At 66.1% G+C, this 57,671-nt stretch carries 44 protein-coding genes (1 of these 44 running past the window's edge); 32 read left to right on the top strand and 12 right to left on the bottom strand.

Features of this window, described 5'->3' with window-relative positions:
- Nucleotides 1–2,402, bottom strand: partial view of a multidrug efflux RND transporter permease subunit gene (locus U4Y88_RS16205; protein WP_321785013.1) — the 5' portion only. It extends 715 nt beyond the left edge of the window; 2,402 of the gene's 3,117 nt are visible here — the first part of the coding sequence; it begins with the start codon at nucleotides 2,400–2,402; its stop codon lies beyond the left edge, outside the window.
- Nucleotides 2,399–3,724, bottom strand: coding sequence for an MdtA/MuxA family multidrug efflux RND transporter periplasmic adaptor subunit (locus U4Y88_RS16200; protein ID WP_224009016.1), 1,326 nt, complete (start codon nucleotides 3,722–3,724; stop codon nucleotides 2,399–2,401). Before U4Y88_RS16200 ends, U4Y88_RS16205 begins: the two co-directional genes overlap by 4 nt.
- Nucleotides 3,725–3,901: 177 nt before the next feature.
- Here U4Y88_RS16200 and U4Y88_RS16195 point away from each other — a divergent pair, with 177 nt between their 5' ends.
- Nucleotides 3,902–4,648, top strand: a complete 747-nt coding sequence (locus tag U4Y88_RS16195; RefSeq protein WP_224009018.1) for a response regulator transcription factor — start codon at nucleotides 3,902–3,904, stop codon at nucleotides 4,646–4,648.
- Between the two features lie 10 nt (nucleotides 4,649–4,658).
- Nucleotides 4,659–5,978, top strand: coding sequence for an ATP-binding protein (locus tag U4Y88_RS16190; RefSeq protein WP_321785011.1), 1,320 nt, complete (start codon nucleotides 4,659–4,661; stop codon nucleotides 5,976–5,978).
- A 99-nt stretch (nucleotides 5,979–6,077) separates the two neighbouring features.
- On the opposite strand, the gene U4Y88_RS16185 is transcribed toward U4Y88_RS16190, so the two are convergent.
- A complete protein-coding gene (locus U4Y88_RS16185; RefSeq protein ID WP_224009022.1) occupies nucleotides 6,078–6,857 on the bottom strand; it encodes a DeoR/GlpR family DNA-binding transcription regulator in 780 nt (259 codons plus the stop codon).
- A gap of 168 nt (nucleotides 6,858–7,025) precedes the next feature.
- Between U4Y88_RS16185 and U4Y88_RS16180 the strand changes: the two genes are divergently transcribed.
- The 12 genes from U4Y88_RS16180 to U4Y88_RS16125 all read left to right on the top strand — a co-directional run bounded on the left by U4Y88_RS16180 (nucleotide 7,026) and on the right by U4Y88_RS16125 (nucleotide 22,747).
- Nucleotides 7,026–9,089 (top strand): arylsulfatase, encoded by a 2,064-nt coding sequence (locus U4Y88_RS16180; RefSeq protein ID WP_321785009.1) that lies wholly within the window; start codon nucleotides 7,026–7,028, stop codon nucleotides 9,087–9,089.
- A 10-nt stretch (nucleotides 9,090–9,099) separates the two neighbouring features.
- Nucleotides 9,100–10,143 carry a formylglycine-generating enzyme family protein gene (locus tag U4Y88_RS16175; RefSeq protein WP_321785006.1) on the top strand — a complete coding sequence of 348 codons (1,044 nt, stop codon included), beginning with the start codon at nucleotides 9,100–9,102 and terminating at the stop codon, nucleotides 10,141–10,143.
- Nucleotides 10,144–10,190: 47 nt separating this feature from the next.
- Nucleotides 10,191–10,958: a MetQ/NlpA family lipoprotein gene (locus U4Y88_RS16170; RefSeq protein ID WP_321785471.1), complete on the top strand. Its 768-nt coding sequence runs from the start codon at nucleotides 10,191–10,193 to the stop codon at nucleotides 10,956–10,958.
- Nucleotides 10,955–11,956, top strand: coding sequence for a flagellin N-methylase (locus U4Y88_RS16165; protein ID WP_415774454.1), 1,002 nt, complete (start codon nucleotides 10,955–10,957; stop codon nucleotides 11,954–11,956). Before U4Y88_RS16170 ends, U4Y88_RS16165 begins: the two co-directional genes overlap by 4 nt.
- 222 nt (nucleotides 11,957–12,178) lie before the next feature.
- On the top strand, nucleotides 12,179–13,225 hold the full coding sequence (locus tag U4Y88_RS16160) for an ABC transporter substrate-binding protein (RefSeq protein WP_224009030.1): 1,047 nt from the start codon (nucleotides 12,179–12,181) through the stop codon (nucleotides 13,223–13,225).
- A gap of 172 nt (nucleotides 13,226–13,397) precedes the next feature.
- Nucleotides 13,398–14,729, top strand: coding sequence for an MFS transporter (locus U4Y88_RS16155; RefSeq protein WP_224009032.1), 1,332 nt, complete (start codon nucleotides 13,398–13,400; stop codon nucleotides 14,727–14,729).
- A 33-nt stretch (nucleotides 14,730–14,762) separates the two neighbouring features.
- On the top strand, nucleotides 14,763–15,440 hold the full coding sequence (locus U4Y88_RS16150; RefSeq protein ID WP_224009034.1) for a response regulator transcription factor: 678 nt from the start codon (nucleotides 14,763–14,765) through the stop codon (nucleotides 15,438–15,440).
- Between the two features lie 34 nt (nucleotides 15,441–15,474).
- A complete protein-coding gene (locus U4Y88_RS16145) occupies nucleotides 15,475–16,839 on the top strand; it encodes a sensor histidine kinase (protein WP_321785002.1) in 1,365 nt (454 codons plus the stop codon).
- A 222-nt stretch (nucleotides 16,840–17,061) separates the two neighbouring features.
- The gene (locus tag U4Y88_RS16140; RefSeq protein ID WP_321785000.1) at nucleotides 17,062–18,057 is read left to right on the top strand and encodes an alpha/beta hydrolase; all 996 of its coding nucleotides are present in this window, start codon (nucleotides 17,062–17,064) and stop codon (nucleotides 18,055–18,057) included.
- A 244-nt stretch (nucleotides 18,058–18,301) separates the two neighbouring features.
- On the top strand, nucleotides 18,302–18,817 hold the full coding sequence (locus U4Y88_RS16135) for a sigma-70 family RNA polymerase sigma factor (RefSeq protein ID WP_224009040.1): 516 nt from the start codon (nucleotides 18,302–18,304) through the stop codon (nucleotides 18,815–18,817).
- Nucleotides 18,818–18,828: 11 nt separating this feature from the next.
- The gene (locus U4Y88_RS16130; RefSeq protein ID WP_321784998.1) at nucleotides 18,829–20,004 is read left to right on the top strand and encodes a FecR domain-containing protein; all 1,176 of its coding nucleotides are present in this window, start codon (nucleotides 18,829–18,831) and stop codon (nucleotides 20,002–20,004) included.
- Between the two features lie 223 nt (nucleotides 20,005–20,227).
- Entirely contained in the window at nucleotides 20,228–22,747 is a 2,520-nt protein-coding gene (locus tag U4Y88_RS16125) for a TonB-dependent siderophore receptor (RefSeq protein WP_321784997.1), read from the top strand.
- Between the two features lie 27 nt (nucleotides 22,748–22,774).
- Here U4Y88_RS16125 and U4Y88_RS16120 read toward each other — a convergent pair whose 3' ends face one another.
- Nucleotides 22,775–23,863, bottom strand: coding sequence for an HPP family protein (locus tag U4Y88_RS16120; protein ID WP_224009045.1), 1,089 nt, complete (start codon nucleotides 23,861–23,863; stop codon nucleotides 22,775–22,777).
- A 560-nt stretch (nucleotides 23,864–24,423) separates the two neighbouring features.
- On the opposite strand from U4Y88_RS16120, the gene U4Y88_RS16115 reads away from it, so the two are divergent.
- The 8 genes from U4Y88_RS16115 (at nucleotide 24,424) to U4Y88_RS16080 (ending at nucleotide 36,368) form a co-directional block, all read left to right on the top strand.
- Nucleotides 24,424–25,383 carry a transporter gene (locus tag U4Y88_RS16115; protein WP_224013153.1) on the top strand — a complete coding sequence of 320 codons (960 nt, stop codon included), beginning with the start codon at nucleotides 24,424–24,426 and terminating at the stop codon, nucleotides 25,381–25,383.
- Nucleotides 25,384–25,661: 278 nt separating this feature from the next.
- Nucleotides 25,662–26,051 carry a hypothetical protein gene (locus U4Y88_RS16110; RefSeq protein WP_224013152.1) on the top strand — a complete coding sequence of 130 codons (390 nt, stop codon included), beginning with the start codon at nucleotides 25,662–25,664 and terminating at the stop codon, nucleotides 26,049–26,051.
- Between the two features lie 188 nt (nucleotides 26,052–26,239).
- On the top strand, nucleotides 26,240–27,202 hold the full coding sequence (locus U4Y88_RS16105; protein WP_321784995.1) for a LysR family transcriptional regulator: 963 nt from the start codon (nucleotides 26,240–26,242) through the stop codon (nucleotides 27,200–27,202).
- A 219-nt stretch (nucleotides 27,203–27,421) separates the two neighbouring features.
- A complete protein-coding gene (locus U4Y88_RS16100; protein ID WP_224013150.1) occupies nucleotides 27,422–28,096 on the top strand; it encodes a response regulator transcription factor in 675 nt (224 codons plus the stop codon).
- A 223-nt stretch (nucleotides 28,097–28,319) separates the two neighbouring features.
- Nucleotides 28,320–31,589 carry an efflux RND transporter permease subunit gene (locus U4Y88_RS16095; protein ID WP_321784993.1) on the top strand — a complete coding sequence of 1,090 codons (3,270 nt, stop codon included), beginning with the start codon at nucleotides 28,320–28,322 and terminating at the stop codon, nucleotides 31,587–31,589.
- Nucleotides 31,579–32,829 (top strand): efflux RND transporter periplasmic adaptor subunit, encoded by a 1,251-nt coding sequence (locus tag U4Y88_RS16090; protein ID WP_310630458.1) that lies wholly within the window; start codon nucleotides 31,579–31,581, stop codon nucleotides 32,827–32,829. Before U4Y88_RS16095 ends, U4Y88_RS16090 begins: the two co-directional genes overlap by 11 nt.
- On the top strand, nucleotides 32,822–34,387 hold the full coding sequence (locus U4Y88_RS16085) for an efflux transporter outer membrane subunit (RefSeq protein ID WP_321784991.1): 1,566 nt from the start codon (nucleotides 32,822–32,824) through the stop codon (nucleotides 34,385–34,387). The genes U4Y88_RS16090 and U4Y88_RS16085 overlap by 8 nt, the downstream gene beginning before the upstream one ends.
- 247 nt (nucleotides 34,388–34,634) lie before the next feature.
- Nucleotides 34,635–36,368: a metallophosphoesterase family protein gene (locus U4Y88_RS16080; RefSeq protein WP_321784989.1), complete on the top strand. Its 1,734-nt coding sequence runs from the start codon at nucleotides 34,635–34,637 to the stop codon at nucleotides 36,366–36,368.
- A 114-nt stretch (nucleotides 36,369–36,482) separates the two neighbouring features.
- Here the strand turns inward: U4Y88_RS16080 and U4Y88_RS16075 are convergent, their stop codons facing one another.
- Complete coding sequence (locus U4Y88_RS16075; protein WP_321784987.1) at nucleotides 36,483–37,463, bottom strand: sulfonate ABC transporter substrate-binding protein; 981 nt, start codon at nucleotides 37,461–37,463, stop codon at nucleotides 36,483–36,485.
- Nucleotides 37,464–37,744: 281 nt separating this feature from the next.
- Here U4Y88_RS16075 and U4Y88_RS16070 point away from each other — a divergent pair, with 281 nt between their 5' ends.
- Complete coding sequence (locus tag U4Y88_RS16070) at nucleotides 37,745–38,026, top strand: DUF4148 domain-containing protein (protein WP_224013144.1); 282 nt, start codon at nucleotides 37,745–37,747, stop codon at nucleotides 38,024–38,026.
- A gap of 171 nt (nucleotides 38,027–38,197) precedes the next feature.
- Here U4Y88_RS16070 and U4Y88_RS16065 read toward each other — a convergent pair whose 3' ends face one another.
- From U4Y88_RS16065 to U4Y88_RS16045, 5 genes are all read right to left on the bottom strand, one after another.
- The gene (locus U4Y88_RS16065) at nucleotides 38,198–38,908 is read right to left on the bottom strand and encodes a response regulator transcription factor (protein ID WP_224013143.1); all 711 of its coding nucleotides are present in this window, start codon (nucleotides 38,906–38,908) and stop codon (nucleotides 38,198–38,200) included.
- A gap of 25 nt (nucleotides 38,909–38,933) precedes the next feature.
- Nucleotides 38,934–40,460 carry a HAMP domain-containing sensor histidine kinase gene (locus U4Y88_RS16060; RefSeq protein ID WP_321784985.1) on the bottom strand — a complete coding sequence of 509 codons (1,527 nt, stop codon included), beginning with the start codon at nucleotides 40,458–40,460 and terminating at the stop codon, nucleotides 38,934–38,936.
- Between the two features lie 6 nt (nucleotides 40,461–40,466).
- Complete coding sequence (locus U4Y88_RS16055; RefSeq protein WP_224013155.1) at nucleotides 40,467–41,141, bottom strand: response regulator transcription factor; 675 nt, start codon at nucleotides 41,139–41,141, stop codon at nucleotides 40,467–40,469.
- A 182-nt stretch (nucleotides 41,142–41,323) separates the two neighbouring features.
- Complete coding sequence (locus U4Y88_RS16050; RefSeq protein ID WP_224013141.1) at nucleotides 41,324–42,013, bottom strand: response regulator transcription factor; 690 nt, start codon at nucleotides 42,011–42,013, stop codon at nucleotides 41,324–41,326.
- The gene (locus U4Y88_RS16045) at nucleotides 42,010–43,647 is read right to left on the bottom strand and encodes a HAMP domain-containing sensor histidine kinase (protein WP_321784983.1); all 1,638 of its coding nucleotides are present in this window, start codon (nucleotides 43,645–43,647) and stop codon (nucleotides 42,010–42,012) included. Before U4Y88_RS16045 ends, U4Y88_RS16050 begins: the two co-directional genes overlap by 4 nt.
- A 558-nt stretch (nucleotides 43,648–44,205) precedes the next feature.
- Between U4Y88_RS16045 and U4Y88_RS16040 the strand changes: the two genes are divergently transcribed.
- The 7 genes from U4Y88_RS16040 to U4Y88_RS16010 all read left to right on the top strand — a co-directional run bounded on the left by U4Y88_RS16040 (nucleotide 44,206) and on the right by U4Y88_RS16010 (nucleotide 54,433).
- On the top strand, nucleotides 44,206–44,538 hold the full coding sequence (locus U4Y88_RS16040) for a DUF4148 domain-containing protein (protein WP_321784981.1): 333 nt from the start codon (nucleotides 44,206–44,208) through the stop codon (nucleotides 44,536–44,538).
- 1,443 nt (nucleotides 44,539–45,981) lie between these two features.
- Complete coding sequence (locus U4Y88_RS16035) at nucleotides 45,982–47,358, top strand: replication initiation protein (RefSeq protein ID WP_321784979.1); 1,377 nt, start codon at nucleotides 45,982–45,984, stop codon at nucleotides 47,356–47,358.
- A gap of 1,134 nt (nucleotides 47,359–48,492) precedes the next feature.
- The gene (parA, locus tag U4Y88_RS16030; protein ID WP_224013137.1) at nucleotides 48,493–49,176 is read left to right on the top strand and encodes a ParA family partition ATPase; all 684 of its coding nucleotides are present in this window, start codon (nucleotides 48,493–48,495) and stop codon (nucleotides 49,174–49,176) included.
- Nucleotides 49,166–50,191, top strand: coding sequence for a ParB/RepB/Spo0J family partition protein (locus U4Y88_RS16025; protein WP_321784977.1), 1,026 nt, complete (start codon nucleotides 49,166–49,168; stop codon nucleotides 50,189–50,191). The genes parA and U4Y88_RS16025 overlap by 11 nt, the downstream gene beginning before the upstream one ends.
- Nucleotides 50,192–50,741: 550 nt before the next feature.
- Nucleotides 50,742–52,325: a threonine ammonia-lyase, biosynthetic gene (gene ilvA / locus U4Y88_RS16020; protein ID WP_321784975.1), complete on the top strand. Its 1,584-nt coding sequence runs from the start codon at nucleotides 50,742–50,744 to the stop codon at nucleotides 52,323–52,325.
- Nucleotides 52,326–52,471: 146 nt separating this feature from the next.
- Nucleotides 52,472–52,825: a DOPA 4,5-dioxygenase family protein gene (locus U4Y88_RS16015; RefSeq protein WP_224016837.1), complete on the top strand. Its 354-nt coding sequence runs from the start codon at nucleotides 52,472–52,474 to the stop codon at nucleotides 52,823–52,825.
- Between the two features lie 498 nt (nucleotides 52,826–53,323).
- Nucleotides 53,324–54,433 carry a CAP domain-containing protein gene (locus tag U4Y88_RS16010; protein ID WP_321784973.1) on the top strand — a complete coding sequence of 370 codons (1,110 nt, stop codon included), beginning with the start codon at nucleotides 53,324–53,326 and terminating at the stop codon, nucleotides 54,431–54,433.
- A gap of 147 nt (nucleotides 54,434–54,580) precedes the next feature.
- Here the strand turns inward: U4Y88_RS16010 and U4Y88_RS16005 are convergent, their stop codons facing one another.
- Nucleotides 54,581–55,942: an MFS transporter gene (locus U4Y88_RS16005; protein WP_321784971.1), complete on the bottom strand. Its 1,362-nt coding sequence runs from the start codon at nucleotides 55,940–55,942 to the stop codon at nucleotides 54,581–54,583.
- A gap of 428 nt (nucleotides 55,943–56,370) precedes the next feature.
- Between U4Y88_RS16005 and U4Y88_RS16000 the strand changes: the two genes are divergently transcribed.
- On the top strand, nucleotides 56,371–56,622 hold the full coding sequence (locus tag U4Y88_RS16000) for a hypothetical protein (RefSeq protein WP_321785469.1): 252 nt from the start codon (nucleotides 56,371–56,373) through the stop codon (nucleotides 56,620–56,622).
- A gap of 78 nt (nucleotides 56,623–56,700) precedes the next feature.
- Here U4Y88_RS16000 and U4Y88_RS15995 read toward each other — a convergent pair whose 3' ends face one another.
- Nucleotides 56,701–57,138: a hypothetical protein gene (locus U4Y88_RS15995; RefSeq protein WP_321784969.1), complete on the bottom strand. Its 438-nt coding sequence runs from the start codon at nucleotides 57,136–57,138 to the stop codon at nucleotides 56,701–56,703.
- A 168-nt stretch (nucleotides 57,139–57,306) separates the two neighbouring features.
- Between U4Y88_RS15995 and U4Y88_RS15990 the strand changes: the two genes are divergently transcribed.
- A complete protein-coding gene (locus U4Y88_RS15990) occupies nucleotides 57,307–57,522 on the top strand; it encodes a hypothetical protein (RefSeq protein WP_310633376.1) in 216 nt (71 codons plus the stop codon).
- Nucleotides 57,523–57,671: the final 149 nt, after the last annotated feature.

Here is a 57,671-nt window from a genome sequence, read left to right as displayed (position 1 = left end):
ATCTGGATCGGCTTCTTGCTCGTGACGATGCGCGCAACCGCGGACAACGGCACCTGGCCGTCGGTCGCCGTGGACGACGGCAGATAGACCGAGTCGAACGCATCGAGCCCGCGCGCGAGCTTCGGATCGATCTCCATGATCACGCGCTTCTGGTCCGACTGCGTGAAGATCGTGCTGACGATCCGTTGTCCGAAGTTATCGTAGAGCGCATTGTCGATGGTCGCGAGCGTGATGCCGAAGCGCGCGGCCGTCGCGCGGTCGACCTGCACCGTGGCGGCGAGACCGGCGTCCTGCAAATCGCTGGTGACATCGGCGAGTTCGGGCTGTTTGCGCAGTTCCGCAACGAGTTTGGGCGTCCAGACGCTCAGCTCATCCATCGACGGGTTGTCGAGCATGAACTGATACTGCGTCGCGCTCACCTGCGTATCCACGCTCAGATCCTGCACGGGCTGCATATGCAGCGCGATGCCCGTCACGTCGGCGGTTTCGTCTTGCAGACGGCGAATGATCTCGCTCGCCGAGGCGCTGCGTTCGTCCTTCGGCTTCAGGTTGATCTGCATGCGGCCCATGTTGAGCGTCATGTTGCTGCCGTCCACGCCGACCGACGACGAGAGGCTCACCACGTCCGGGTCCTTGAGCACCGCATCCGCAAGCTGCGTTTGCAGCGTGCTCATGCGCTCGAACGAGATCGATTGCGACGCTTCGGTGATGCCCTGGATCACGCCCGTGTCCTGGGTCGGGAAGAAGCCCTTCGGGATGAACACGTACAGCGCCGCCGTGAGCGCGAACGTGCCCACGGCCACCGCGAGCGTGGCTTTTTCGTGGTCGAGCGCGAAGGTCAGCGCGCGGTCGTAGCGCGCCATGATCGGGCCGAACCAGTCGCGGCCCTTGGGCTTTTTCGTCGCGACGTGCTCGACATGAGGCTCCGCGCGCAACAGACGCGCGCACAGCATCGGCACCAGCGTGAGCGAGACGAGCGCCGAGATCACGATCGCCACCGCGAGCGTCACCGCGAACTCGTAGAACAGCCGCCCGATCACATCGCCCATGAACAGCAGCGGAATCAGCACCGCGAGCAGCGAGACCGTGAGCGAGATGATCGTGAAGCCGATTTCGCGCGAGCCCTTCAGCGCGGCTTCGAGCGGCTCCATGCCCGCTTCCACGTGGCGGCTGATGTTCTCGATCACGACGATCGCGTCGTCGACGACGAAGCCGGTCGCGATCGTCAGCGCCATCAGCGAAAGATTGTCGAGGCTGAAGCCCCAGAGGTACATCGCGGCGAACGTGCCGACCAGCGAGAGTGGCACCGAAAGGCTCGGGATCAGCGTCGCGGGCACGTTGCGCAGGAACACGAAGATCACCATCACGACCAGCGCGACCGCGAGCGCGAGTTCGAACTGCACGTCCTTCACCGAAGCGCGGATCGTGGTCGTGCGGTCCGTGAGCAGCGCGACGTGCACCGACGACGGCAGATCGCGCGTGAGCGCGGGCAGCATCGCCTTGATCGAATCAGCCACGTTGATGACGTTCGCGCCGGGCTGGCGCTGCACGTTCAGCAGGATCGCGGGCGTGTCGTTGCTCCACGCAGCCAGTTGCGTGTTTTCCGCGCCCGCCACCACGTCGGCGACATCGCGCAGACGCACGGGACGGCCGCTGCGATAAGCGATCACGGTATCCAGATACTGCTCGGGATCTTCAATCTGGTCGTTCGAGTCGATCGTCCACGCGCGATGCGGGCCGTCGAGCGAACCCTTCGGCGCATTCGTATTGACGTTCGTGAGCGTGGTGCGCAGGTCGTCGACGTTCAGGCCGTAGGCAGCCAGCGCGCGGATGTTCGGACGCACGCGCACGGCGGGCTTGTGGCCGCCCGAGAGCGTGACGAGACCCACGCCCGCCATCTGCGAAATCTTCTGCGCGATGCGCGTGTTCGTGAGCGCCTGCACCTCGGTCAGCGGCATCGTCGGCGAGGTGATCGCGAGCGTGAGGATCGGCGCGTCGGCGGGATTGACCTTCGCGTAGACGGGCGGCGCGGGCAGGTCGCTCGGCAGCAGGCTGTCGGCCGCGTTGATCGCGGCCTGCACTTCCTGCTCGGCGACGTCCATCGACACCGCGAGATCGAATTGCAGCGTGATGACCGAGGCGCCCGCCGACGAATGCGAGGCCATCTGCTTGAGGCCCGCCATTTCGCCGAGCTGCTGTTCGAGCGGCGCGGTGACGGCGGACGTCATCACGTCCGGGCTCGCGCCCGGATAGAAGGTCTGCACCTGGATCGTCGTGTATTCGACCGAGGGCAGCGCGGAGAGCGGCAGAAAACGCCAGGCCACGAGACCGACGACGAGCAGCGCCGCCATCAGCAAGGTCGTCGCGACCGGCCGCAGAATGAAGAGGCGCGACGGATTCATGACTGCGGGCGGGCCTTCGCGCGGACGCGGTCGTTGTCGCTTGCGGATTTATTCGCAGCTTGATTGGCGGCTTGATTCGCACTCGCCTTCGGCTCGCGGATCTTCGCGCCGTCGCTCAGATGATCGGCGCCGTCCACGACGACGCGCTCGCCCGCCGCCAGCCCCGCGAGCACGGCGGTGCGGCCATTGGCCGACGCGCCCACGCGGACCTTGCGCAGCGACACGGTCTGATTGTCGTTGACGCGATAGACGAAGGTGCCCGGCGTGCCGGTCTGCACGGCCTCGGACGGAATCGTCACCGCGCCGTGCAGCGTGTCGAGCAGCAGCGAGATATTGACGAACTGGTTCGGGAACAGCGCGCCATCGGTGTTCTTGAACAGCGCGCGCAGCTTCACGGTGCCGGTCGTCGTGTCGATCTGGTTGTCGACGGTGTCGAGCACGCCGTCCGCGAGCTTGTCCTCGCCCGAGCGGTCGTAGGCCGTCACGGCGAGACGCGCGCCGCTCGCGAGACGCTGGTTGAGGCGGCGCAGATCGTCTTCGGGCAGCGTGAACACGACCGAAATCGGATCGGTCTCCGTGACGACGACCACGCCGTCCGTGTCCGACGCCGTCACGTAGTTGCCGACGTCGACCTGACGCAGACCCACGCGCCCATCCACGGGCGAAACGATGCGGCAGTACGTGAGATTGAGCTTTTCGGCGTCGACCTGGGCCTGATCGGTCAGCACCGTGCCTTCGTACTCGCGCACGGTGGCCTCGGCGGTATCGAGCGTCTGCTGCGAGATCGAATCGGTTTTCGCGAGGCGCTGGTAGCGCGCGAGATCGAGGCGCGCGTTGTCGAGCAGCGCCTTGTCCTTCACGACCTGCCCCTGATATTGCTTGAGCAGCACTTCGTACTGGCGCGGATCGACCTGCGCGAGCACGTCGCCCTTCTTCACATGCTGGCCTTCGCGGAAATCGATCGACTGCAAATAGCCGCTGATCTGCGATTTGACGGTGACGGTCGCAAGCGACGTCACGGTGCCGAGCGAGCTGAGGCGCACGGGCACGTCGCCGGTCGCGGCGGCGGCGACGCCCACCGACTGCGCCATGCCGCCCATCGGGCCACCGGGGCCGCCCGGGAAACCGTGGCCGCCCGGAAAGCCCGGCGGACCGCCCGCGCCGGGTGCGTGCGGGCGCAGCGCGAACAGCGCGCCGCCCGCGACGGCGAGCAGCAGCAGCGCCCACGGCCAGACGCGGCGACGCCGGTCCGCACGGGTTTCGTGCGGCTCGCGCACGCTGGTTTCGTCGGGTGCTCGAGGGGGCTCTACGCGCTTGTCCATGCCGTTCGCAATACGTGAATGAAGCCGCGAACGATACGGCATGGCGCTCATATCTTGTTGATTTTTAATGGAATCAACACAATGTAGCCAGATTGACACACGATTGACAGCCCGACCGGCGGCGAATTATCGGACAATGAAAGCGAACTCCACGCGCCTCTGCGCCACAGCCTTCCCTTGAATCCCATCCCCATTCTCATCGTCGAAGACGACCCGGACATCAGTGCGCCGCTCGCCCAATTTCTGGGCGGCAAAGGCTATCGCACGCGCGTGGCCGGAAGCGCCGAACAGGCGCTCGCGCTGCTGGCGCAGGAGAGCGTCGAACTGGTGCTGCTCGACGTGATGCTGCCGGGCATGGACGGGCTGGAACTGTGCCGACGGCTGCGCGCGTCGGGCGGGCCGCGCATCATCATGCTGACCGCGCTGGTCGAAACCACCGACAAGGTGATCGGCCTCGAACTGGGCGCGGACGACTACGTCTCCAAGCCCTTCGATCTGCGCGAGCTGCTTGCGCGCATCCGCTCCGCGTTGCGGCGTCCGCCGAGCGGCGCGGAAAACAGCCAGGCCGCGACGCCCGGCGAGACCGCGCGCGATCCCGGCGCCGAACTTGTGATCGCGTTCGCGGGCCACACGTTCTTTCCGTACCGGCGTTTCGTGCGCTCGCCCACAGGCCTGCGCATTCCGCTCACGGGCGCGGAAACCGACCTGCTGCTGGTGTTCTGCCGCCACGCGCGCCAGGTGCTCTCGCGCGAACAACTGATCGCGCTCACGCGCGGCAAGGACTTCCCGATCGCCACGCGCTCGATCGACCTGCTCGTGAGCCGCCTGCGCCGCAAGCTCAGCGGCGACGATCCGCTCGACGAGACCATTCGCACCGTGCGCGCGGACGGCTATGCCTTCCAGCTCGACGTCTTTTTCGAGTGATGCACGCCTGATGCGCCGCTTCTTCACCACCACGCTCGGCCAGATTCTGGCGATCATCGTCTGCTCGTCGAGCGTCACGTTCGCGCTCTTTACGCTGCTGCTGCTCAATCCGAGCGGCCCGCCCAAACCGCCGTGGCCGTGGCAGCCGACCTATCGCATCGCGGGCATCGCGCGCGTGCTCGCGCAGCAACCCGCGAACGCGCGCGCGCAATCGGCGGCCGCGATGCAGACGCCCGGCTACGTGATGACCATGACGTCCGCGCCCGCGCGCTGCACCGTCAACACGCTCGACAACGGCGAACTCTTTCGCACGCTGCGCGACGAATTGAGCGACATCGACGCGACGGTCAGCGTCCATTCCTGCGACAAGTCCGATCCCAGCGGCACGATCCAGGTGCTCGTGCAGTTTCCGAACGACGCCGCGCAACTCGAAGTGCGCACGCAGCACATCGGCCCCGAGCCGCCGCGCCTGCGCTTTCCGTTCTATGGCGCGATTCTGTTCATGTGCGTCGGCGTGCTGGGCATGTCCGTGTGGGCCGTGTCGCTCGTGGTGCGTCCGCTGCGCCGTCTCGCCGACAAGGCCGATGCGTTCGGCCGCGAGATCGCGCTCGCGCCGATCGCCGAGGAAGGGCCGCTCGAAATCCGCCGCGCCGCGCACGCGTTCAATCTGATGCAGGAGCGCATCACGCTGTCGCTGCATAACCGCACGCGCATGCTCGCGGCGGTGAGCCACGATCTGCGCACGCCGCTCACGCGCATGCGTCTGCAGCTCGACACCAACGAGAGCGAGACCATGCGCGACAAGCTGCGCAAGGACATCGACCTGATGCAGACGATGGTGTCGTCGGCGCTCTCGTATCTGAATACGGGCAACGACAACGAAAACAAGGAATGGCTCGACCTGAGCGCGTTGATCGCGACGGTCTGCGACGAATACGAGGAAGCGGGCGCGGCGATCCGCTACGAGGGGCCGCGCCAGATCCGCTGCTTCTGCCGCCCGGACAGCATGCAGCGCGTGCTGGCCAACCTGATCGACAACGCACTGCGTTTTGGCGAGACCGTGGTGGTGGTGGCCTCGGTGCGCGAGGACACGATCCTCATCGACGTCAGCGACGACGGCCCCGGCATTCCCGAAGCGAGCCTGCGCGACGTGCTCGAACCGTTCGTGCGCCTCGATCCGTCGCGCGCCGGGCAACCGGGCAGCGTCGGCCTCGGCCTGGCGATCGTGCGCGACATCGTGCGCGCGCACGGCGGCCAGCTCACGATTTTCAATCGCCGCCCGTGTGGATTGACGGCGCGCGTCCAACTGAGTCAGAACGCCGGGGCGTAAGGGCGAGTTCGGGCTTCAAGACACGCACCGCCCTGGCCGGTCGCCCTCGCCGGTCGCCCTCGCCGCTCACCCTCGCCGGGCGCCCTCGCCGGTCGCCCCTCACTGCGCGACATACACCGCCGTGCCCGCCTGCGCGATGGTCTCGTCCATCGCCTCGGGCAGCGGCTTGTCGGTGAACAGCGCGTGGATCTGGCTCAGATGTCCCTGGCGCACGAGCGCGGGCCGGCCGAACTTCGAATGGTCGGTCACGAGATAGACCGTGCGCGCGTGCTGGATGATGGCCTCGGCCACGCGCACCTCGCGTGTGTCGAAGTCGCGCAGCGTGCCGTCGAGCTCGATCGCCGACGTGCCGATAATCGCGTAATCCACCTTGAACTGGCGGATGAAATCGATGGTGAGTTCGCCGACGATGCCCTTGTCCCACGGCCGCACGATGCCGCCCGTGATCAGCACTTCGCATTCGGGATAGCCGCTCATCATGCTCGCCACGTTCAGATTGTTCGTGATCACGCGCAGCCCGCGATGATGATTGAGCGCGCGCGCGACTTCCTCGGTCGTGGTGCCGAGGTTGATGAACAGCGAAGCCTGATCGGGAATATGCGAGGCCGCGAGCGCCGCGATGCGCCGCTTCTCGTCATGGAACATGTGCTGGCGCGCGCCGTACGAGACGTTTTCCGAACTCGTGGGCAGGCTCGCGCCGCCGTGATAGCGGCGCAGCAGATTCATGTCGGCGAGCCAGTTGACGTCGCGGCGGATGGTCTGCGGCGTGACGTCGAAATGCGCGGCGAGATCGTCGACGGTCACGAAGCCGTCACGCTGCACCCATTCGAGCAGCTCCTGCTGGCGCGCGTTGAGGGTGAGGCGGGGGTCTCGTGTCATGGTCTCGGAGCAGGCGGGTGAGCAACGCCGACTATTGTAAGGGTTGTCGCGCCGGGTGTTGCGCGGCTTAGCAGTTCTCGCGCGAAGCAACTGACGAATCGGACTTTGGCACGCGCGCGGCCGCCGATAAGATCGCCGCTCCAACCAACAACAAGTACTAGAACAACGATGAGATACCCGGCCGCCCTTCGCTCGTCCGCGCGCGCGTCACGCCGCGCGCGCGCTGCACATTCACTCGCTCAATCGCCACATCAATCGACGCATTCCAGGCAATCGCCCGTATCGGCCAGGTCGGCGAAATCGGCGACGTCGCTGCGCCTGCGCGTCGCCGCCGCGTCCATCGCGGGCGCGCTCGCGCTCGGCGCGTGCGGCGGTTCGGATAGCGTCACGCAGCAAACGAGCGCGTCGGCCTCGTCGCACAAGCAGCCCAACATCCTCTACATCATGGCCGACGACCTCGGCTACTCGGACATCCACGCGTTCGGTGGCGAGATCAGCACGCCGAACCTCGACGCACTCGTCGCCTCGGGCCGCATTCTCACGAATCATCACGCGGGCACGGTCTGCGCGATCACGCGTTCGATGCTGATTTCAGGCACCGATCACCATCTCGTCGGCGAAGGCACGATGGGCGTGCCCACCGACGAACGCAAGGGTCTGCCCGGCTACGAAGGCTATCTGAACGACCGCGCGCTGTCGGTCGCGCAACTGCTCAAGGACGCGGGCTATCACACCTATATGGCGGGCAAGTGGCACCTCGGCTCGGGCATCGTGGGCAGCGCCTCGGGCAGCGGCCAGACGCCCGATCAATGGGGCTTCGAGCACAGCTACGCGCTGCTCGGCGGCGCGGCCACCAATCACTTCGCGCACGAACCGGCGGGCTCGAAGAACTACACCGAAGACGGCGCCTACGTGCAGCCTGGGCAACCGGGCCAGCCCGGCGGCACGGGCGGCAATCCGGCCGTGTTCTATTCGACCAACTTCTACACGCAGAAGCTGATTTCCTACATCGACTCGCACAAGGGCGACGGCAAGCCGTTCTTCGCCTACGCGGCCTATACGTCGCCGCACTGGCCGCTCCAGGTGCCGGACCCATGGCTGCATAAATACGCGGGCGTGTACGACGCGGGCTACGACGCCATCCGCAACGCGCGCATCGCGCGGCAGAAAGCGCTCGGCCTGATTCCCGCCGACTTCCAGCCGAATCCCGGCCTGCCCGAAACGCTCACGCGCTCGGCGGCCACGGCCAACAACGGCACGGCGAGCGCGAAGTACATCAGCGCGGTGCATCCGGCGTCCGACGGCTACGTCGATTACGGCCAGGGCAACGTCGACAAGGCGTGGTCGAGCCTGTCCGCCGACGAGCGCAAGTCGCAGGCGCGCTACATGGAGATCTACGCGGGCATGGTCGAGAATCTCGACTACAACATCGGACTCCTGATTCAGCATCTGAAGGACATCGGCGAATACGACAACACCTTCATCATGTTCCAGTCCGATAACGGCGCGGAAGGCTGGCCGATCGACTCGGGCGCCGACCCCACGGCCACCGATACGGCCAACGCGCAGGAACCCACGTATTCCGCGCTCGGCACCGACAACGGCCTGCAGAACGCGCAACGCCTGCAATACGGCCTGCGCTGGGCCGAAGTGAGCGCCGCGCCGTTCCGCTACACGAAGGGCTATTCGGCGGAAGGCGGCGTGTCCGTGCCGAGCATCGCGCATCTGCCGGGACAAACCACGCAGGCGGCCACGTTGCGCGTCTTCACGCACGTCACCGACAACACCGCGACCTTCCTCGCCGTGGCCGGCGTGACGCCGCCCAGCACGCCCGCGCCCGCACTCGTGAGCGCGCTCACGGGCGTCGACCAGAACAAGGGCAAGGTGGTCTATAACAACCGCTACGTCTATCCGGTCACGGGCAAGTCGCTGCTGCCGCTGCTCGACGGCACGAGCACGGGCGAGGTGCACACGGCCGCATTCGGCGACGAGTCTTATGGCCGCGCGTATCTGCGCAGCGCCGACGGCCGCTGGAAGGCGCTCTGGACCGAGCCGCCGCTCGGACCTGTCGACGGCCACTGGCAGCTCTACGATCTCGCCAGCGACCGTGGCGAAGTCAACGACGTGTCCACGCAGAATCCCACCGTCATCCAGCAGTTGATCCAGCAATGGAACGACTACATGACGAGCGTGGGCGGCGTCGAACCGCTCCAGCCGCACGGCTATTACTGAGGTAGCGGCGATGCGTTTCTGGCTCACCGGCGCGGCGGGCGGCGCCGCGATTTTCGCGGCGGCCTTCGCCTGGTCGTATGCATCGCAGGCGAACTCCGGCGCGCCCGCATTCGATGCGCTCAACACCGGGCGGCCGCTCGCGGCGCTCGGCAGCGAGCGTCAATGCGAGCGCTACGGCGGCCTGCCCGCGCGCTGGCGCGACGATCCGAAGGCGGGCATGGTGCATCTGCACGGCGGCGCGTTCGTGTTCGGCAGCACGCGCGGCTATCCCGACGAGCGCCCGGCCGGCGACGGCACGGCGCGCGTGAGCGGCTTCTGGATCGATCAGCACGACGTGACGATCGCGCAGTTCGCGGCCTTCGTCGCGGCCACGGGCTACGTCACGGAAGCCGAAAAGCAGGGCGGCGCGGCGGTCTTTCACGTGCCCACGCGCGAGGAGATGAACGCGCGCGATCTGGCGTGGTGGTCGTGGGTGAACGGCGCGACGTGGCGGCATCCGCAAGGACCTGACAGCAACGTCGACGGCAAGGGCAATCTGCCCGTCACGCTCGTCACGCTGCACGACGCGCTCGCCTACGCGCGCTGGCTCGGCCGCGATCTGCCGACCGAGGCCGAATGGGAATACGCGGGCAAAGCGGGGCATCAGGACGCGAGTCTCGACGCCGCGCCCGCCGACGCCCACGGCAAGCCCGCCGCGAACTACTGGCAGGGCGTGTTTCCGGTGCTCAACACCGCCGAGGACGGCCACGCGGGACTCGCGCCCGTGGGTTGCTACGCGGCCAACGACTTCCGCCTCTACGACATGATCGGCAACGCGTGGGAGTGGACCAAAGACGCCTACAGCGGCCCGCATCAGTCGCACACCAACGGCGACACCTTCGCGGTCGCGCCCGCGGGACGCCGCCACGACACGGCGATGGTCATCAAGGGCGGCTCGTTCCTGTGCTCGCGCGATTACTGCGTACGCTATCGCGCTTCGTCGCGCGAGCAGCAGGAGGCGGATCTCGCGGCGTCGCATATCGGCTTTCGCACCGTGTTGAGGGATCCGGCATGAGGCGCGTGAAGCTTGTATCGACGATGCTGTTCGCGGCGTCGGTGTGCATGGCGAGCGCGTTCGCGCATGCCGCAGAACCGTCGCCCGCGCCAACATCGGCCGCGATCCGCGTGGGCGTCACGCCCGGCACGCACGCGCAGATCATGGACGAGGTCAAGCGCGTGGCCGCCGCGCGCGGTCTGCCGCTCGATGTCGTGGTCTTCGACGACCCCGCGCGCATCGACGCGGCGCTCGCGGCGGGCCACATCGACGCCGCCAGCTTCGAGGACGCGTCGAGCCTCGACGCAACGCGCGCCGCGCACGGTTACGCGCTCGCGGATGTCGCGCCCACCGTCACCTTGCCGATGGCGCTCTACTCGCGGCGTCTGCGCACGCTAAGCCAGCTGCGGCCCGGCGCGACCGTCGCGATTCCCGCCGACGCGCGCGGCACGGCGCGCGCGCTCGTGCTGCTGCAGAACGACACGCTCGTGATGTTCCGCGACAGCGCGGGCCTGCACGCCACGACGCGCGATATCACCGGCAACCGCCTCAAGCTGAAGCTCGTCGCGGTGCCGCGCGCGCAGTTGTTCAAGGCGCTCGACACGGCCGATCTCGTCGCGATTCCGAACGAGGACGCGGCGCGCGCGGGCCTGCAACCGGCGCGCGACAGCGTGAGCTACGAAGACGCGCGCTCGCCCTACGCCGATGTGCTGACGGTGCGTGACGCCGACCGCGCTCGGCCGTGGGTGCGCACGCTGATCGCCGCGTATCACTCCGACGACGTCGCGCATTTCATCCTCACGCGCTACGCCGATTCGGTGCGGCGGCCGTGGTGATCGCCACCGGCTCGCTCGCCTGTAGCGCGTGCGGCCAATGCTGCAACAGCCCGCCCGCGCTCTCGCTGCGCGAGTGGTTCGCGCAGCGCGCGCTGTTCATCGGCAGCATCGCAATCGAGCGCGTGCCGCGCCGCCGCGTGGGCGAACGGCTCGGCGCGGATGGCGCGACGCATGCGCTGAACGAAGACGACGTCGCCGATCACGACGCGCTCGCCGACACGCTTTTCGCTCGCGCGGGCGCGCCCGACGCGGGCTGGCTCTCGATCACGCTGCAAGGCTACGACTATCCGTCGGTGGCGCGCTGTCCGGCGCTCGCGCCCGATGGCCGCTGTACGTTGCACGGCGGGCTGCACGACGAACTTAACGACGCACTTAACGACGCACTTAACGACGCAACCAAGCCCGCGCGCTGCGCCGCCGTGCCGCTCGATCCGCTCGTGCCCGACCGCTGGCAGCCGCTCGTGCTCGCCGCACGGCGCGCGAGCACGCAAGCGCCGCATTGGCGCGGCGCCGACTGCATCCGCGACGGACTCGAAACCGGCGCGACGCCGCTGATCGAAGCGGGCCGCGTGATCGACACGCAGGCGCTCGAACGCGACCGCAACGCACTGGTGTTCGAGCGCGCGCTCTGGCGCGACGCGGTGGCGGCGTCGCTGCTGGCGTCGGCGTCGGCGCGCGCCTCGCTGGCCGCGCTGCGCCCCGGCGCGCGGCTCACGATCGCGCCCGTGCCCGCGCTGCTCGCCGTGGCGCGTTTATCGGAAACGTGCCGCGCCGCCTGTATCGACGTGATCGACCGCCAGCGCGCACTGATCGACACGACGGTCGCCGCCGCGCTCGCCCGCCGCCGCCTCGACGAACGCGTCATCACGCAGGAATTGCGCGGCTTCGCGCTGGCGCACGCACGGGCGCGCGAGGAACTCGCCTCCGTCCAACCTTCCTCCCAACCCTCCTCCACGCCCTTCGCGCACGACGCCGAACGCTGGCTCAACCTGCGCTGATCGCAGCGGCCGCGCGCGCGTCGCCGCGCGCCGGATCACACAGATTCGCGCGAAATCGCGCAAAATCGCCCGCCGATCCCACCCCAAAAGCCTCGCGCGCCCGCCCTGCCAAGAGGGTAAATACCGAGAAAATCCTTCGGCGCCGGAAAGCAATCAGAAGGGCTTGCCTTTTTATACTTGCACCCAGTCAATCACAGTACCGCCAAGAGGAGACACCCCCGCATGCTTTCCCGCGCCCAGCAACTCGGCCGCGCGCTGATGCTCTGCATCGCGCTGGGCGCCGCCGCGCAGGCGCGCGCGGAGCCGATCCGGCTGATGATGGGCGGCATGTCGAAGATCGTCTATCTGCCGGCCGTGCTGGCCGCGCAACTCGGTTATTTCCGCGACGCGGGCGTCGACGTGCAGGTGGTCTCGCTGCCCGCGGGCATCGACACCTCGACCGAGCTGATCGCGGGCGCCATCGAAGGCGCCGTGGGTTTCTACGATCACACCATCGACCTGCAAAGCCGCGGCGAGGACGCGCTCTCGGTCGTGGTGTTCCAGCGCGCGGCGGGCCTCGCCGAACTGGCGTCCACGCGCTCCGAAGCGGGCCGCGCGATGCAGTCGATGGCCGACGCGCGCGGCAAGCGCTTCGGCGTGACCGGCTTCGGCTCGTCGACGTGGGTGCTCACGCGTTTTCTCGCCACCCGCGCGGGCGTCGCGCCGGGCGCCTACACCGTCGTGCCGCTCGCGGCCGACACGCGTTTCGCCGACGCCATCGAACACGGCAGCATCGACGCGGGCATGGTCGAGGAACCCACCGCCAGCCGCCTGCTGACGAGCGGCGCGGCGCGCGTGCTGGTCGACATGCGCAGCGTCGAGGGCACGCAGCACTGGCTCGGCGGCCCGTATGCGGGCGCGTGCCTCTATCTGCGCCGCAGCTGGATGCGCGAGCATCGCCGCGAAACGCAGCAGATGGTCCAGGCGCTGGTGCGCGCGCTGCGCTTCATCGGCTCGCATCCGGCGGCGGAGATCGTCGCGCTGCTGCCGCAGGACGTGACCGGCAGCGACCGCGCGGCTTACACGCGCGCGCTGACCGAGGCGCAGCCCGCGTTTTCGCCCGACGGCACGATGCCGCCCGGCGCGCCGCAAACCGTGCTGAACGTGCTGACGACCGCCGGTTCGCGCGTGAGCGCGCGGCACGTCGATCTCTCGCAGACATGGACCGACGAATTCGTGACCGGCGAGCCGCCGCCGCAGCAGCCAACAGGACAAGCAGCACAACCGTAAGCGGGACGAACCCGCCGCAATCACCCGACCGAACACGGCAGATCAACGCAACCGGCCCGCACGACGGGCCAACACACCGGGCAACAAACGGGACGCCTCCTCCGGCCGACCAGGCCGCCACGACGCACACCGCGCCGCGGACGGACGCGCCCCTCAACCAAAGGTATTCGACATGACACCAGCCAGCAGCAGCACCGCATCGGCCAGCGGACATTCCGGCACGGCCGCCCTCGCGCCCGAATCGAAAGCGCGCACCGTGTTTCGCGCGGTCAGCGGCAACTTCCTCGAAATGTACGACTTCATGGTCTACGGCTATTACGCAGCCGCGATCGCGTCGACGTTCTTTCCGGCCGACAGCGAATTCGCCTCGCTGATGCTCGCCCTGTCCGTGTTCGGCGCGGGCTTCCTGATGCGCCCGCTCGGCGCGATCGTGCTCGGCGCGTACATGGACCGCCACGGCCGCCGCAAGGGCCTGATCCTCTCGCTTTCGCTGATGGCCGTCGGCACGCTCTGCGTCGCCGTGGTGCCGGGCTACGCCACCATCGGCATCGCCGCGCCGGCCATCGTGCTGCTCGGACGCCTGCTGCAAGGCTTCTCGGCGGGCGCGGAACTCGGCGGCGTCTCGGTCTATCTCGCCGAAATCGCCACCAAGGGCAATCGCGGCTTCTACTGCGCATGGCAGTCGGGCAGCCAGCAGGTCGCCGTGGTGTTCGCGGCCGCGCTCGGCGTCGCGCTGCACTCGCTCGTTCCCGCGCCGGAAATGCATAGCTGGGGCTGGCGCGTGCCGTTCGTGGTCGGCTGCATGATCGTGCCCTTCCTGTTCTACATCCGCCGCACGCTGCGCGAAACCGAAGAGTTCGAAGCGCGCCGCCATCATCCGGGCATCGGCGAGATCGCACGCGCCATCGCGAGCAACTACGGCATCGTGCTCGCGGGCATGGGCCTCGTCATCATGACGACGACCTCGTTCTACCTGATCACCGCCTACACGCCGACCTTCGGCAAGGTCGAACTGAACCTCTCGTCGCTCGACGCGCTGCTCGTGACGGTCTGCGTGGGCGTCTCGAACTTCATCTGGCTGCCGATCGCGGGCGCGGTCTCGGATCGCGTCGGCCGCGCGCCGGTGCTGCTGGCCTGCACCGCGCTCGCCATCCTCACCTGCTATCCGGCGATGCAGTGGCTCGTAGGCGCGCCTTCGTTCGGCTCGCTGCTCGTGGTCGAACTGTGGCTCTCGACGCTCTACGCGTGGTACAACGGTGCGATGGTCGTCGCGCTGACCGAACTGATGCCCGCGCACGTGCGCACCACGGGCTTCTCGATGGCCTATAGCCTCGCCACGCTCATCGGCGGCTTCACGCCCGCGATCTCCACGTGGCTGATCCACCTCACCGGCGACAAGGCCGCGCCGGGCGCATGGATGAGCGTCGCCGCGGTATGCGGCCTCGTCGCCACGCTGTTCCTGTATCGTTCGAAGGCCACGCGCGAACAGTACAAGAGCGCGTAACCCGTAACGGAAGGACCGAAGGACCGCCTGGGCATGAGACTGCTGCTCGTCGAAGACAACGAACAACTCGCGCATTGGCTCACGCGCACGCTGACCGATGACGGTTTCATGCTCGACCACGTCGGCGACGGCGAGGCGGCCGAGGACGCGCTGCGCGCCTCCTCGTACGACGTGGTGCTGCTCGATCTGAACCTGCCGCGCATGTCGGGCAAGGCGCTCTTGCGCCGCATGCGCTCACGCGGCGACGCCACGCCCGTGCTGATCCTCACGGCCACGGGCGCGATCGACGAAAAAGTCGTGTGTCTGGGTGCAGGCGCCGACGATTACATCGTCAAGCCCTTCGACGCGCGCGAACTCGTCGCGCGCGTCAAGGTGCTGGCGCGCCGCCAGGCGCCCTCGCGCTCGAACCGCATCCGCTGCGGCGACCTGCTCTACGACATGGACAGCCGCCGCTTCTACGTGGAAGAAGACGCGCTCACGCTCACGCCGCGCGAACACGCGGTGCTCGAAACGCTGATCCTGCGCGCGAAGAAAACCGTCTCGAAAGCCACGCTCGCCGAATCGGTCAGCGACGCCGACGCGCCCACCAGCGAGGACGCGATCGAAATCTACGTTTCGCGTCTGCGCAAGAAGCTCGAAAAGAGCAGCGCCACCATCATCACGCTGCGCGGCCTCGGCTATCTGCTCGAAGACGCCGAAGCCGACGAGTGACGCGCCGCACGAGCCCGACGCATGAATCCCACGGATGAAACCCACCAATAGCCTGCGCGTGCGCCTGCTGCTCTGGCTCGTGCTGCCGATGACGGTGTTCATCGCGGCGGCGGGCCTGATCACGCACGGCAATGCGTGGCGCACCGCGAACCTGTTGCAGGACGACGCGCTGCTCTCGGCGGCGCGCGTGATGGCGGGCGACATCGGCTGGGAAGGCAACACGCTGTCCGCGTCGATTTCGCCGAGCGCCATCGAGATCCTGCGCACGGCGAGCCGCGATCAGGTGTTCTTCCGCGTGCAGGAAATCGGCGGGCCGATCATCGCGGGCACCTCCGATTTTCCGCAGCGCGTGCCCGACGTCTCGCCGCAGTGGTACGACGCGAAAGTGGACGGCCTGCCGATCCGCGCGGTCTCGCTGATCCGGCCGATGTACGACGCGGGCGTGACGCGCCGCGTGGTGGTTTCCGCGGGCCGCACGCTCAACGAGCGCGACGCGCTGGCGCTCGCGCTCTGGCGCCCGCAGATGTTCTATTTCGCCGCCATCGTCGCGGCGGCGATCGTGCTCGTGAGCGCCGCGCTCACGCTCGAACTGCGTCCGCTCACGCGGCTCGCGCGCGGGCTGCCCGAGCGCGTGCGCACGTCGTCGGTGCGTATCGACACCGAGCCGCTGCGCACCGAACTGCGCCCCATCGTGAGCGCGTTCAACGAATGTCTCGACATCATCGAGCGCAAGACGGCGATGCAGCGACGCTTTATCGCCGACGCCGCGCATCAGTTGCGCACGCCGCTCACGCTGCTCGGCACGCAGTTGCAGTACGCGCGCCGCCAGCAGGACCCCGAGCGTTTGCACGAAACGCTCACGGCGATGCATCAGAGCAATCGCTCGCTTGTGGGTCTCACGAATCAGTTGCTGACGCTCGCGCAGGCCGAAGCCGCCGATTACACGCAGTTCGAAGGCGCGCGCGTGGACATGCGCGCGGTGGCGACGGGCGTGATCGAACAGCTTGCGCTGCTCGCGCAGCGGCGGCGCGTCGAACTCGTCGCCACGCTCGCCGAGCAGGCCGTGGTGATGGGCAACGAGCAGTTGCTCTCGGTGCTGGTGTTCAATCTCGTCGACAACGCCATCCGCTATTCGTCCGAAGGCGGCACGGTGGCGGTGACGCTGGTGGGCGCATCGGCCTCCGTGACGCTCTCGGTCGCCGACGAAGGCGCGGGCATTCCCGACGAACTGCGCGACAAGGTGTTCGAGCCGTTCTTCCGCGCCTCGACGCAGCCGGGCAGCGGGCTCGGCCTCGCCATCGTGCGCGAGATCGCGCGCGCGCATCGCGCGGAGATCCGGCTGGAGCGCGGTGTCGAAGGGCGCGGGACGGCGGCGGTGGTGCAGTTTCCGGTGGGGTGAGGCGGTGGGGGCGTGATAACGCCCGGCACGAGCGCCCGTGGCGCTGACGTTATCGGCGAAATTCGGCGAAATTCGACCGGTCGTTCTTTTTTACGCCGATTCTGCTATCGTGCACGAACCGTCCGGCCGGCCGCGACGGTTTCCCGCGTCATCAAAACGCCATCGCGCCTTCGTCAGACTGCTTCCCGTCGCCCCGACGCGCGTGGACCCTTCGAGGACCTCATGAGCGCAGACTTCCAGCATCGTTACGCGTACACCAACGGCATCCGCATGCACTACGTCGAGCACGGCGAAGGGCCGCTCGTGCTGCTCTGTCATGGCTGGCCCGAGTCCTGGTACGCGTGGCGGCATCAGATCGAGGCGCTTGCGGCGGCGGGCTTTCGCGTCGTCGCCCCCGATCAGCGCGGATACGGCGACACCGAGGTGCCGCTCGACACCGCCGCCTACGACATCCTCAATCTGACCGGCGATCTCGTCGGGCTCGTCAACGCGCTGGGCGAGCGCCAGGCGGCGATCGTCGGGCACGACTGGGGCTCGATTGTCGCGGCCCACGCGGCGCTGCTGCGTCCCGATCTGTTCCGTGCGCTCGCGCTTTGCAGCGTGCCGTATCTGCCGCGCTCGCGCGTGCGCCCGGCCCTGCACTTCGCGAGCAACACGCAGGAACATCACTTCTATCAGGACTATTTCCAGACGCCCGGACGCGTCGAGCGTGAACTGGAAGAGAACGTGCGGCGCGCGCTGCTCGGCGTCTACTACACGGCGGGCGGCGAGAGCCGGCGTCATCCCGAGCACGCGCGCGTCGGCTTCATGGCGTTCCCGAAAAACGCGCGCTTCGTCGACAGCCTCGCCTATCCCGACACGCTGCCGCCCTGGCTCAGCGACGCCGATCTCGACGTGTTCGCCGCGCAGTACCACAAGAGTGGCTTTCGCGGCACCGTCGACTGGTATCGCAATCTCGACCGCAACTGGGCGCTCACGCCCTTCCTCGACGGCGCGCGCATCGTGCAGCCCACGCTGTTCGTCGCGGGCGAGCAGGACGGCGTGATCCGCATGACCGCGAAGGCCTACGACGCGCTCGAAACCAACGTGCCGCGCCTCGCGCGCAAGGTGCTGCTGCCCGACGCGGGCCACTGGATCCAGCAGGAGCGGCCCGCCGAGGTCAACGCGCTGCTGATCGATTTCCTGCGCGGCGAGGCTGTGCAGCGCGAGTTCGCCTGAACCGCACCTTAATCGCGTCTCAATCGCGCCTCAATCGCGCCTGAACCTTGCGCTAGCCACCGGCTAGCAGAAAAAACCCGCCTGAAACCCGCCGTCGCGTCCGCCCCACGCGACGGCGTTTATGCGTTGCGCAAATCGCCCTGTCTTGTTATAAATGAAAATAATTCTTATTTAGCAATGTGACCGGGCCGATCCATCGGCTGATGCGCCGGCCTGCCGCGCGGGGTGAAAAAGGGGAAGTTCGATGTCCGCCGTCCAACTCGACGTGCAGCGGGAGGTGCACGCGCTCTACCGTGATCATCACGGCTGGCTGCATGGCTGGCTGCGCCGCAAGCTCGGCAACGCCTTCGAGGCGGCGGACCTCGCGCACGACACGTTCTTGCGCATCCTCGGCGCGCACGAGCGGCTGGGCGCGCTCGAACTGCGCGAGCCGCGCGCCTACCTCACCACGGTCGCGCGCCGCGTGCTGCTCAATCACTATCGGCGGCTGTCGCTCGAACAGGCGTTTCTCGACGCCCTCGCCTGCCTGCCGGAACCGCAGGCGCCCTCGCCCGAGGAGCGCTATCTGATCCTCGAAACGCTGCATGAAGTCGATGCGATGCTCGACGGCCTCGCGCCGCGCGCACGCACGGCCTTTCTGCTCGCGCAACTCGAAGGGCTGACCTACGCGGAAATCGCCGAGCAGCTCGATATCAACGTGCGCACCGTGAAGCGCTATATGGCGAGCGCCTTCGAAGCCTGCTTGCTGATGACGCTGTGAAGCCGCCCTACGTGAGCCGATCCGACGCGAGCAACGACAGCGCCGCGTTCGCCGATGCCGCCACGCACGCCCAGCACGACGACGACGACGCGCGCCCGCTCGATCGCGCCGTCGCGCGCGAGGCCGCGCAATGGCTCGTGCGGCTCGCCGACAACCCGACGCCCGACGACCTCGCCGCCTGCTCGCGCTGGCGCGCCGCCGATCCCGAACACGCGCGCGCGTGGCGCCGCGCCGAACGGCTGAACGCGAAATTGCGCGCCATGCCCGCGAATCTCGCGATGCCCGCGCTCGCGCGCGCCGGGCGCCGCGAAGGCGGCGAGCGTGGCGCAAGCGTCACGAACACAACAAGCAGCACGCGCCGCTCGGCGCTCAAGGCGCTGACCGTGCTGCTGGCTGCGGGGCCGAGCGCGTATCTGGCCTGGCGCGCGACGCCGTGGCGCGTCTGGACCGCCGACGCGCGCACGGCCACCGGCGAGCGCCGCACCCTCGTGCTCGACGACGGCACGCGCGTCGAACTGAACACGGCCACCGCGCTCGACGTGGCCTTCGATGCGCACGAGCGTCGCGTGCGGCTCGACGCGGGCGAGATCTTCGTCGAGACCGCACCGGACCGCGCGCCCGACCGCGCCGACACGCCGGCCAACCCCGGACGCCCGTTCATCGTGCAGACCGCGGACGGCCGCATCCGCGCGCTCGGCACGCGTTTCGTGGTGCGTCAGCTCGGCGACGGCCTCGGCAACGGCGACGACAACGACGCGGGCACCCACGTCGCCGTGCTGCATGGCGCGGTCGAAATCATGCCCGCCGACGCGCCGCATCTCACGCGCGTGGTCAACGCGGGCGAGCAGACGCGCTTCACGGCGCGCTCCATCGACGCGCTCACGCCTGCCGATCCGCACGCCGCCGACTGGACCCAGGGCGTGCTGTTCGCCGATCACGTGCGGCTCGCCGACTTCCTCGCCGAGATCGGCCGCTACCGCAGCGGCCTGCTGCGCTGCGACCCGGCGGTGGCGGACCTGCGCATCTCGGGCGCGTTCCAGCTCGCCGACACCGACAGCCTGCTCACCGCGCTGCCCACCACGCTGCCCGTGCAGGTGGTCTGGCGCACGCGTTACTGGGTGACGGTGGCCGCCGCGCCCGCTGCACCGGCCGTGGTCGACAACACCGCGCGCCGCGAATCGACCTGAAGTCCAACCCCGGCTCAACCGAAGCGAACTGACGACGACGCGCCTCGCGCGCGCCGGTCCTTTACGCCGGTCCTTGGCACCGATTCGTTCGCACCTCGCTCGCGCGCGCCCACGTCATCGAAAAAAAATCGCCGCGCGCGTGTCCCTGCGTGTCCCCTTTTCCGCGTTCGCGTGTCAAGCACGTATCGACTCACCCAATTCACTCGATCGATCAGGAGTTTTCATGTCCGAACGCCGGCCCCGCCGCGCCTCCCGGGCCGTTGCGCGCCACGCCGCCCGCCGCCGCCTCCACACGCTCGCCTTGCGCGCGATTCCGCTCGGCCTCGTGCTCGGCGGCCTGGCCGCTGCGCCCGCCGCGCATGCTGCCGGTCCTGCAGCCGGACCCGCAGCCGCCTCTGTCGCTGGCTCGACGACCGCCGCCAGCACGGCGGCCGATGCCGCGAAGGCCTACGACATCCCCGCCGGTCCGCTCGGCACCGCGCTCTCGAATTTCGCCGTGCAGGCGGGCGTGAGCGTGCAGCTCGATCCGCATCTCGTCGACGGGCTCGACACGCGCGGTCTGCGCGGCAACTACACGGTGCACGGCGGCTTCAGCGCGCTGCTCGCGGGCTCGAAGCTGGAAATCGCGCAGAGCGCGTCGGGCGTCTGGTTCGTGCGCGCGCGCAGCGCCCAGTCCGCCGCCAACGACGACGCCAGCACGCTGCCCGCCGTCACGGTCGCGGGCCAGGCCGACACCGGCTACGGTCCGACCGAAGGCCTCGTCGCGAAGTGGAGTTCGACGGCCACCAAGACGGGCACGCCGATCCTCGAAACGCCGCAATCGATCTCGGTCGTCACGCGCGACCAGATGAATCAGCAAAACGCGCAGACGCTCAACGCCGCCGTACGCTACGAAGCGGGCGTGACGCCCGAAACGCGCGGCAGCGTGGCCACGCGCTACGACATGCTGAACGTGCGCGGCTTCAGCGCCGACACCTACTGGAACGGCCTCAAGCAGATCAGCAACGGCATGTACTCGACGCCGCAGGTCGATCCGTATCTGATGGACCGCATCGAAGTGCTGCGCGGGCCGACCTCGGTGCTCTACGGCCAGGCGCAGGCGGGCGGCCTGCTCAATCAGGAAAGCAAGCTGCCGACGGTCACGCCCACGCACGAACTGGGCGTGGAGTTCGGCAACTATCGCCATCAGCAATTGACGGCCGACTTCTCCGGCCCGATCGCGGGCGACCAGCACTACCTCTATCGCTTCACGGGCATCGCGCGCCAGGAAGACGGCCAGGTGCAGAGCACGCGCAACGAGCGCATCGCCGTCTCGCCCTCGTTCACGTGGCGCCCCGACGAGAAGACCTCGCTCACGGTCTACGCGCTCTATCAGCGTGACCCGGCCAGCACGTCGTATGGCAGCGTGCCGTCGGTGGGCACGGCGATCTACGATCCGCTCGGCACCATCGCGCGCGACTTCTACGACGGCGAGGAATCGTTCGAACGCTTCAGCCGCACGCAGGAAGCCGTGGGCCTGAAGTTCGAGCATCGCCTCAACGACACCTGGCAGGTGCGCTCGAACGCGCGCTACTACCACATCAGCCAGGACTACCAGAGCGTCTACGGCAGCGGTCTCGAAGACGACGGCCACACGCTCGACCGCGCGTCGATCGCCTCGTTTGAGCAGCTGAATTCGTTCGCCATCGACAACCAGCTCGAAGGCAGCTTCTCGACCGGTCCCGTCGATCACACCGTGCTCGCGGGCTTCGACTATCAGCACTTCGGCACCAACTACGCGACGGGCTACGGCAGCGCGCCGTCGATCGACGTGTTCGATCCCGTCTACGGCGCGACCATCGACATGCCCGCGCTCACCAAGACGCACGCCACGAGCAATCAGTACGGCATCTACGCGCAGGACCAGCTGCGCTACCAGAAGGTGCTGATGACGCTCGGCGTGCGTCAGGACTGGGCCAACACCACCACGCGCGACGTCACCGACAACGGCACGCCGCAATGGCAGAACGATCACGCGTTCACGTGGCGCGGCGGCCTCACGTATCTGTTCGACAACGGCGTGGCGCCCTACTTCAGCTACACGGAATCGTTCGCGCCGCAGTCGGGCACCGACATCAACGGCAAGGCCTTCGATCCCGAGCGCGGCCGCCAGTACGAACTCGGTATCAAGTTCCAGCCGAAGCGCTACAACGCGCTCTTTACCGCGGCGATCTTCGATCTCACGCGCAAGAACCTGCTGACCACCGACGCGGCCAATCCGAACTACCAGTCGGAAGCGGGCGAGGCGCGGTCGCGCGGCGTGGAACTCGAGGCGAAGGTGAGCCTGACGAAGTCGCTCGACGTGTCGGCGAGCTATACGTACCTGAACACGGTCTACACGAAGGACAACAGCGGGCTGCAAGGCAAGCACCTTGCCGCGATTCCGTCGAACCAGGCCTCGCTGTGGGCGTATTACACGATTCACGGCGGCCCGCTCGCGGGTCTTTCGTTCGGCGGCGGCGGCCGTTACACGGGCGCGACCTATAGCACCGACAACAGCTTCGAAGTCCGAAGCTTCTTCCTCGTCGATGCCGCGCTGCGCTACGACCTCGGTTACGCGATTCCGCGCATGAAGGGCGCGGAGCTTTATATCAACGCGCAGAACCTGCTGAACAAGACCTATGTGGCCTCGTGCTACTACGGCAACTGGTGCGCGTATGGTTACGGCCGCCAGGTGTTCGCGGGGATGAACTACCGCTGGTAATCGCTCCGGCCGATCGGGCGGGCGCGCTCAACCGGCTTGCGCGAGCAGGCTGGGCGCGCCCGCGTGGCGATGCAGCCAGCGAATCATGTCCGAGTGCCTGACGACGCCGACGAGCCGCCGCGCGTCGTCGAGCACGGGGACTTCGTAGTACGCGTGATCGGCGAAAATCGGCACGAGGCTCGCGAGCGGCGCGCCGCGATGCACCGCATGCACGCCGGCCGCCATGACGGCCTCGACCGTCTCTTCCATCTCGTGCGTGCGGCGGCGCAGCACGCGCCATAGCGCGCGCAACCGCCGCATTCCTCCCTCAGGCCGCCGCGCCGCCAGCTCCCGATGCGTCACCACGCCGACCACGCGATGCGCGTCGTCGACCACGGGCAGCGCATGCGCGCCGTGCCGGTGCAGACGCTCCCACGCTGCGTGCCGCGCCATCGTCAACGGCACCGCGTGATCGGCGGCCGTCATCAGGTCTTCGCAGGTGAGTTCGTCGAAGGTCCTGGCGTGTGAAGTCGCGGCCTGCCTTGCCGCTTGTTGTGCGGCTTGCTGTGCGGCTTGCTGAGCCGCCGCGAGCGCAGCCGCCACATCGCGCGGATAGCGATGGCCCGTGAGCGCATGAAAGAGCAGCGCCGCACCGAGCAAGGCCATCGACTGGAACGCGATGGGCGCCGCGACGAAGCCGAAGCCCAGCGCATGCACCGGCGGGCCGCCGAGCACGGCGGTCAGCGCGACCGCGCCCGAAGGCGGATGCACGCAGCGGCACACGAACATCGCGCAGATCGCGAGGCCCACCGCGACCGCCGCGGCCACGACCGGCGCGCCGATCCAGCGCGCGCACGCCACGCCCACGAGCGCCGAGACGAAGTTGCCGCCGAGGATCGACCACGGCTGCGCAAGCGGGCTCTCCGACGCGCCGAACAGCAGCACCGCCGAGGCGCCCATCGGCGCGACGAGCATCGGAATGTCGCCCGCGCCGCCGAACACCAGATGGGTGGCGACGCCCGTGAACGCTATGCCCAGCAACGCGCCCGCCGCGCGCCGCGCCCCTTCGCGCCACGACGGCGCGGCGGGATGCGGCTTGAAGCGCTTGAGCCAGGCGAGGAGCGCGGTGCGAATCATGCGGAGTCCGGTGAGAGGCGCGGTGAAGAAGGCGTGAAGCCAGCCTACCCGCTCGCCTGACATACCGATAATTGATCTTTCTGAGCGTATATATAATTCATCGTTAATGCATGTTTTGTCGCGGACGATGCATCGTGCGACGAATCACGCCACGGCGTGCGCGGCGATCCGCGCTTTTTACGTGCGTGCAATTTGATTCGGATACCAAACTATATGGCAGCGCAACAGGCTACGTGGTGTACGTCGACGTGACCGGTTTGCTGATGCGATTCCGGCGCGGCAGCGGCTCGAAGAAAGTGCGTTAAAACACGCCACACTGACACGCGTTAGGAAACATCGCACGCATTATGAAAATTCTGATGAAGAATGTTAGCCTTGGCGAGCCATGTCTGGCCCGCATTCGCAGCATCCGCTTCACACCGCGTCGTGCGTATTCAGCGCGCATGACCCGCATCATCGAATAGAGGAAAAACAACAGGAGATCGACGGTGACGATCACGGTGCAAACGAAGGTGCAACGGAAGGTGCAAAGGAAAGCGCAACACACGGCGCGCGGCGCCATGCGCAAAGTCAAACACACAGCCTGCCAGGCCGCGCTCGCCGCACTCGGACTGGCCGGCGCCACGACCGGCCACGCCACGGAAAGCGCGCTCGGGCGTCCGGTGGCGGGCAGCAGCGTGCTGACCGGCGTGGCCGAAGTGCCGCCCGCCGGCATCTACGTCGTGAATCTCGAAGACCTCTATCTCGACGGTTCGATTTCCGGTTCGCGCACGGTGCCGATCAACGGCAAAGCCTCGCTCGGCATCGACGCCAAGATCAACTTCACGCTCGCATCCATCCTGCGCGGCTGGGGCAGCATCGGCGGCTGGAGTTTCGCCTCGGGCATCACCGTGCCCTATGTCTGGACCGAAGTGACCGGCACGGCGGGCGTCGGCCGCTTCACGAGTTCGACCACGCAAAGCGCCTCGAACTTCTACGACCTCTACTTCACGCCCATCGAAGCCGGTTACAGCTTCTCGGCGAACTCGCATATCGCGCTGAGTTTCAACTTCTGGGCGCCCACGGGCGGCTACAACCCCAACGCGCTCGCCAACACGAGCCTGAACAACTGGACCTTCGTGCCGCAAGTCGCGTGGACGCAGCTCGTGCCCGAGTACGGTCTGGAGTTCGACGTGGTCGCGGGCTTGCAGTTCTACACGCGCAATCACGATACCGATTACCAGAACGGCGCGCTGTTCACGCTCGACGCGCTCGCGCTCAAGCGCTTCGCGAACGGCGTGGGCGTGGGTCTCGTGATGGGCACGGTCCAGCAGCTCGCCGACGACACCGGCCCGCTCGCCGATCGTCTCAACGGTTTTCGCGGCCACGATTTCGCGCTCGGTCCGATCATCACCTACGACACCAAGATCGGCGGCAAGGCGCCGTTTTCCGCGAGCCTGCGCTGGGTGCCGAGCATCGCGAGCACCAATCGTCTGAAGAGTACGTCGACGGTGATGGCCACGGCCACGCTCGCGTTCTGACGGCTTTCGTCGAGCATCCAAAAAACGCTCCGTCCCGCGCACGCGCGCGCATCAGCCGCGTAAATCGGTAAATGACACGGCTGTCATGAAACGCCGCGTGCGCACCCGCCATAAGCGCAGCACGCCCTCCCGTCACGACGTTCACGCACGCCGGCCACGCCTGCGCAACTTAATGCTTTCTAAATTAGTTTTCATGTTTGGTGCGCGGCAACTTAAAACACCGCAACCGGGCCGGAACCGATAATCCTCTCCAGATTCAGGACTGAGAGGAATGCACCATGCAAAAGCCGATGTCGGTCGAACTCGTGAACGAATATGGCGAACAGGCGCTGTGCGTAAAGGTCGATGACCGCGCCGCGCTGCTCGACGCCGCCGAAGTCGATGGCCTCATCGAGGAGCTCGGCAAGCTGCGCGCCTCGATGCGCCCCGCCGTGCCCGATCAGCCATTGCGCTCGCATCAATATGTGATCGAAATCGATCCGTGCTGGTACACGGAGCGCAATCCGCTGTTCGACGGCGCGGTGCTGTTCCTGCGCCATACCGGCCTCGGCTGGGCGGGTTTCGCGATTCCCACCGAAAGCATGCACCGGCTCAAGGACGCGCTGAACGCGCACGAAGCCGCCGCGCAGCGCGAGTCGCCCATGCCCATGCACGCGCTGCCGAACTGAGCGCACTGCGCTGCGCGTCGCCGCAGCTCGCAGTACTCCGCATCATCCCGTGAATCCGGGCCGCGCGTCGCGGACCCGGCGAGCGCGTTCGCCTGCGCGGCGCCGGCTCGTCCCTGTATTTCGGGGCTTGTTTTACGGGCCCATTCGCGCAGCCCCGTTTTGAGCCTTTACCGGCACGGACTCGTCACATGAACCAGCTACAAGCCATGCGCGTGTTCACGCGCGTCGTCGATCTGAGCAGCTTCAGCCTCGCCGGCAAGCAGCTCGGCATGTCTGCCGCAGCCGTCACGCGCAGCGTCGGCATGCTCGAAGCGCATCTGAACATGCGCCTGTTGAACCGCTCCACGCGCAGTCTCTCGCTGACCGAAGCGGGCCGTCTTTATCTCGACGGCTGCCGCGCGGTGATCGACAAACTCGACGAAGTCGAGTCGGAACTCGTGCGCGCCACACGCGATCCGAGCGGCGTGCTGCGCATCGCCGCGCCTTCGGTGTTTGCGAGCGGCGCGCTGACCGCGCTGCTGAGCGCGTATCGCGACGTGAACCCGCGCGTCGATTTCGACGTGACCGCCTACGACACGCATATCGACATGATCGAAGGCGGCTTCGACGTCTGCTTCGCGACCGACCGCCAGCAGGTGAACGCGTCGCTCGTGAGCCGCAAGATCACCTCCGTGAAGGAAATCGTGGTGGCCACGCCGAGTTATCTGTCGCGCCGCGGCATGCCGCGCACGCCGGCCGATCTCTCGCAGCACGATCTGCTCGCGGTCTCCGACGCGCCGCGCTCCTGGGAATTCGCCAACGCCGACGGCGCGCAGCGCGTGAGCGCGAACGGCCCGCTCACGGCGAGCGGCTATGCGACCGTGCGCGCGGCCGTGCTCGCCGACATGGGCGTGGCGCTGCTGCCGCTGCCGCTCGTCGCCGACGACATCGCGCGCGGCGTGCTGCTGCCGGTGCTGAACGCCTTCGACGTGAACGGCGGCATGCAGCACGTCTCGATCGTCTATTCGGGCCGCAATTATCTGACGATGAAAGTGCGCAGCTTCATCGACTTCGCGGTCGAGCAGTTCCGCAGCCATCACAGCCACGCCGGCGCCAGCCTGCATGCCGCCGCCGCCGCCGCCGCGCCGCTCGCCTTGCGCGCCGTGGCCTGACGCGCGGCGCGCGCTCGCGCTGTTTAGCTCGCTATTGCGCTCGTTGTTACGCTTGCTGTTGCGCTGATCCGTGCTGCTTCGCACGCGTGCGCTAGTGCGCGTGCGAGTGGCGCCCGCTTTCGCCCCTGTCCGCTTTCGCACGCCGGCGCCGTGCGCGCGCTCCCATTGCGCGCGGCGCGCGCCCGACTCCGTTTCACCCGTCACGACGCCTGGAAAGCCATGCCCAGAATCCTCACCATCGAAGACGACGCCGCCACCGAAGCGAGCGTCGTCCCCACGCTCGCTTCCACCGGCTTCACCGTCGATATCGCCCGCTCCGGCCGCGAGGGCATCGCGATGGTGATGGCTGGCGACTACGACGTGGTCGCGCTCGAACGGCGCCTGCCCGATCTCGACGGCCTCACCATCGTCACCACCATGCGCGGCGTGGGCATCGAAACGCCCGTGCTCGTGATGAGCTCCACGACCAGCGTGGAAGAACGCATCCAGGGCCTGCGCGCCGGTTGCGACGACTATCTCACGCGGCCCTTTTCGATCGACGAAATGTCGGCGCGCGTGGAAGCGCTCGTGCGCCGCCGCACGCGTCCCGCGACCACCGAAACCGTGCTGCGCGTGGGGCCGCTCGAACTCGATCTCGTCAAGCGCAAGCTCACCTGCCGCGACAAGGTCCTGCGACTGCGCCCAACCGAACTGCGCGTGCTCGAATTCATGATGCGCCACGCGGGCCAGGTGCTCACGCGCACGATGATCTTCGAAGGCGTGTGGGGGGGCCGCTTCGATCCGGGCACCAATCTCGTCGACGTGCACGTCGGCCGTCTGCGCAATCGCGTGGATATGCCCGGCGAGCCCTCGCTCATCCGCACGATCCGCGGCTCGGGTTATCTGCTCGGTTGACGTTTTCGATCGCATAGCACACGTCTATTTTCCTTTTAGCGTTTCGTAGTCCTTTTTTTTAAAAAAAGCCGCCGATAACTAAAACTTGTTTCATTTGTCTGGTTGCAGGACGTTACAACCCGCCCGCCACAATACCGGCGTCGGACTCCTCCGTGGAGGGCAAGCCTTGCCCGCTTTGGCCACGAAGGATCCGGCGCCGATGTTCTGAACGGAGCCCCTTCTGATGCTGAAAATCGTCCGGCTGGCCTTGAACCGTCCGTACACGTTCATCGTGCTGGCCCTGCTGATCCTGATCGCTGGCCCGCTCGCTGCGTTACGCACGCCAACCGATATCTTTCCTGATATCCGCATTCCCGTGATCAGCGTGGTGTGGAACTACGCCGGTCTGCAACCCGACGACATGTCGGGCCGTATCGTCACTTACTACGAGCGCACGCTCGGCACGACCGTCAACGACGTCGCGCACATCGAATCGCAGTCGTTCCGCGGCTACGGCATCGTGAAGATCTTCTTCCAGCCGACCGTGGACATCCGCACGGCCACCGCGCAGGTGACCTCGGTGTCGCAGACCGTGTTGAAGCAGATGCCGCCCGGCACCACGCCGCCGCAGATTCTGAATTACAACGCGTCCACGGTGCCGGTGCTGCAGCTCGCGCTCACGAGCAACACGCTCAACGAGCAGCAGCTCGGCGACTATGCGACCAACTTCATCCGGCCGCAGTTGCTGTCCGTGCCCGGCGTGGCGATTCCCACGCCGTACGGCGGCAAGACGCGCGAAGTGCAGATCGACCTGAATCCGCAGGCGCTGCAGGCGCGCAAGCTCTCCGCGCAGGACGTGGCGAACGCGCTCGCGCAGCAGAACCAGATCATTCCGGCGGGCACGCAGAAGATCGGCCGCTTCGAATACAACGTGCGCCTGAACAACAGCCCGCTCACGATCGAGGCGATCAACAATCTGCCGATCAAGACCGTGGATGGCGCCGTGATCTATATGCGCGACGTGGCGCACGTGCGCGACGGCTATCCGCCGCAAGGCAATATCGTGCGCGTGGACGGCCATCGCGCGGTGCTGATGTCGATCCTCAAGAACGGTTCGGCTTCGACGCTCGACATCATCGCGGGCGTGAAGGCGAAGCTGCCGCTGATCGAACAGTCGCTGCCGCCGAGCCTCAAGCTCGTGCCGCTGTCCGATCAATCGGTGTTCGTGAAGGGCGCCGTGAGCGGCGTGGCGCGCGAAGGCATCATCGCCGCCGCGCTCACCTCGGCCATGATCCTGCTGTTCCTCGGCAGCTGGCGTTCGACGCTCATCATCGCCGCTTCGATTCCGCTCGCCGTGCTCGCGGCCATCGCGGCGCTCGCGGCCTGCGGCGAAACGCTGAACGTGATGACATTGGGCGGCCTCGCGCTAGCGGTGGGTATTCTCGTCGACGATGCCACCGTGACGATCGAGAACATCAACTGGCACTTAGAGCAAGGCAAGGACGTACGCAGCGCGATTCTCGACGGCGCGGCGCAGATCGTCATGCCCGCGCTCGTTTCGCTGCTGTGTATCTGTATCGTGTTCGTGCCGATGCTGCTGCTCGACGGCATCGCGCGCTACCTGTTCGTGCCGATGGCCGAATCGGTGATCTTCGCGATGATCGCCTCGTTCGTGCTCTCGCGTACCTTCGTGCCGATGATGGCGCGTTACCTGCTCAAGCCGCACGCGTCGCAAGGCCATGCGTCGGGCGAACTCGCCGCCGTGATGGCGCCGCATGGCGCGCACGATCGCGTCGTGCGCTCGCGCAATCCGCTGGTCAATTTCCAGCGCGGTTTCGAGCGCCGCTTCGAACGCGTGCGCGCCGGTTATCGCGGCGTGCTCGGTCTCGCGCTCACGCATCGCAAGCCGTTTATCGTGGGCTTTCTCGCGATCGTGATGCTGTCGTTCGCGCTGGTGCCCTTCCTCGGCCGCAACTTCTTCCCGAACATCGATTCGGGCGAGATCGAAATTCACGTGCGCGCGCCGATCGGCACGCGTGTGGAAGAAACCGCCGACCTGTTCGATCACATCGAAGACACCGTGCGCGAGGCGATTCCCGCCGATCAGCTCACGAGCATCATCGACAACATCGGCCTGCCGAACAGCGGTATCAACCTCACGTATAACAACAGCGGCACGATCGGACCGCAGGACGGCGACATCATGATCTCGCTGTCGAAGGACCACGCGCCCACCGCGCAATACGTGAAGGCGCTGCGTACGCAGTTGCCGCGTCTGTTCCCCGGCACGACGTTCTCGTTCCTGCCCGCCGACATCGTGAGCCAGATCCTGAACTTCGGTGCGCCCGCGCCGATCGACGTGCAGGTCAGCGGCCCGAACATGACGGCCAACAAGCACTATGCGAACGAACTGCTGCGCCGCGTGAGCACGATTCCAGGCATTGCCGATCCGCGTATCCAGCAGGCTTCGACGTATCCGCAGCTCACCGTGGCCGTCGACCGCTCGCGCGCCGACGAACTCGGCATCACCGAGCAGGACGTGACGAACTCGGTGGTCGCGAGCCTTTCGGGCACGAGCCAGGTGTCGCCCACCTACTGGCTCAATCCGAAGAACGGCGTGTCGTATCCGATCGTCGCGCAAACGCCGCAGTACCGCATGACCACGCTCTCGGACCTGCAGAACCTGCCCGTCACCAGCAAGAGCGGCGGCTCGCAGATTCTCGGCGGCCTCGCCACGATCACGCGCGGCACCGCCGACGCCGTGGTCTCGCACTACAACATCGAGCCGCTGTTCGACATCTACGCGACCACGCAGGGCGCCGATCTGGGCGCGGTGTCCGCGCAGATCCAGAAGGAGATCAAGGCCACCGTCAGGGACGTGCCGAAGGGCTCGACCGTGACGATGCGCGGCCAGGTGCAGACCATGAACAGCGCGTTCACGGGCCTGCTGCTCGGTCTCGCGGGCGCGGTGCTGCTGATCTATCTGCTGATCGTCGTGAACTTCCATTCGTGGGCCGACGCGTTCGTGATCGTCTGCGCGCTGCCCGCCGCGCTCGCGGGCATCGTCTGGATGCTGTTCACCACGCACACGCCGCTGTCCGTACCGGCGCTCACGGGCGCGATTCTCTGCATGGGCGTGGCGACCGCGAACGCGATCCTGGTCGTGTCGTTCGCACGCGAACGTCTCGCCATCACGGGCGACGCGATGCGCGCCGCGCTCGAAGCAGGCTTCACGCGCTTCCGCCCGGTGCTCATGACCGCGCTCGCGATGATCATCGGCATGGCGCCGATGGCGCTCGGTCTCGGCGACGGCGGCGAGCAGAACGCGCCGCTCGGCCGCGCCGTGATCGGCGGCCTGATCTGCGCGACCTGCGCGACGCTGCTGTTCGTGCCCGTGGTGTTCAGCCTCGTGCACCGCAACGACAAGCGCGATGACGACACGGAAAACGACATCGCCGACGCATCCCACCATTCGGAACAACTTGCCCTCGAGGGAGAATCCCATGTCCACTGAAGTCGACATCGCCTCGCCGCAACCCATGCGCCATCTGAAAACCGTCGCCGCCGTCGCGCTGATGGTCGCCGCCGGGATCGTCTCCGGCGGTCTGTTCAGCCGCGTGCACGCGCATCAGGAACTTACGTCCTGGACCGACGCGCAGGCCGTGCCCACGGTCGCCACCGTGCTGCCCGAACCGAGCCCCGCCTCGCAGATGCTGGTGCTGCCCGGCCATCTCGCGGCCTACATCAACGCGCCGATCTACGCGCGCGTCTCGGGTTATCTGCATGCGTGGTACGCCGATATCGGCACGCACGTGAAGGCCGGGCAACTGCTCGGCGTGATCGACACGCCCGATCTCGATCAGCAGCTCCAGCAGGCGCGCGCCGATCTGCAGAACTCGATCGCGAACGAAAAGCTCGCGGCCACCACGGCGAAGCGCTGGACCGAAATGCTCAAGCAGGATTCGGTCTCGCAGCAGGAAGCCGATGAAAAGACCTCGGACCTGATCGCCAAGCAGGCGACCGTGGAAGCGAATCAGGCCAACGTGCGCCGTCTCGAAGCGCTCGAATCGTTCAAGCGTTTGACCGCGCCGTTCGACGGCGTGGTCACGGCGCGCAAGACCGACGTGGGCGCGCTGATCGACTCGGGCAGCGGCAGCGGCCCCGAACTTTTCACGGTCTCGGACGCGAGCACGCTGCGCGTCTACGTGAGCGTGCCGCAGAGCGACGCGGCGTCGATCCAGCCCGGCATGCACGCGACGCTCACGGTGCCCGAGCGCCCCGGCATGAAGTTCGACGCCAAGCTCGTCGACACCGACCAGTCGATCTCGCCCGCCTCGGGCACGATGCTCGTGCAGCTCGCCGTCGATAACAAGCAGGGCCTGCTGTTCCCCGGCGAGTACACCGAAGTGCACCTCGCGATGCACGGCGACGCGAACGCGCTGTTCGTGCCCGCGAGCGCGCTGATCTTCCGCGCCCAGGGCATGCAGGTCGCCGTGGCGGGCGCCGATCACAAGGTGCAGCTGCGCGACGTGACCATCGGCACCGACCTCGGCACGCGCGTGCAGATCATCGCCGGTCTCAAGGCGGGCGAGCGCGTGATCGACAATCCGCCCGACTCGCTCGCGAACGGCGACGTCGTGCGCCTCGCGGCCACGGCGGCGACGAATGCGCCGGGTTCGTCTGCGAAGACGGCGGCGAACCCCGCGCCCCAGGCCACGCAGACCGCACAAGCGGCGGAGCCGGCGCATGGTTAAGCCGTCCGGTTTGCACACCAAGGTGCGGCTCGTCGCGCTCGCGGGCGCGATGCTGCTGAACGCGTGCTCGTTCGCGCCCACGTATCACGCGCCCGCCGCCGCGATTCCGACGCACTTCAAGGAAGCGGGCGACTGGCAGACCGCGCAGCCCGCCGACCAGTTGCCGCGCGACTGCTGGTGGAAGGCGTTCAACGATCCGATCCTCGATCAGCTTGAGCCGCAGGTTCAGAAGGCCAATCCGAACATCGCCGCCGCGCTCGCGCGTCACGACGAGGCCGATGCGCTCACGGCGCAGGCGCGCTCGGCGCTGATGCCGACCGTGGGGCTCGGCGCTTCGGTGGAGCGCGACCGGCAGTCGGCGCTGCGTCCGCTGCGCGGCTCGAATCAGCCGAACGTGTACGAGACGAACACGCTCGGCGTGGGGATCGGCTACGACCTCGATCTGTGGGGCAAGGTGCGCAACGAGGTGAAGTCGGGCCAGGCGAGCAGCGAGGCGAGCGAAGCCGATCTCGCGTCGCTGCAACTGAGCCTGCAAGCGAAGCTCGCGACCACGTGGTTCAATCTGCTCGGACTCGATCAGCAGTCCAAACTGCTCGACGACACCATCGCCGCGTATCGTCACGCGTTGCAGCTCACCGAGAGCCGCCATCGCGGCGGCATCGCGTCGGACCTCGACGTGTCGCGCGCGCAGAACCAGCTCGCCGCCGCGCAGGCTTCGTATGACGACGTGAGCGCGCGCCGCGCGCTCTACGAGCACGCGATCGCCACGCTCGTCGGCGTGCCGGCCTCGGAGTTCAACATCGCGCCCGACACGCTGCGCCCTCGCCTGCCGAACCTGCCCGCCGGCCTGCCCTCGGCGCTGCTGCAACGGCGCCCGGACATCGCGGCGGCGGAGCGCCGCGTGGCGGCCGCGAATGCGGAGATCGGCGTGGCCAAGGCCGCGTTCTTCCCCGACATCTCGCTCGATCTGCTCGCGGGCTATCAGAGCGACACGTTCAATCCGTGGCTCTCGGCGCCCAACGAAATGTGGGCGATCGGCCCGTCGCTGATGCAGACGATCTTCGACGGCGGCCGCCGCGAAGCGCTCGTGCGCGGCGCGCGTGCGAAGCTCGCGGAGAACGGCGCGGACTACAAGGCCACGGTGCTCAACGCGTTCCAGCAGGTCGAGGACAATCTCGCGCTGCTGCATCACCTCGGCGACGAGGCGCAGCGCGAGAACGAGGCGCTCGACGCGGCGCAGCGCACGCTCACGCTGTCGATGTCGCGCTATCGTGACGGCGTGGTCAGCTATCTCGACGTGGTGACGGCGCAGACCACCGAACTGTCGACGCAGATCGCCTCGCTCGAACTCGATACGCGGCGTCTCGACGCAACGGTCGGTTTGGTTCAGGCGATCGGCGGCGGGTGGAGCACGAAGCAGCTCGATGGGGATACGGCATCGGCGGCTTCTGCTGCATCGGGGGCATCGGCTGCATCGGCTACGAAGGCCGCATCCGCGCATGCATCGGCATCGGCGAAAACCGAAGCCAGCGCCAACGCGCCCGCCAAGGCGTCGTAACGCGCGCTCATCGGTTCATCGACGAAGCGCCCGAGCGGCGCACGCAGCACGCATCGCGCGTGTCGCGTGCGCCGCTTTTTCGTTGGCCGCCGCGCCGCTTCGGCCGCCGATGTCATCGCGCGGTCATGTAAGGAAGCCATCGTTTCGCCGACACTCCACGAAGCTTGCGACGAAGCGTGCACGATCCGCCGCGCATTTTTCGCACGGCAGCGCTCGCTTCGGCGCTCCATTCACGAGGCGATGGCAGATGACGAAGAAAAATAGTCCCGACACCGAGAACACCGGCAGCAACAGCAGCATCGGCAACACGAACAACCTCAGCGCAGACAGCGCCGCGAACGTCTCGCGGCGCGGCTTCCTCAAGCTCGCGGGCGCGTCCGGCTTCGCGAGCGCGGCAGGCGCGGCCGCGGCGCTCGCGGGCGTCGCGCGCGCCGACACGGCCACGCCCGACGGCACGCCCGAGCAGATCCACCTGACCTGGGGCGCGGACCCGACGAACGAAGTCGTGATCTCGTGGGCCTCGCTCGCGGCGGCCACGCGCCCGCGCGTGAGCTATGGCGCGGACCGCGGCCGCCGCGAAACCGTCGACGCGCTCCAGCGCACCTACACCGACGGCCTCACGGGCGTGGTCGTGTTCACGTATCACGCGCGCCTGCGCGGCCTGCACGCCGACACGACCTATCGCTACGAAGTCACCGCCGACAACGACAGCCACGCGAGCAGCCCGTTCAACGCGACCTTCACGACCGCGCCGCACGGCCGCAAGCCGTTCCGCTTCACGAGCTACGGCGACCTCGCCACGCCGAACACGGGCTGGGTGCTGTCGTCGCCGCAAAGCCGCTTCGCGGTGGAAGCCGTCGAGCGCTTCCAGCCGCTCTTTCACCTGCTCAACGGCGACCTCTGCTACGCGAACCTGAACCCCGCGCACCAGACCGAGGTGTGGCGCGACTTCGGCAACAACGCGCAGACGTCGGCGTCGAACCGTCCGTGGATGCCCTGCCCCGGCAATCACGAAATCGAGTTCTACAACGGCGCGCAAGGGCTCGACTCCTACCTCGCGCGCTACACGCTGCCCGACAACGGCTCGCGCTTCGCGGGCCGCTGGTATCGCTTCCGCGTGAGCAACGTGCTGTTCATTTCGCTCGACGCCGACGACGTGGTCTATCAGGACGCCGCCGCGTTCGTCGCCGGCCCCGCGCCGCTCGTGCCCGCCGCGAGCACGGGCAACGCGCCCGTCGCGCCCGGCACCTCGTTCTACGTGCGCGGCTACAGCAACGGCGAGCAGACGCGCTGGCTCGAACGCACGCTCAGCGATGCCGCGCACGACGACGACATCGACTGGATCGTGGTGCAGATGCATCAGGACGCGCTCAGTTCGTCGAAGACGGGCAACGGCTCGGACAAGGGCATCCGCGAGGCGTGGCTGCCGCTGTTCGATCGCTACGGCGTGGATCTCGTGGTGTGCGGCCACGATCACGACTACGAGCGCAGCTATCCGGTGCGCGGCTGCAACCATCACGCGGGCACCGACGCGAAGACGGGCGCGCCCGTCGACACGCTGCAGCCGAAGCCCGTCACGCACGCGCAATCGGCGGCCAACACCTTCGACACGCGTCACGGCACGATCCACCTGATACTCGGCGGCGGCGGCACCAGCGCGCCGCTCGACGTCTACGGCGTCGATGCGGGCAACGGCCTGCCGCAGGCGCAGATCTTCACGAAGCCCAATCGCCCGGTGCCGGGCGCGACGGCGGGCACGTTCGTGCGCCCCGGCGCCGACGCGGTCGAGGACGCCATCTGGTCGGCGCAGCGCGATACGGGTACCGGTTATGGGATCGCGGTGTTCGACGTCGACCCGGGCGCGCACAGCGGCAAGACCACCATCACGATGAACTACTATCACGCGCCGGGCGCGGACCAGACGCCTACGCCGAACTACGAGCTGTTCGAGACGATCACGCTGGAGAATTCGCGCGGGTAGTGGTTCGGGCAATCGCTCGGGTAGTCGCATATCGGTGCGTTTGCGCCGATAAAAAAAGCGCCGCGAATCATGCGGCGCTTTTTCTTTGCGGCGAGCGGTGCGTAGCGAACGGGGTCACGCCACCCCAGGCGCCGCCGCTTCGTACACGTCGATACGTTTGGGCACGAGGCCGAGTTCGAGAAACGTATCGGCGATCTTCTGCTGCTCGCCGAGAATCGCCTTCGTGATCGGCACCGTGCCGAACTGCGTGCGCGCCACGGCCTGTTCGACGATGGGCGCGGGCAGGCCCCAGAGCTTCGCCAGCTCGCCCGCGTACTCGCTGCGATGGTTCTTGCCCCATTCGTCGGCCTTCGCGATTTCGTCGATCAGCACGCGGATCACATCGGGATTGCGCTTCGCATAATCGAGCGACGAAAAATAGTAGCCGCGATTGCCGACCACGCCGCTCGCGTCGGCGAGCACGCGCGCGCCGAACGTCGCCTGCGCCGCCGCATAGAACGGGTCCCAGATCACCCACGCGTCGATCGAGCCGTTCTCGAAGGCCGCACGCGCGTCGGCGGGCGCGAGAAACACGGGGCGCACGTCGCGGTAATCGAGGCCGTGCTTGCGCAACAGCTGCACGAGGAAATAGTGCACGTTGCTGCCCTTGTTGAAGGCCACGCGCTTGCCTTTCAGGTCGGCGACCGTGCGCAGCGTCGAATCGCGCGGCACCAGCACGGCTTCCGATTGCGAACGCGGCAGCGTGGCCGCCACGTAGGCGAGCGGCGCGCCCGCGGCCTGCGCGAAGATCGGCGGCGCGTCGCCGACATCACCGAAATCGATCGAGCCCACATTAAGCGCTTCGAGCTGCACCGGGCCCGCGTTGAACTCGGTCCACGTGACCGAAACGCCGAGCGGCGCGAGCCGCGTTTCGAGCGTGCCGCGGCCCTTCAGGATGCTCAGCGCGCCCTTCTGGTTACCAATGCGCAGCGTGCGCGACCCGCTCGCCGCGAATGCGCGCGAGGCGGTAAAAGGGCCAAGGAAGGTGCCGAAAACCGGCAGCGCCGTTGCGGCGGTGCCCAGCGAGAGTTTGAGGAAATCGCGGCGTGTGCTCATGGGATCGGCATCGGATTGAAAGGTCCGGTCGATTCTACGAAGCGCTACGCCGATTCAGAACGATTGAGTTTTGCGATTCAAATCAGCCACAGGACTAAGCATCGCGCATGGCGGCCGTTTCGACGTCGCAATTCTCAACGATTCCTCGCGCGCCGATGAACATTCTTTCATATTGCTGCATCGGGTTCGATAGGCTGACCTAACTATTCTCTCTCTACCGGGATGCAAGCCATCGCATTCGCTTACCGGCCAATCAAATACGTTCTCTGGAGGATAGTCCCATGAAATCGCTCATGATCGTTGCTGCGCTCGCCGGTGTCGTCGTCACCACGTCCGCTTTCGCACAGACCACGAACCCCGCCGCTTCCCAGCCGCAAACGCAGGCCGCCGCCACTCAGGTCGCCGCCACCAGCACCGCACCCGCCGCGCAAGCCGGCGGTTGGGTAGCGCCGTATGGTGAACCGGTGCATCAGAAGACCCGCGCCGAGGTGTATCACGAACTCGTGCAAGCCGAGCAGGACGGTCAGCTCGCGTATCTCAATTCGACGCTCTACGCACATTGAGCCCTTGCTGCGCGGTGTTTTCGCGCGCATCGGCCCAAACGCAAACGGCACGCGAGCTTCGCGTGCCGTTTCTTTTTTCAGTACACAGGTGCACGGCGCAGCGCGTGCATGTGACCTCAGTTCCCACAAATGGTTACCTTGCGCTTTTGCGGCGCGAGGCCGGTTTCGATCTCAGGCGCGCGCGTCGTTCGCGCCCGGCAGCGTGAGCTGATAGCCGTAGCGGCTGATGGTTTCGATGCGCACTTCGATCGCCTCGCGTTCGAGCTTGCGGCGCAGTCGCGAGACGACGAGGTTCACGGTCGACGGATCGATATCGTCTTTCTCGGGCCACGCGTAGCGGATCATCTGATCGCGCGGCACCGGCATGTTGGCCTGGCGCAGCAGACATTCGATCAGCAGATATTCGCGCCGCGTGAGTTCGGCGCGGCGCGCGCCTTCGACGATCTCGCGCGTGCTCGCGTCGAGCAGCGGCGCGGTCGCCGCGCTGTCGGCCGCCGGCGACACCGCGAGCGCGGGTCCGATGCGCAGCAGCGCGAGCATGCGCTCGTGCATCTCGATGAACGAGAACGGATAGCGAAAGCACGCATCGGCGCCCGCGCGCAGCAGTTGCGAGCGGTCGTGCGCGCTCGCCTCGATGCCGAGCACGGCGATGATCGTCGCGCCGTTGGTCACCTTCGCGAGCGAGGGCAGGAGCGTGTGCAATTCGGGCAGCAGCGCGCGTTCGAGCGCGACGGCGATCACGGCGTCGAACGGTTCCTCGCCCGCGACGTACAGGCCGTCGCGCAGTTCTTCCGCGCGTTGCAGACTGTGCGCGCTTTCCTGCAGGGCCTTTTGCAGCCAGGCGCCTTCGGCGTGGCTCGGCGAAATGAGCAGAATGCGCATGGTTTCTTCTAGAGGGTGACGACGGTCAGGTGAGCGCGCGCGGCCAGCATTCGACGCTCATGCGCACGCCGGGGCCGCCCGGTCGTTGCGCCGCGCTTTGCGCTGCGCTTTGTGGCGTACTGGCTTGCGCGCCTTCGTGCGCGCGCGCACTTTCATCGGACGCATCGACGGCATCGGTTGCCGGGGGGAACTCGGGCGCATCGTCGATGCGCAGCGTGAAATCGTGCACGCGCATCACGGCAGCCACCACGCTCAGGCCGAGGCCCGAACCGGCGATATGGCGCACGGCATCGCCGCGATAAAAACGCTGCAGCACGGCGGCACGTTCGGCGGGCGCGATGCCGGGACCGTTGTCGGCGACTTCGAGCAGCGGACCGAGCGGCGTCGCGCGCAGTGTCACGCTGACGATGCCGCCTTCCGGCGCGAACTTGATCGCGTTGTCGATGAGATTGCTGAACGCCTCGAACAGCAGTGCGCGGTCGCCGTGAATCTCGCTCACCGTTTCGGCGCTCACGCGCCATTCGACCTCGCGGCTTTCCGCGAGCGGCTCGTACAGCTCCGCCAGTTCGTGCACCAGCGATTGCAAATCGACGGTCGCGAAACCGCCGCGCCGGTGCAGCGTGCCGATCTCGGAGATGCGCAGCATCGCGCGGAAGCGTTCGAGCAGCTGGCCGGTTTCGCTGCGCGCGCGATCGAGCATGTCGGCGCCTTCTTCGTCGGCGCGCAGGCTCTCGCGTTCGGCAATGCGCGCGAGCAGCGTGTGCAGATGCACGAGCGGCGTGCGCAGATCGTGCGCGATGCCGTCGCACGCGCCTTTCACTTCGCTCATCAGGCGCTCGATTTCGTCGAGCATGTGATTGACGAGGTGCGAGAGCATGTCGAGTTCGTCGTCGCCGCCCACGGGCAGGCGCTGGTCGAGATCGCCGCGCGCGATGCATTGCGTGACGCGGCGCATTTCGCGCACGCGGCGGATCTGGCGCATGCCGAGCACGAGGCCGCCCGCAGCCGCGCCGAGCAGCGCGAGCACCGCGCCCACGACGAGCGTGCGCACCACGAATTCGCGGATCTCCAGCACGTTGGTCATGTCGCGCGTGACCACGAGGCGCATGCCGTTCGGGCGGATTTCACCCATCGCGCGCACGATCGGCGACTGCTTGCGGTCGCGCAGCTTGAGCGTGTGCTTGAGCGTGCAGCCCACGCGGTCGTAGGTGATGTTCGGCGGCACTTCGAGCAGGTCGCCGGCGACGTATCGGCCATCGGCGGTGAAGAGGCCGTAGTAGTTCACGTGCATGCGTTCGTGCTCGAGGCGCTGATAGATCGCGTCGGGCAGTTGCGCGTCGGGAATCGAATCGAAGTAGATGAGCTGCCAGCTCATGATCGAGTCGGTATCGCGCTCGATCGAACTGGTTGCGCTCCACGCGATGAAGCCGACGAGCAGCGTGAGAAACACGCCGAACAACGCGGTGTAGGCGCACAGCCAGCGGAACGTGGTGGTGTGCCAGCGCCGGCGCGGCAAGGCGGGCGCGGCGGCGGGGGAGGGACGGCTGGGCACGCGGGATTATCCGAGAATGTAGCCGGAGCCGCGCACCGTCTGGATGAGCGGCGGCACGCCCGGCGGATCGATTTTCTTGCGCAGACGGCCCATGTGGACGTCGATCAGGTTGGTGCCCGGATCGAAGTGATAGCCCCACACGGCCTCGAACAGCATGGTGCGCGTGATGGTCTTGCCCGCGTGGCGCATCATGAATTCGAGCACGCGGTATTCGGTGGGCAGCAGCGCGACTTCTTCGCCATCGCGGCGCACCTTGCGCGAGATGAGGTCGAGTTCGAGCGGCCCGACGCGCAGCGCGGTCTCGCGCGCCACCGTCGCGGCCTGGCGGCGGCGCAGCAGCACTTCGAGGCGCGCCGTGAGCTCCTCGGGATCGAAGGGCTTGGTCAGATAGTCGTCGCCGCCCGCGCGCAGTCCGCGCACGCGTTCGTCGACGTCGCCGAGCGCGCTGAGCATCAGCACCGGCGTCTGAATGCCGACCGTGCGCATCGCCGTGAGTATCGACAGGCCGTCGACGCCCGGCAGCATGCGGTCGAGCGTGATGGCGTCGTATTCGTCGCTCATCGCGCGCGCCATGCCGTCGCGGCCGTTGTCGACCCAGTCGACGGCAAAGCCCCGTTGTGTCAGTTCACTGACGATTTCATTCGCTGTGACGGCATCGTCTTCCACCGTCAATACACGCACCTGACTCATGTCCTCGCACTCCGCCGCGCGCCCTCGCGCAGCCTCTCTCGAAATGCAAGTTTACCGTCGTGAGGCCGCCGTGCCGCGCCGGCTTTCATTAAATTAAATTTAAGTTTGCAAACAGCGAAACAGTGGCGGCGGGGGCGGACAGGCCCGCGCCGGCTTTCGATTGCCTGACTGTCTTACTGACTCGCGCGCGCGGGCGCACCGCGCAGATCGAGCTGATAACCGAAGCGGTTGATCGTCTCGATCTGCGTGCGCGCGCCGTGCGTGATGAGCTTGCGGCGCAGCCGCGAGACCACCAGATTGACGCTCGACGGCTCGACGTCGCCCTTTTCCGGCCACGCGTAGCGGATCAGCTGCTCGCGCGCGACGGGCGCGTTGGCGTGGCGCAGCAGGCACTCGACCAGCAGATATTCGCGCGTGGTCAGCGAGATGCGCCGTTCGTCCTCGACCAGATCGCGCGTGAGCGGATCGAGCCGCGCCGCGCACGGCCCGGCCTGCGCGAGCGCCGTGCGGCGCAGCGCGAGCATGCGTTCCTGGATTTCGAGGATCGACCAGGGCTGCACGAAACAGGCGTCGGCGCCCGCGCGCAGGAGACGCGCGCAATCGGCGGGCGTGCCGCGCGTGAGCGCGATCACCACGGCCGGCGCATCGGGCAGGCGCGTGAACGACGCGAGCGCGTCGTGCAGGCCCTCGGGCGCGTTCACGCTGGCCGCGCAGAGGATCACCGTGTCGAACGGCTCGTGCGAGGCGAGATAGACGGCGTAGTAGAGGTTGTCGGCAACCTCGACGCTGTTGAGGCTTTCGCTCAGCGCCTTGTATAGATAGCCCCGCTCCGCGTCGGAGGAGGAGCACAGCAGAACTCTCATTGATAACGCGTGTTGGGCCAGCCGTGAAACGGCCAGCAGTCGATGGCGACCGTGGTGCCCGGGGTTGTCGTTGCGGTCGGGGGAGTGGCGGTGCCGGTTGGCATCGCGGAGGCGGCGCAGGCGGGTGCGCTTGCGGGTGCGCTTGCGGCTGGCGTGACGGTCGACGTCGTGGTCGATGTCGTCGTCGCGGTGGAGGCGCTAAGCGCCTGCGGATCGGCATCGTCGATCGACAGACGGAAGTCGTGCAGACGCATCACCGCGGCGACGATGCCGAGCCCGAGGCCGGTGCCCGGCACGTGGCGCGCGGCTTCGCTGCGGTAATAGCGGCCCAGCACCGCGTCGCGCTCGCCGGGCGCGATGCCGGGGCCGTTGTCGGTGACGCTGAAGCGCGGGCCGCCGTGACGCGCGCGCAGCGTCACGCCGACCACGCCGCCGCGCGGCGCGAACTTGATCGCGTTGTCGAGCAGATTGCTGAAGGCTTCGAACAGCAGCGCGCGGTCGGCGTGGATCGGCGCGACCTCGGCCACGGCGATGCGCAGCTCGACGGCCTTCTCCTCGGCGAGCGGCGCGTACAGATCGCAGAGTTCGTCGACGAGCGCGGGCAGCGCCACCTGCGCGAAGCCGCTGCGCCGCTTGATCGCGCCGATCTCCGAAATGCGCAGCAGCGCCGCGAAGCGCTCGAGCACCGTGTCGGCCTCGTTGCGCGCGTCGACGAGCACGTTCGCGATGGCCGGTTCGCCGCGCCGCTGCATCGACTCGGCCGCGTGCGAGAGGCGCAGCCGCAGCCGCGTGAGCGGCGTGCGCAGGTCGTGCGCGATGCCGTCACAGGCGCTCTTGACTTCGGCCATCAGGCGCTCGACTTCATCGAGCATGCGGTTGACGAGGTCGGCGAGCATGTCAAGCTCGTCGCGGCCCGCGACGGGCAGGCGCTCGCCCAGTTCGCCGCCCGCGATGCGCCCGGTCGCGCGGCGGATCTCCGCGACGCGCCGGATCTGCCGCATGCTCAGCAACAGGCCCGCGCAGAGGCTGCCGCACAGGCAGAGCAGGCCGCCGCCGAACAGCGCCTTCAGCAGTTCGTCGTGGACGTGGTGGACGTCGGTCAGCGAGCGCGCCACGACGATGCGCGCGCCGTCCGCGCGCACTTCGCCCATCGCGCGCAGGGCGGGGACGGCCATGCCGGTGTCGAGGCGCACGGTCTGGCCGCGCGCGTGCTCGTGCGAACGGCCCCAGGGATCGAGCGTCAGCCCGGCCGGCAGGCTGTGGATGTCGCCCGCGAGCCAGCGGCCGTCGGGCGCGAACAGACCATAGAAGTTCTGGCGCTGGTTTTCGCGGTGCAGGCGCGTGTCGATGGCGGCGGCGAGCGCGTCGTCGCCGCGCGAATCGAAGTAGCGCAGTTGCCAGCGCAGGCCGGTGTCGGTCTCGCGGATCATCGCGCGCGTGACCGAGAACTCGATGAAGCCGAGCAGCACCATGAACGACACCGAGAAGATCGCGGCGTAGGCGGCGAACCAGCGGAAGGTGGTGGTCTGCCAGCGGTCGTGACCGATGGCGGCCTGGGCCGCGCCCGTGCGCGGCGCTTGCGGCACGAACGCGCCCGGGCGGCCCGCGATCCAGTTCCAGTCGGAGAGGTTCATCGCGCGCCTCGCGCCGGTGCGTGCCGCGCCGCGCCGGGTGCGCCGCGTCCACTGCCTGCGGCGCACCCGGCACGCGATGGCAGCGTGAATTCGCTGACTGACATGGTGACCTCCCCGATGGCGTGTTCCGCCGACGACATTCGATCGTCGCGCCGACTGTCCGATCGGGACGGTTGCGCGCGTGCCCGGCCATGATAGTGGGGCGCTCACGGCGCAACGGCATCAAGACCATGAAGAGGGGGTCATGTTCTTACCAGCGGTTGACGCGTAGCTGTCAGTTTGTCAATGCGGAGGAACGCGAGGGGCGTGGCCGTGGGTTGGGTGCGGGGGCATCGATTCGCGCGATGGAGGTCGTCGGCGCTTTTCGTCAACGCTCGTCGTCAAAGCGTGGCTCGCGCGAAACCATGAACGTTGTTTCATCCTGATGAGCGGATGGCGAAGTGAGCGGCTGCTTATTCTGGATTTCGCGTTGACGTTGGCTGTCGTGCCGGTCGCTAATCTCGCAGTCGATCCCGAAGTCGATGCTGACGCGCCATCCCTACTCAAAAGGAGACAGCCGTGAAGCACCTGATCAGGTTCGCGTTAATTCCCCTCATCGGCGCGGCGAGCGCGAGCGCCTTCGCCGCCCCGCATCTGACGCCCCAGGAATGCCACGGTTATCCGTTCAGGCGGCCCACACACGAAGTTACCCATGCCCAGTTGATGCAGGAGCTGCACGACCTCTCTCTGGTTGGCTACGACGAGCACGCCGTCGACAACGATTACCCGAGCGATCTGGAAGCCGCCGAGCAGCGTCTGGGTGACCTTTATCGGCAGGATTGCACGGCCCGGCATACCGCTGCGGCTACTCCCGCGACCGCGCAGCCGGTCCGTGCCGCTCAGGCCGACTGACCGATGGTGCGGTGGCCGCCAAGGTTACCGCGCGGGTTGTTGCAGTGCACCTTCATGACGCGTGGCCCACGTAACGAGGGTCGCGCCTTCTATCTTCTTCTCCTGGCGTTCGCCTCCTGACTTCTGCGATCCCATATTCGGGTACCTGGCGCAGGTAACCCGATATGGGAAGCGGGGACCTTTCGCGCGTTCAACCTCGATGAGTCGTGCAGAAACGGCGTCCGCGCCGGTCCCATAGACGGTGACCTCATGCACTTCGTAGCTCCCATATTCTGCGACCCGTTGCAGTTGCGCCCTTAAAAATCAATGAGTTGATACGTATACTGAAAGTGGTTAACGAGGTAAACGCGCTAAGGTAACGGAATGTGGGAGCTTGTCTGCAGCTCCATCGCGACAAGGTCACCAAGCATGGGATCAGCGAAGTTGGTGACCACTTACATTTGCAAAGGGTCCCGGTTTTGGGAGACGTCTCTCTTATCGGACACGGGTTTTAGTGTTTACTCAATACGCTTTAGAACCTTTAGTAAACCTTTAGGCAGCTGAAAGCCTTACCTGGCAAGGGTTTGCGGCCGAATAGGTCGCGCACTATGGGGACTGCGGTACCTGCTATGGGGATTCGGGGCTGTGGATATGGGATTTCGGTGCCCTCGCATGGGGATTTGAGGGTGTGGATATGGGAGCAAGGTCGCGCCGTATGGGAAAAATGCCCGGAAAGCCCTCAAGTCACCGTTTATGGGAAGCATCAAAGGTGGCGGCTTATGGGGCTTCTGGGCTAGGTCTAGCGTGATTCACGACGCTGAATGCCCGTTTTGGGTCACGGGTTATGGGAGATTTTCAAGGTAACGCTTTATGGTGGACCTCAATCGCGGGTTGCATAGGTATCCTGCATCGCGATTTCTGGGAACTCCACCCCGCTTGACCTGGCGGACAAGGCTTTTTCTGGGGTACCCGATTATGGGATCGATTGAAGGTAGCCGGTTATGGTGGATCTAACGGCTCGCATTGCCCAGAAACCCCTTGGCTCGGAGTGTTTCAGGTCGCCAGTTATGGGAAGAGGCAAAGGTTACCGTCAATGGGACGTTTCTTCTGCATCAGGGCTGGGAACGGCTGATCGCGCTTCTCCGGCCAAAATCCCATAGGTGTGCACCTGTGGGTAACTTTTGGACGATAGTAAGTACTCACATTTACGCTAAAGGTGGTCAAATATGGGAGCCCAAACGTGGGTTTGAGAGCAAAAGGTCACCGGATTTGGGAGCTTGTCTCGATTCATTGGAACGTGTCGAGCACGATCGGGCGGCCTCCCCCACGGGTTGAGGACGGCGTCTGTCAACCTTTCTGACGAGCGATGTCGTGCTCTCGCACAGACGTGACGGCGGCCTTGAGTCACCTGGTCGGTTGGTATACAGTTACCAACCGACCAGGTTCCCTTTTCACGTGGGTCATATGGCAAGAAAAAAGGCCGACGCCGGCGATGCCGACAAACAAGGCGCACTCGTATTCCAGCAAGGCCAGCCGCCTGATCTGTTCCGCAAGGCGGTCCCCGCGATTCACATCGCACCGAAGTCCGGGTCGATCAGTCTCCAGCAGCGCAAGATGTTCAGCTCGCTGATCAAGAACGCGATCCGCCAGGACTCTCTCGAGCCCGGCCGCTCCTCGTTCGAGATCACGATCTCCGCCCTTTCGCAGGACGTCGATCTGAACAGCAACAACACCGAATACGTCAAGGAAACGATCAACTCCTTGATCAGCACGGTGGTCAACTGGGACTACCTCACGCAGGACAAACGCAGCATCTGGAAAGCATCCGGCCTGCTCGCGGGCGCCGAGCTCGAGCGCTCGGTGCTGCGCTATACGTTCTCGGAACAGATTCGCGGCGAACTGCTGAACCCTGAAATCTACGCGATGATCGACATGCGGATCACGCGTCAATTCAGGAAAGCGCATTCGCTTGCGCTCTGGGAAAACGTCGTGCGATACGAGGCGGTGGGCGTGACCGCGCGCTTTCCGCTCGCGACCCTGCGCGATCTGATTCTCGGCCAGGATACGTCGGCGCAATCGTACAAGCTCTACAAGCAGTTCAAGAGCCGCGTGCTCGTGCCGTGCATCAAGGAAGTCAACGAGATCTCGGATCACAACTTCGAGCTGATCGAGCACAAGGTGGGGCGCTCCGTCGTCGCGTTGCAGTTTCGCGTAACGCGCAAACCGGAAACCGATCCGTCGCAGGAGCTGCGCGCCAACGAAACGGTGCTGATCGGCGAGATGTCGAAGTTCAGCATTCCGGTTTCGGAAGCGCGCCGCCTGTTCAAGCAGTACGGCGAGGAAAAGATCCGCACCGCGGTAGCCTACACGGCGGCCCGCGTCGCGCAGAAGAATGCCGCGCCGCTCGCGAACGTGGCGGCCTACTTCCGCAAGGCGCTGATGCAGGGTTATCAGTTGCCGGGTGCGAATGTCGCTGCCGGCGCCGCGCCGGATGCGGGCAAGGCGCGCGAGAGCCAGGATCAGGTGAAGGACCGTTATATCGCCGCGAAGATCAACGAGGCGCGTTCGTACTTCAACGAGCTCGAATACGACGACCAGACGGCGCTCATCAAGCGCTACAACGAAACGGTCGGCATGGACAAGCTCAAGGTCTCGACGTCGAAGGTGCCGAGCAAGGTGGCATCGACGAACTTTTTCCGTTGGGTCGTGCTCGATACCTGGGGTCAGCCGACGGCGACCGATTTGCTCGAATTCCTGCTCAGCGGACAGCAAGGTCCGGCCGCCGGCGATCTGCAGGCGATGGGCGATATCGAACTCGCGCTGAAGACGCGCGAAGAGTGATCTGTGACCCGGGGCGAAGAGTTCGCCCCGGTTGCGTTCGAGGACTGAAGGCCTCGGCGAAGCAAGAAAAACTGGTGAAATTTGCCCAATAAAAATACATAGGTAAATTTCACTCTCTCTATTTTCCGAATAGTTGGGATTTTGCTGAGTGGAAGCGCGAGGGCGGTGTTGCTGCTCTCTGTGCTTTCTTTGTGTTGGCTGCTGTCTTGCTGTGGGGATTGGATTGGTTGAATCTCCACGTGGAGATTTACGCGTGGGCGTCTGAGGGTGGCACGGAAGCTAACTCACGAGACCAGTGAAGTCGTTCCAAGGCATTCATTACCCTGTTGTCGTATTGACTCCCACTAGGCCTCGACTGTCCGTGCGCTTCTGCAATTCTCCACGTGGAGAGTTGAGTGATCTGAGTGAACAACTTCTGCTGGCGAGATGCTGATCACCTTTGCGACCTAAACGGTGCGTCTTTTGGTGCTGCATGATCATTAATCTGTGAGATGCAGCATACGTTTCGCCGATGGTGTCTGAGCGCCGAAAGATCGCGCGGAGATCTCCACGTGGAGACCGGCGCTATCGATATGCCTAGATCGTGACGTAGGTAGCGGTTCACATCGCATACGATTGAACGTTCACGCTGTATGTTGCGAACGGGAGTGTCCAAATGCGAAGAGTCAGTCGCCAACTTTTGCCGTATTGAGCAGAGCGTGGTCACAGGCGATCTCCACGTGGAGATTCCTTCTCGCCGTGCGTTGCCTCTACTGAATCGCCAATTCGATTTCAACAATCCTGATACGCCTAACTACGCGCGATGCCTTAATCAAAAGATGGGCTTGCCTTAATTCTCGCGAGCCTCTCTCCGTAAGTTCCGATAAGTCTCCAGACCATCTCTCCACGTGGAGAACTGCCGACACCTTCAACTCCACGTCACATCATCCCGACATCTTTCGCCAAGAAACTAGCAAAACCCTCTCATGCCCTTATCCAAATGGCTATTTTGGTTGTGAGCGGGCAACGATTTCGGGCTAGAAGCTAGAATTTACTTTAACTTGCCGTTAGACTCCCAAAAGACTTGCTGGAGAGTCTCCACGTGGAGATTGCACGTGGAATCACTCCTCCGTTGAACTTTGCATGGAGAACCGAATGGGTCTGGTCATCGCCGTAGCGAACCAAAAGGGTGGGGTCGGCAAAACCACCACCAGCATGAATCTGGCTGGTGCATTTCAAGCCGAAGGCTACAAAGTCTATGTCGCCGACGCCGACGGTCAGCAATCGTGCATGAGCTGGTGCGCAGCAGCGGGCCCAGAAACTCCGCTTCCATTCCGTGTCGGCAGTATCAATAAGCTTGAAAAGATGATTGGCCCTGAAGTTGCGGCTTTGGCCAACGACTACGACGTCGTGATCGTCGATTGCCCGCCGAACATCAACGATCTGACCACTGCCCGTGTTCTCGCCGTTGCCGACGCGACGATCATCCCGACCGACGCTTCTCCCATCGACATCTGGAGTAGCGAAGGGATGATGGAGCTGGTTGAGCGTACGCGCGTCGCAAATCCGGCTGGAAAATTCGCAATTTTGCTGAATAAGTCGAATTCGAAGACGCTCCTGCATACGCAAATGAGTGCGATCCTGGCCGAGAGCAACGTCCGCGTGCTCGCTGCCACGGTCAAGCAACGTGAGCTGTATCGTCAGGCCGCCGCGCTCGGCCGTACGGTTTTCGACGTGCGCGGTGTCCGCGGCACGAAGATCGCCAGGGACGAGATCACCGCCGTCTACAACGAAATCATCGCGCTCGTCCAGGAAGAGGAGGTGGTCGATGGCAACTAAGCTCAATTTCACGAGCAAAGTCCGCGCAGGCATGGCCGTCGAGCGTGCATCGGCAGGCGAACGTCTGGCCGATGGCGATGTCGTCGGCATCGCGCAGCGCGACGCGGGCGCGGCTCCGATCGAACAAGCCGAGCCTCAAGTGGAGGTCGCAGCGGTCGTCGAAACGGTGACCACGCACGCCGTGACGCGTATTTCCGTCGATGACGTCGTTTCGAATCCGTACAATCCGCGCGCGTTCTATAGCGCGGAAACGATCGACGAACTCGCTGAGAGCTTTGCCAGCCAAGGCCAGATCACGCCGATTTTGGTCACGCGTTTGCCGCAGTTCCCGGGCAAGTATGTGATCGTCGACGGCGAGCGCCGTATTCGTGCGGCGCGCTCGCGCGGCGACAAGCTGATCGACGCCGATGTGCGCGAGGGTCTCGACAACCAGAATCTCTATCTGCGCGCCTATCACGCGAACAAGGAGCGCGAGGAGCAGACGGTTTTCGACGACGCGCTGGCGTGGAAGAAACTGCTTGACGATGGCGTCTATGTCGATCAGACCGAGTTGGGTATCGCCGTGGGCGAGGACCCGAAGCACATCAGCAAGGTCATTTCGCTGACGTCGCTGCCGCCGTATCTGCTGCAACGCATGGCGCAGAATCGCCAGGATGTCGGGCTGGGCCACGCCTACAACATCAAGCTGATTTTCGATCGCGCGGGCGCAAGCGTCGCCGAGCATTGGCTCGAGCAGGTGATCGAAGGGAAGGCGAGTGTGCGCAAGCTCGAAGCGGCGGCGTCTGCTGAGGCGGGGGCGCGACGCGTCGGCCCGCGTCGCACGCATTATCAATCGCGTGTGCAATTCAGCCGGCCGGACGGTGTGGCGCTCGGCGAACTCAAGCTGTTCGGCGATGGCCGTGCGGAGTTGAACCTCAAAGGCATCGCGGCCGCAGATCAGCAGCGGCTGGCCGAGCGGATGAAGGCCGTCATCGATGAATGGGCGTCGGAGATGGAGCCGGTCGCCGCCGATTGAGTGCACGCTTCATCGAAATTCTCGCGCTGAAAGCGCGGAGGAGGGCAGGGCCGTCAGGCACCTGCCCTCGTGCATTTCTCGGCCTTCCGCGCTGGTTTTCGGAGGTTTTCAGGGGCGGGGGTCGAAACCGTGAAACACAGGCGGATCAGTTTCACCGCCCTGAAAACGTTGCAAAATCAAAGGGATATGAGATAATTCCTAGAATGTTTCACGCGTAGGCGCGTTTCGTTGAGGGTCAAAGTGACTTTATGTCCGTAAACCTGAACGCATGAAACCAGATAGTGCAGAAATGTATTGATGTGAATGTAATTCGTAGTTATCGAGACATTTTCGTGCGGACAGCAATAGATTGACAATTGCTGCCGCCTACGCCATGCTTGTGAGAATGAACCGTCGCCAAAGCCCGATTTCGCTGATTATTCGCACCATTCCTCGAATGGTGGGTTAGCGTACGACTGGCAAAAACGACAACGACCCGCCCCACGAGGCGGGTTTTTTATTTCCGCCTCCTGGCTAAACAAGTATCACAAGAGACAGCACAGGAGCCGTCATGCAGGCCAATTTGCGCCAAACCGCAGTCGAAGCCGAAGCACGCCACACGCAGCCGACCGGGCAGCCGATCGATTACCTTCGTTTGACCCTCACCGCGCGCGTCTATGACGCGGCCCGGGAAACCGAGCTAGAACCCGCGCCGAATCTCTCCGCGCGCATCGGCAATACGGTGCTGCTCAAGCGCGAGGACAACCAGCCGGTCTTCTCGTTCAAGCTGCGCGGCGCGTACAACAAGATGGCGCATCTTTCGCCCGAGCAACTCGAACGCGGCGTGATTACCGCGTCGGCGGGCAATCACGCGCAGGGCGTGGCGCTCTCGGCGGCGCGGCTCGGCGTGAAGGCGGTGATCTGCGTGCCGGTCACCACCCCGCAGGTGAAAGTCGATGCCGTGCGCGCGCACGGCGGCCCGACCGTCGAAGTCGTCCAGGCGGGCGAGTCCTACAGCGATGCCTACGCCCACGCCGTCCGTCTGCAGGAAGAACGCGGCCTGACCTTCGTGCATCCGTTCGACGATCCGCACGTGATCGCCGGCCAGGGCACCGTCGCGATGGAAGTCCTCAGCAAGCATCAGGCCCCGATTCACGCGATCTTCGTGCCGATCGGCGGCGGCGGTCTCGCGGCAGGTGTGGCCGCGTATGTGAAGGCCGTGCGCCCGGAGATCCGCGTGATCGGCGTGCAGACCGACGATTCGTGCGCGATGGCGCAGTCGCTGAAGGCGGGCAAGCGCGTCGAACTGAGCGAAGTCGGCCTGTTTTCCGACGGCACGGCCGTCAAGCTGGTCGGCGAGGAAACCTTCCGGCTCTGTCAGCAGTATCTCGACGAAGTCGTCACTGTCGACACCGACGCGCTCTGCGCCGCCATCAAGGACGTCTTCCAGGACACGCGCAGCGTGCTCGAACCGGCAGGCGCGCTGGCCGTGGCGGGCACGAAGAAGTACGCGGAGCGCGAGGGCGTCGCGGGCCAGACGCTGATCGCGATCACCTCGGGCGCGAACATGAATTTCGACCGCATGCGCTTCGTGGCCGAGCGCGCGGAAGTCGGCGAGGCGCGCGAAGCGGTGTTCGCCGTGACGATCCCCGAAGAACGCGGCAGCTTCAAGCGCTTTTGCGAACTGGTCGGCACGCGCAGCGTCACCGAATTCAACTACCGCATCGACGACGCCGAACGCGCGCACATCTTCGTCGGCGTGCAGATCCGCAATCGCGGCGAGTCGCAGCAGATCGCGCAGGCCTTCGTCGAACACGGTTTTCCGTGCGTCGATCTCACCGGCGACGAACTCTCGAAGCAGCACATCCGCTACATGGTGGGCGGGCGTTCGCCGCTCGCGCACGACGAGCGTCTGTTCCGCTTCGAATTCCCGGAGCGTCCGGGCGCGCTGATGCGCTTCCTCTCGTCGATGGCGCCGAACTGGAACATCAGCCTGTTCCACTACCGTAATCAGGGCGCCGATTACAGCTCGATTCTGGTCGGTATTCAGGTGCCCGCGGCTGAAGACGCGGAGTTCCGCCGCTTCCTCGCGACGCTCGGTTATCCGCATTACGAGGAAACGCAGAATCCGGCCTATCGGCTCTTCCTGAAGTAATTCGTCATCCTGACGATGGTGGACATGTTCCCGCGCCTCCTGCCCGACACGCTGCGAGGCCGGGAACACAAAGCCGCGATTCGCGGCAAAATATCGGTTCGATCTTCCGCTGCATTTCCGCATTCCCGTTCTTCAGGCGCATCATCATGACTCGAATCGATCCCACTGAAATTACCGGCTGGCACGCGCACATCTATTTCGATGCCGACACGCGCGATGCCGCTTGGGCGTTGCGTGAAATTATCGATACACATTGGGGCAAGACCGTGCAAATCGGTCGTTTCCACGAGCGTCCGGTGGGTCCGCATCCGATGTGGTCGTATCAGCTTGCGATTGCCAACGAGCACTTCGCGGACGTATTCGCCTGGCTCACGCTCAATCACGGCCGCTTCGATGTGTTCGTGCATCCGAATACGTCCGACTCGCTGCGCGATCATCGCGATGCCGCCGTGTGGATCGGTCATTCGCATACGCTGAATCTCGGCGCATTCGGCGTCTGAGATGCAGGCGCGCGTCGTCGCGCCGACACGGCCATCTGATTCAACACGCTAATCGTGTGAGTAATGCACGTGTGAATAAAACGCTTTAAAGCGGCCCTGAAGCGCCACCACGCGCGCTTCAAAATTGACGTAATTTTTACCGCTAAACCGGCATTTAAAGCAGGGTTGAATCATCAGTTGAAATCGCCCCTGAATGCTGCGTCAATCGGCTGTTCCAGCCCTCTTTGCATTCCTTCATAATCGCGCGCTTTGCCGGATACGTCCGGCAAAAATACGTCGATATCTGCTTCTGCACGATTCCTCAAGTTCAATCGTGTCCTGCCGTTAGTCAGGACGCGCAATCAATTCTGCACGACGCTTTTCGTTGCCGGGTTGAACGCTGTCGAACGTCGTTCGCAGCGTGACGCACAGGGAGTGTCATTCGGTATCAGACTCGCTGGACTCACCGGCATTACACCGGCCGGGGCGACTTCTCGAATAAACAACAAAAGGCTTGTCATGCGGTTTTCCAGATTCAAACTCGAAGCGGCCGTCGTACTGGCCGCTGCGCTACTTGCCGCGTGCGGCGGCGGTGGCGGCGGCGATTCGTCCGGCTCGTCCGGTTCGGCTTCCAGCAACTCGTCCGGCAGCAGTTCGACGCGTTCGTCCTCGACGAGCGTGCCGTCGACGAACGGCTCGGGCAGCACGAGCGGCGTCGCGCTGCTCGCGCCCGCCGCGACCTCGACCTCGCTGCCTTCGGCCAGCGGCAACGCGACCACCGACGGCATCGCCTGGCTCAACGCGGTGCGCCAGAACGTCGGCCTCGCCACGCTGACGAACAGCGCCGGCCTCGCCACGGCATCGCTCGACCACGCGACCTATCTGGTCGACAACCAGACCTACGGCCATAGCGAAGTCGCCGGCCACACGGGCTACACGGGCGCGACGCCCTACGACCGCATCGCGGCCGAAGGCTCGTACTCGATGATGGGCGAAGTGGTCGTGGCCGGTCAGCCCGCCGCGTTCAATGACAGCCTGTCGCCGGTCGAGACGCTGTTCGACGCGCCGTTCCATCGCATCGTCATGCTCGACGACTTCACGCAGATGGGCGTCGGTTCCATGACGAACGCGAACTGGGAGGCGTTCAACATCGACTTCGGCAGCACGGGCGCCGACACGATGTCCGCCACCACGCTCGTCGCGTATCCGTACTCGGGCCAGCAAGGCGTGCCGGCGAGCTGGTTCGCCAACGAAGATCCGAATCCGTTCGCGAGCCAGCCGAGCTACGAGATGACGACGGTCGGCTACCCGGTGACGGTCCAGAGCGCCTTCGGCACCACGCTGAGTTCGCTGAACTTCACGATCACGTCGGCCAGCGGCGCGAACGTTTCTTGTCTTGCGCAGACGCCGCAAACCACGCCCGCCGAACTCAGCAACGCGGCGATGTGCGTGCCGTATTCGGCGCTCGCCAGCGGCACGACCTACACGGTGCAGGTGACCGGCGTGTTGACGGATTCGTCGAACCAGACCTATTCGATCAACGTGGCATGGACGTTTACGACCGCCGCGTCGGGCGTTGCGCATTCGGCGGTGCAGAGCACGCAGAGCCGTCCGCTGCCGAAGTTCTGATCGCTGCGCATCGAATCTGGCGAAGCGAAAACGTCAAAACGAAAACGTCAGAGCGAGCGCAGCAAAGCAAAGGGGCCGCATCGAGCGGCCCCTTTTTTCATGTGCGCGCGTCCGGCGCGCGAAATCGCGTAGCGCGTGCTGCGCGCTTCAATGCCCGAACGATTCGGTTTTCGCTGCGCGTGTCGCCTCGATCGCCTGCGGCCGCGCCGCCTGCTTCACGAGCAGCGCCGCGCATGACACGAGACCCGCGACGGCGATCGTCGCGAAGATACCCGCGAACGTGAAGTGCCGGCGCGCGAGTTCGGCCACGAGAAACGAGCCCGCGATGCCGCCGAAGCGGCCGATGCCGAGCATCCACGCGACGCCCGTGCCGCGGCCCGAGGTCGGATAGAAGGCGGCGGCGAGCGCGGGCATCGACGACTGCGCGGTGTTCATCAGCACGCCGGCCACGAACACGATTAGCACGAGCGCGCCGACGTTGCCGACCGCCTGGCCGATCATCCAGACCGACAGCGCGGTGAGCGCGTAGCACGCCGCGATGATGCGATTGGCGTTGAAGCGGTCCATCAGCACGCCGCACAGCACCGCGCCGATGCCGCCGAGCGGGAACAGCGCGGAGATCAGCGTCGCGCGCGCGGGCGGCAGGCCGGCGTCCTTGAGCAGCAGCGGCATCCAGTTGATCGACGCGTAGAAGATCACGAGGCCCATGAAATAGGCGATCCACAGCATCAGCGAGCCGATCAGGTAGCGGCCCGAGAGCACCACGCTGAGGCCTTTGCCTTCGGCGTGCGGTGCGGTTTCGGTTATCGTGAACGACTGGGCCGCGAGCGCGTCGGCGGACACGCGCGCGAGCGCGGCGCGGATGCGTTCGGCGGGCTTCGCGTTCGCCACCATGTAGCGCACCGATTCGGGCATGCGCAGCGCGAGCGGCACGGCCAGCACGAGCGGCGTCACGCCGCCGAGCACGAGCACGCTGCGCCAGCCGAAGTGCGGAATCATCCACGCGGCGAGAAAGCCGCCGAACGCCGCGCCGAGCGGGAAGCCGCAAAACATCAGATTGATGATGGTCGCGCGGCGGCTGTCGGGGCAGTATTCGCCCATCATCGTGACCGCGTTCGGCATGGCCGCGCCGAGCCCGACGCCCGTGACGAAGCGCAGCCACGTGAGCTGGTCGATGCTGGTGGCGAACGACGAGCCGAGGCAGGCGACGCCGAATAGCAGCACCGAGCCGAGCAGCATCGCGCGGCGGCCGAGCCGGTCGGATAGCGGGCCCGAGGCGAGCGCGCCGAACGCGAGGCCGAACAGCGCGGCGCTGAGCACCGGCGCGAGCGCGGGTTTAGTGATGCCCCATTCGCCGAGCAGCGAGGGCGCGATGAAACCGATCGCCGCCGTGTCGAAGCCGTCGAGCAGGACGATCGCGAAGCACATCGCGAAGATGAACCACTGGAACGGCGAGAAGGGATGCTCGTTGAGGAACGTCTGGACGTTGACGGCGGGACTGCGGGTCATGAATGTCTCCTGGCGTTGCGTGGGCGCGCGCGGCGGTTGTCCGCTCGCGGCGGCGCCCGTTTCTTATACTGGCATGGCCTGAAATGGCTCGGAATGCCGAGCACGAATAGTACGCCCGTGCGTGCGCGGCCGATATCGGGGACATTATCGAGTGAGCGCGTGGCTGTGGCGTGATCGCGCGGCGGCGCGTGAGCGCGGCGCAGGGGAGTGATGGGCGAAGTGATCGGCGATGCGTGGGCGATGCGTGGGCGATGCGAACACGCGGCTCGCCGGCATGTCGAAGCTGTATCGGGTTGGGTGGTGCAGTTTTGGCCTGGTTTTGGCCTCGATGGCCGAAGGAGTCCGACGTGAAGATCCCGACGTTTTCCCCCACCGCGCGCGCTGGCGCGTTTGTCCTGATCGCCGCCACGGTTGCGGCTGCCGCCGCGCTGCCCGCAGCGAGCGCGTTCGCGCAGCTCTCGCCCGCGGACGATCTGCATGCTCCGCAAAACAGCCTCGAATTGATGCCGAACGCCCCGCGCGGCAGCGAATATCCCACGCACGGCAACCGTCAGGCGGGCGAGTTGCCGGTCGGGCCGACCGATCCGCGCGGACAGTTGGCTAACGGTCTGCCGAACAATGCGCAAGCGGGCGGTTACGGCGCACCGCAGGCGGGCGTGCGTACCGCGCCGGGGATGTGAGACGGCGCTTCGGTGCCGATTTCCACATCGCGCACGCACGAGGCGAAAGGCCTTCAGCGGGATGAACCTCCCGTTTCCTTATTGATGGGAGACGGTCAGTTTCACGCGCGCGGCGCCGTCGGTCTGCGCGGTGATTTCCGTGCGGCTACCGCGTGCTCCCAGATAGAAGTGCTGGTGGCCGGGCGCGTTGCCGTCGTGTGTGGCGTCGGGCAGGCAGGACGCGATGTCGGCTCCGACGCCTTCGAGCGCGTTCGTCCCCGATCCCGCATCGCGCGCGCTCCAGATGCACTGATAGGTGCCGTGACTGGCGGCGCATTGGGCGTCGTCGCCATAGGGTTGCGCGACGGCGCGGCCATCGTCGGGGGTCAAACCGGCGAAGTGCTGCGGAGCGGCAGCGACGATGCGCTTGAGGGCGGCACACGGGCTGGCGCTGTCGTCGGCGTGGGCGGCGAGCGGCGCAGTCAGGGCGAGCGCGAAGGCGGCGCCGGTCGCGAGACGTTCAATCGCTGTCTTCATGGTGGCATCGCTGCGGGGCGCAGCGCCTCGTCATGGGGTTTTGCCGGTCGCGCAAACGGCGTGCCGGGAACGAGGTTTGCAGTTCGTCGCTGAATACGGTCACACGAGGACAGCGAGATGGCTAAGCACACTGACACTCAGCGATCGACACTGCGAGCGGCCGCGTGGATGCTCGGACTCGCACTGGCCAGCGCGGCTGGTGCGGGGCAGGCGGCGTCGCAGGACGAGCAGGAGCACGCGTGCCGTGGCGACGCGTTCCACTTCTGCGCGAGCGATATTCCTAATAAGGAGAAGATCACGGCGTGCATGAAGCAGCATTACGACGAGTTGTCGCCGCCGTGCAAGGCGATGTTCAAGAAGCCGCCGAAGGGCGGCAAGTCATAGAGCGGGCGGCCAGCTGCGGGATGAGGGTGGGCGAAGTCGAGAGGCGCGTGGCGCCTCTTTTCTTTTTCGGAATATTTTCGTGATAGGGCTTGCGCGAACGGTGACGCTTCGCTAATATTCGCCCCCCTTCGCTGCACGCAGTACCGCAA

Source organism: Paraburkholderia sp. J94 (genome assembly GCF_905220285.1).
Taxonomy (GTDB): domain Bacteria; phylum Pseudomonadota; class Gammaproteobacteria; order Burkholderiales; family Burkholderiaceae; genus Paraburkholderia; species Paraburkholderia tropica_A.
The sequence above is the reverse complement of the archived record's forward strand: the minus strand, read 5'-3'. Positions and strand labels throughout refer to the sequence as shown.

What these genes read in the sequence shown, in the direction of transcription:
- ilvA (WP_321784975.1), top strand. Translation starts at nt 50,742, where the DNA reads ATGCAGGCCAATTTGCGCCAAACCGCAGTCGAAGCCGAAGCACGCCAC.
- U4Y88_RS16155 (WP_224009032.1), top strand. Translation starts at nt 13,398, where the DNA reads ATGACACCAGCCAGCAGCAGCACCGCATCGGCCAGCGGACATTCCGGC.
- U4Y88_RS15990 (WP_310633376.1), top strand. Translation starts at nt 57,307, where the DNA reads ATGCTCGGACTCGCACTGGCCAGCGCGGCTGGTGCGGGGCAGGCGGCG.
- U4Y88_RS16135 (WP_224009040.1), top strand. Translation starts at nt 18,302, where the DNA reads ATGTCCGCCGTCCAACTCGACGTGCAGCGGGAGGTGCACGCGCTCTAC.
- U4Y88_RS16190 (WP_321785011.1), top strand. Translation starts at nt 4,659, where the DNA reads ATGCGCCGCTTCTTCACCACCACGCTCGGCCAGATTCTGGCGATCATC.
- U4Y88_RS16100 (WP_224013150.1), top strand. Translation starts at nt 27,422, where the DNA reads ATGCCCAGAATCCTCACCATCGAAGACGACGCCGCCACCGAAGCGAGC.
- U4Y88_RS16120 (WP_224009045.1), bottom strand. Translation starts at nt 23,863, where the DNA reads ATGATTCGCACCGCGCTCCTCGCCTGGCTCAAGCGCTTCAAGCCGCAT.
- U4Y88_RS16170 (WP_321785471.1), top strand. Translation starts at nt 10,191, where the DNA reads ATGGCGAGCGCGTTCGCGCATGCCGCAGAACCGTCGCCCGCGCCAACA.
- U4Y88_RS16115 (WP_224013153.1), top strand. Translation starts at nt 24,424, where the DNA reads ATGCGCAAAGTCAAACACACAGCCTGCCAGGCCGCGCTCGCCGCACTC.
- U4Y88_RS16200 (WP_224009016.1), bottom strand. Translation starts at nt 3,724, where the DNA reads ATGGACAAGCGCGTAGAGCCCCCTCGAGCACCCGACGAAACCAGCGTG.
- U4Y88_RS16150 (WP_224009034.1), top strand. Translation starts at nt 14,763, where the DNA reads ATGAGACTGCTGCTCGTCGAAGACAACGAACAACTCGCGCATTGGCTC.
- U4Y88_RS16045 (WP_321784983.1), bottom strand. Translation starts at nt 43,647, where the DNA reads ATGAACCTCTCCGACTGGAACTGGATCGCGGGCCGCCCGGGCGCGTTC.
- U4Y88_RS16175 (WP_321785006.1), top strand. Translation starts at nt 9,100, where the DNA reads ATGCGTTTCTGGCTCACCGGCGCGGCGGGCGGCGCCGCGATTTTCGCG.
- U4Y88_RS16105 (WP_321784995.1), top strand. Translation starts at nt 26,240, where the DNA reads ATGAACCAGCTACAAGCCATGCGCGTGTTCACGCGCGTCGTCGATCTG.
- U4Y88_RS16025 (WP_321784977.1), top strand. Translation starts at nt 49,166, where the DNA reads ATGGCAACTAAGCTCAATTTCACGAGCAAAGTCCGCGCAGGCATGGCC.
- U4Y88_RS16050 (WP_224013141.1), bottom strand. Translation starts at nt 42,013, where the DNA reads ATGAGAGTTCTGCTGTGCTCCTCCTCCGACGCGGAGCGGGGCTATCTA.
- U4Y88_RS15995 (WP_321784969.1), bottom strand. Translation starts at nt 57,138, where the DNA reads ATGAAGACAGCGATTGAACGTCTCGCGACCGGCGCCGCCTTCGCGCTC.
- U4Y88_RS16075 (WP_321784987.1), bottom strand. Translation starts at nt 37,463, where the DNA reads ATGAGCACACGCCGCGATTTCCTCAAACTCTCGCTGGGCACCGCCGCA.
- U4Y88_RS16015 (WP_224016837.1), top strand. Translation starts at nt 52,472, where the DNA reads ATGACTCGAATCGATCCCACTGAAATTACCGGCTGGCACGCGCACATC.
- U4Y88_RS16090 (WP_310630458.1), top strand. Translation starts at nt 31,579, where the DNA reads ATGTCCACTGAAGTCGACATCGCCTCGCCGCAACCCATGCGCCATCTG.
- U4Y88_RS16070 (WP_224013144.1), top strand. Translation starts at nt 37,745, where the DNA reads ATGAAATCGCTCATGATCGTTGCTGCGCTCGCCGGTGTCGTCGTCACC.
- U4Y88_RS16145 (WP_321785002.1), top strand. Translation starts at nt 15,475, where the DNA reads ATGAAACCCACCAATAGCCTGCGCGTGCGCCTGCTGCTCTGGCTCGTG.
- U4Y88_RS16085 (WP_321784991.1), top strand. Translation starts at nt 32,822, where the DNA reads ATGGTTAAGCCGTCCGGTTTGCACACCAAGGTGCGGCTCGTCGCGCTC.
- U4Y88_RS16010 (WP_321784973.1), top strand. Translation starts at nt 53,324, where the DNA reads ATGCGGTTTTCCAGATTCAAACTCGAAGCGGCCGTCGTACTGGCCGCT.
- U4Y88_RS16095 (WP_321784993.1), top strand. Translation starts at nt 28,320, where the DNA reads ATGCTGAAAATCGTCCGGCTGGCCTTGAACCGTCCGTACACGTTCATC.
- U4Y88_RS16065 (WP_224013143.1), bottom strand. Translation starts at nt 38,908, where the DNA reads ATGCGCATTCTGCTCATTTCGCCGAGCCACGCCGAAGGCGCCTGGCTG.
- U4Y88_RS16160 (WP_224009030.1), top strand. Translation starts at nt 12,179, where the DNA reads ATGCTTTCCCGCGCCCAGCAACTCGGCCGCGCGCTGATGCTCTGCATC.
- U4Y88_RS16005 (WP_321784971.1), bottom strand. Translation starts at nt 55,942, where the DNA reads ATGACCCGCAGTCCCGCCGTCAACGTCCAGACGTTCCTCAACGAGCAT.
- U4Y88_RS16185 (WP_224009022.1), bottom strand. Translation starts at nt 6,857, where the DNA reads ATGACACGAGACCCCCGCCTCACCCTCAACGCGCGCCAGCAGGAGCTG.
- U4Y88_RS16080 (WP_321784989.1), top strand. Translation starts at nt 34,635, where the DNA reads ATGACGAAGAAAAATAGTCCCGACACCGAGAACACCGGCAGCAACAGC.
- U4Y88_RS16110 (WP_224013152.1), top strand. Translation starts at nt 25,662, where the DNA reads ATGCAAAAGCCGATGTCGGTCGAACTCGTGAACGAATATGGCGAACAG.
- U4Y88_RS16140 (WP_321785000.1), top strand. Translation starts at nt 17,062, where the DNA reads ATGAGCGCAGACTTCCAGCATCGTTACGCGTACACCAACGGCATCCGC.
- parA (WP_224013137.1), top strand. Translation starts at nt 48,493, where the DNA reads ATGGGTCTGGTCATCGCCGTAGCGAACCAAAAGGGTGGGGTCGGCAAA.
- U4Y88_RS16180 (WP_321785009.1), top strand. Translation starts at nt 7,026, where the DNA reads ATGAGATACCCGGCCGCCCTTCGCTCGTCCGCGCGCGCGTCACGCCGC.
- U4Y88_RS16125 (WP_321784997.1), top strand. Translation starts at nt 20,228, where the DNA reads ATGTCCGAACGCCGGCCCCGCCGCGCCTCCCGGGCCGTTGCGCGCCAC.
- U4Y88_RS16035 (WP_321784979.1), top strand. Translation starts at nt 45,982, where the DNA reads ATGGCAAGAAAAAAGGCCGACGCCGGCGATGCCGACAAACAAGGCGCA.